48 protein-coding genes and 2 tRNA genes (2 of these 50 cut by a window edge) are annotated in these 57,671 nt (G+C 57.3%); 23 read left to right on the plus strand and 27 right to left on the minus strand.

The genetic code is table 11. From position 1 onward, the window contains the following. From L881_RS0101785 to L881_RS0101800, 4 genes are all read left to right on the plus strand, one after another. Positions 1–80 carry the 3' end of an RNA polymerase factor sigma-54 gene (locus tag L881_RS0101785; protein ID WP_025732010.1) on the plus strand. It extends 1,342 nt beyond the left edge of the window, so the window shows 80 of its 1,422 coding nt (coding positions 1,343–1,422); the start codon falls outside the window, past its left edge; its stop codon occupies positions 78–80. Positions 81–269: 189 nt separating this feature from the next. Next, positions 270–584 carry a ribosome hibernation-promoting factor, HPF/YfiA family gene (gene hpf / locus L881_RS0101790; RefSeq protein WP_025732011.1) on the plus strand — a complete coding sequence of 105 codons (315 nt, stop codon included), beginning with the start codon at positions 270–272 and terminating at the stop codon, positions 582–584. Positions 585–864: 280 nt separating this feature from the next. Then, positions 865–1,773 carry an RNase adapter RapZ gene (rapZ, locus tag L881_RS0101795; protein ID WP_025732012.1) on the plus strand — a complete coding sequence of 303 codons (909 nt, stop codon included), beginning with the start codon at positions 865–867 and terminating at the stop codon, positions 1,771–1,773. 303 nt (positions 1,774–2,076) lie between these two features. Further along, positions 2,077–3,873, plus strand: a complete 1,797-nt coding sequence (locus L881_RS0101800) for a BCCT family transporter (protein ID WP_211238872.1) — start codon at positions 2,077–2,079, stop codon at positions 3,871–3,873. Between the two features lie 131 nt (positions 3,874–4,004). On the opposite strand, the gene pmbA is transcribed toward L881_RS0101800, so the two are convergent. Then, complete coding sequence (pmbA, locus tag L881_RS0101805; RefSeq protein ID WP_025732014.1) at positions 4,005–5,342, minus strand: metalloprotease PmbA; 1,338 nt, start codon at positions 5,340–5,342, stop codon at positions 4,005–4,007. A 198-nt stretch (positions 5,343–5,540) separates the two neighbouring features. On the opposite strand from pmbA, the gene yjgA reads away from it, so the two are divergent. Beyond that, on the plus strand, positions 5,541–6,077 hold the full coding sequence (yjgA, locus tag L881_RS0101810) for a ribosome biogenesis factor YjgA (protein WP_025732015.1): 537 nt from the start codon (positions 5,541–5,543) through the stop codon (positions 6,075–6,077). 41 nt (positions 6,078–6,118) lie between these two features. Here the strand turns inward: yjgA and tldD are convergent, their stop codons facing one another. From tldD to L881_RS0101845, 7 genes are all read right to left on the minus strand, one after another. Further along, positions 6,119–7,603, minus strand: a complete 1,485-nt coding sequence (gene tldD, locus L881_RS0101815) for a metalloprotease TldD (RefSeq protein ID WP_025732016.1) — start codon at positions 7,601–7,603, stop codon at positions 6,119–6,121. Continuing rightward, positions 7,600–11,523 carry a YhdP family phospholipid transporter gene (locus tag L881_RS0101820; RefSeq protein ID WP_245587919.1) on the minus strand — a complete coding sequence of 1,308 codons (3,924 nt, stop codon included), beginning with the start codon at positions 11,521–11,523 and terminating at the stop codon, positions 7,600–7,602. The genes tldD and L881_RS0101820 overlap by 4 nt, the downstream gene beginning before the upstream one ends. 128 nt (positions 11,524–11,651) lie before the next feature. Then, the gene (gene rng / locus L881_RS12655) at positions 11,652–13,115 is read right to left on the minus strand and encodes a ribonuclease G (protein WP_034578161.1); all 1,464 of its coding nucleotides are present in this window, start codon (positions 13,113–13,115) and stop codon (positions 11,652–11,654) included. Between the two features lie 60 nt (positions 13,116–13,175). Then, positions 13,176–13,763: a Maf family protein gene (locus L881_RS12660; protein WP_034578163.1), complete on the minus strand. Its 588-nt coding sequence runs from the start codon at positions 13,761–13,763 to the stop codon at positions 13,176–13,178. A gap of 209 nt (positions 13,764–13,972) precedes the next feature. Next, a complete protein-coding gene (gene mreD, locus L881_RS12665) occupies positions 13,973–14,455 on the minus strand; it encodes a rod shape-determining protein MreD (RefSeq protein ID WP_034578165.1) in 483 nt (160 codons plus the stop codon). Further along, a complete protein-coding gene (gene mreC / locus L881_RS0101840; protein WP_084055360.1) occupies positions 14,445–15,383 on the minus strand; it encodes a rod shape-determining protein MreC in 939 nt (312 codons plus the stop codon). The genes mreD and mreC overlap by 11 nt, the downstream gene beginning before the upstream one ends. A gap of 73 nt (positions 15,384–15,456) precedes the next feature. After that, a complete protein-coding gene (locus L881_RS0101845) occupies positions 15,457–16,494 on the minus strand; it encodes a rod shape-determining protein (RefSeq protein ID WP_025732019.1) in 1,038 nt (345 codons plus the stop codon). 361 nt (positions 16,495–16,855) lie between these two features. On the opposite strand from L881_RS0101845, the gene gatC reads away from it, so the two are divergent. The 3 genes from gatC to gatB all read left to right on the plus strand — a co-directional run bounded on the left by gatC (position 16,856) and on the right by gatB (position 20,213). Continuing rightward, entirely contained in the window at positions 16,856–17,143 is a 288-nt protein-coding gene (gene gatC, locus L881_RS0101850) for an Asp-tRNA(Asn)/Glu-tRNA(Gln) amidotransferase subunit GatC (RefSeq protein ID WP_025732020.1), read from the plus strand. 146 nt (positions 17,144–17,289) lie between these two features. After that, a complete protein-coding gene (gene gatA / locus L881_RS0101855; protein WP_025732021.1) occupies positions 17,290–18,744 on the plus strand; it encodes an Asp-tRNA(Asn)/Glu-tRNA(Gln) amidotransferase subunit GatA in 1,455 nt (484 codons plus the stop codon). Between the two features lie 14 nt (positions 18,745–18,758). Next, entirely contained in the window at positions 18,759–20,213 is a 1,455-nt protein-coding gene (gatB, locus tag L881_RS0101860; RefSeq protein WP_025732022.1) for an Asp-tRNA(Asn)/Glu-tRNA(Gln) amidotransferase subunit GatB, read from the plus strand. Between the two features lie 322 nt (positions 20,214–20,535). On the opposite strand, the gene L881_RS0101865 is transcribed toward gatB, so the two are convergent. The 15 genes from L881_RS0101865 to hemA all read right to left on the minus strand — a co-directional run bounded on the left by L881_RS0101865 (position 20,536) and on the right by hemA (position 38,175). Continuing rightward, the gene (locus tag L881_RS0101865; RefSeq protein ID WP_025732023.1) at positions 20,536–21,459 is read right to left on the minus strand and encodes a DMT family transporter; all 924 of its coding nucleotides are present in this window, start codon (positions 21,457–21,459) and stop codon (positions 20,536–20,538) included. After that, entirely contained in the window at positions 21,456–22,049 is a 594-nt protein-coding gene (locus tag L881_RS0101870) for a TetR/AcrR family transcriptional regulator (RefSeq protein WP_025732024.1), read from the minus strand. Before L881_RS0101870 ends, L881_RS0101865 begins: the two co-directional genes overlap by 4 nt. Positions 22,050–22,200: 151 nt before the next feature. Continuing rightward, entirely contained in the window at positions 22,201–23,865 is a 1,665-nt protein-coding gene (gene pgm, locus L881_RS0101875; RefSeq protein WP_025732025.1) for a phosphoglucomutase (alpha-D-glucose-1,6-bisphosphate-dependent), read from the minus strand. Between the two features lie 176 nt (positions 23,866–24,041). After that, positions 24,042–25,328, minus strand: a complete 1,287-nt coding sequence (locus L881_RS0101880) for a dicarboxylate/amino acid:cation symporter (protein ID WP_025732026.1) — start codon at positions 25,326–25,328, stop codon at positions 24,042–24,044. 209 nt (positions 25,329–25,537) lie between these two features. After that, on the minus strand, positions 25,538–26,614 hold the full coding sequence (locus L881_RS0101885; protein ID WP_084055361.1) for a polyamine ABC transporter substrate-binding protein: 1,077 nt from the start codon (positions 26,612–26,614) through the stop codon (positions 25,538–25,540). Positions 26,615–26,671: 57 nt separating this feature from the next. Continuing rightward, positions 26,672–28,036: a glutamine synthetase family protein gene (locus tag L881_RS0101890; RefSeq protein ID WP_025732028.1), complete on the minus strand. Its 1,365-nt coding sequence runs from the start codon at positions 28,034–28,036 to the stop codon at positions 26,672–26,674. Between the two features lie 238 nt (positions 28,037–28,274). After that, entirely contained in the window at positions 28,275–29,348 is a 1,074-nt protein-coding gene (locus L881_RS0101895) for an ABC transporter substrate-binding protein (RefSeq protein ID WP_025732029.1), read from the minus strand. Between the two features lie 69 nt (positions 29,349–29,417). After that, positions 29,418–30,233 (minus strand): ABC transporter permease, encoded by an 816-nt coding sequence (locus tag L881_RS0101900; protein ID WP_025732030.1) that lies wholly within the window; start codon positions 30,231–30,233, stop codon positions 29,418–29,420. Then, entirely contained in the window at positions 30,230–31,138 is a 909-nt protein-coding gene (locus L881_RS0101905; RefSeq protein WP_025732031.1) for an ABC transporter permease, read from the minus strand. The genes L881_RS0101900 and L881_RS0101905 overlap by 4 nt, the downstream gene beginning before the upstream one ends. Positions 31,139–31,152: 14 nt before the next feature. Further along, on the minus strand, positions 31,153–32,286 hold the full coding sequence (locus tag L881_RS0101910) for an ABC transporter ATP-binding protein (RefSeq protein ID WP_025732032.1): 1,134 nt from the start codon (positions 32,284–32,286) through the stop codon (positions 31,153–31,155). Positions 32,287–32,446: 160 nt separating this feature from the next. Continuing rightward, complete coding sequence (locus L881_RS0101915) at positions 32,447–33,760, minus strand: NAD(P)/FAD-dependent oxidoreductase (RefSeq protein ID WP_025732034.1); 1,314 nt, start codon at positions 33,758–33,760, stop codon at positions 32,447–32,449. Between the two features lie 303 nt (positions 33,761–34,063). After that, a complete protein-coding gene (locus L881_RS0101920) occupies positions 34,064–34,810 on the minus strand; it encodes a HesA/MoeB/ThiF family protein (protein WP_025732035.1) in 747 nt (248 codons plus the stop codon). 57 nt (positions 34,811–34,867) lie between these two features. Further along, on the minus strand, positions 34,868–35,773 hold the full coding sequence (prmC, locus tag L881_RS0101925) for a peptide chain release factor N(5)-glutamine methyltransferase (protein ID WP_342664091.1): 906 nt from the start codon (positions 35,771–35,773) through the stop codon (positions 34,868–34,870). Further along, a complete protein-coding gene (gene prfA, locus L881_RS0101930) occupies positions 35,730–36,815 on the minus strand; it encodes a peptide chain release factor 1 (RefSeq protein WP_025732037.1) in 1,086 nt (361 codons plus the stop codon). The genes prmC and prfA overlap by 44 nt, the downstream gene beginning before the upstream one ends. A gap of 10 nt (positions 36,816–36,825) precedes the next feature. Continuing rightward, positions 36,826–38,175: a glutamyl-tRNA reductase gene (gene hemA / locus L881_RS0101935; protein WP_025732038.1), complete on the minus strand. Its 1,350-nt coding sequence runs from the start codon at positions 38,173–38,175 to the stop codon at positions 36,826–36,828. Between the two features lie 650 nt (positions 38,176–38,825). Here hemA and lolB point away from each other — a divergent pair. The 8 genes from lolB to L881_RS0101975 all read left to right on the plus strand — a co-directional run bounded on the left by lolB (position 38,826) and on the right by L881_RS0101975 (position 47,463). Continuing rightward, positions 38,826–39,473 carry a lipoprotein insertase outer membrane protein LolB gene (lolB, locus tag L881_RS0101940; RefSeq protein ID WP_025732039.1) on the plus strand — a complete coding sequence of 216 codons (648 nt, stop codon included), beginning with the start codon at positions 38,826–38,828 and terminating at the stop codon, positions 39,471–39,473. Positions 39,474–39,675: 202 nt separating this feature from the next. Continuing rightward, positions 39,676–39,750: transfer RNA gene (locus L881_RS0101945), tRNA-Gln, on the plus strand. Between the two features lie 142 nt (positions 39,751–39,892). Continuing rightward, a complete protein-coding gene (locus L881_RS0101950; protein ID WP_025732040.1) occupies positions 39,893–40,834 on the plus strand; it encodes a ribose-phosphate pyrophosphokinase in 942 nt (313 codons plus the stop codon). 173 nt (positions 40,835–41,007) lie between these two features. Further along, complete coding sequence (locus L881_RS0101955; RefSeq protein WP_025732041.1) at positions 41,008–41,664, plus strand: 50S ribosomal protein L25/general stress protein Ctc; 657 nt, start codon at positions 41,008–41,010, stop codon at positions 41,662–41,664. A gap of 292 nt (positions 41,665–41,956) precedes the next feature. Further along, the gene (gene pth / locus L881_RS0101960; protein WP_025732042.1) at positions 41,957–42,547 is read left to right on the plus strand and encodes an aminoacyl-tRNA hydrolase; all 591 of its coding nucleotides are present in this window, start codon (positions 41,957–41,959) and stop codon (positions 42,545–42,547) included. 107 nt (positions 42,548–42,654) lie between these two features. Further along, positions 42,655–43,749 carry a redox-regulated ATPase YchF gene (ychF, locus tag L881_RS0101965; protein WP_025732043.1) on the plus strand — a complete coding sequence of 365 codons (1,095 nt, stop codon included), beginning with the start codon at positions 42,655–42,657 and terminating at the stop codon, positions 43,747–43,749. Positions 43,750–44,149: 400 nt separating this feature from the next. After that, positions 44,150–45,502 carry an inorganic phosphate transporter gene (locus L881_RS0101970; protein WP_025732044.1) on the plus strand — a complete coding sequence of 451 codons (1,353 nt, stop codon included), beginning with the start codon at positions 44,150–44,152 and terminating at the stop codon, positions 45,500–45,502. 362 nt (positions 45,503–45,864) lie between these two features. Beyond that, positions 45,865–47,463, plus strand: a complete 1,599-nt coding sequence (locus L881_RS0101975) for an inorganic phosphate transporter (protein ID WP_025732045.1) — start codon at positions 45,865–45,867, stop codon at positions 47,461–47,463. A 200-nt stretch (positions 47,464–47,663) separates the two neighbouring features. On the opposite strand, the gene L881_RS0101980 is transcribed toward L881_RS0101975, so the two are convergent. Then, positions 47,664–48,239, minus strand: coding sequence for a DedA family protein (locus L881_RS0101980; protein ID WP_025732046.1), 576 nt, complete (start codon positions 48,237–48,239; stop codon positions 47,664–47,666). A gap of 134 nt (positions 48,240–48,373) precedes the next feature. Between L881_RS0101980 and L881_RS0101985 the strand changes: the two genes are divergently transcribed. Then, a tRNA-Met gene (locus tag L881_RS0101985) sits at positions 48,374–48,450 on the plus strand. Positions 48,451–48,737: 287 nt separating this feature from the next. Here the strand turns inward: L881_RS0101985 and L881_RS0101990 are convergent. Next, positions 48,738–50,033: a M18 family aminopeptidase gene (locus L881_RS0101990; protein WP_025732048.1), complete on the minus strand. Its 1,296-nt coding sequence runs from the start codon at positions 50,031–50,033 to the stop codon at positions 48,738–48,740. A 499-nt stretch (positions 50,034–50,532) separates the two neighbouring features. Between L881_RS0101990 and L881_RS0101995 the strand changes: the two genes are divergently transcribed. Further along, complete coding sequence (locus L881_RS0101995) at positions 50,533–52,617, plus strand: carboxy terminal-processing peptidase (RefSeq protein WP_025732049.1); 2,085 nt, start codon at positions 50,533–50,535, stop codon at positions 52,615–52,617. A 392-nt stretch (positions 52,618–53,009) separates the two neighbouring features. Here the strand turns inward: L881_RS0101995 and L881_RS0102000 are convergent, their stop codons facing one another. Further along, a complete protein-coding gene (locus L881_RS0102000) occupies positions 53,010–53,219 on the minus strand; it encodes a hypothetical protein (protein ID WP_025732050.1) in 210 nt (69 codons plus the stop codon). A 456-nt stretch (positions 53,220–53,675) separates the two neighbouring features. On the opposite strand from L881_RS0102000, the gene L881_RS0102005 reads away from it, so the two are divergent. The 4 genes from L881_RS0102005 (at position 53,676) to L881_RS0102020 (ending at position 56,691) form a co-directional block, all read left to right on the plus strand. Continuing rightward, a complete protein-coding gene (locus tag L881_RS0102005) occupies positions 53,676–54,338 on the plus strand; it encodes a nucleoside/nucleotide kinase family protein (RefSeq protein WP_025732051.1) in 663 nt (220 codons plus the stop codon). A 183-nt stretch (positions 54,339–54,521) separates the two neighbouring features. Beyond that, positions 54,522–54,773 (plus strand): GlsB/YeaQ/YmgE family stress response membrane protein, encoded by a 252-nt coding sequence (locus tag L881_RS0102010; RefSeq protein WP_025732052.1) that lies wholly within the window; start codon positions 54,522–54,524, stop codon positions 54,771–54,773. A gap of 499 nt (positions 54,774–55,272) precedes the next feature. Then, positions 55,273–55,653 (plus strand): histone-like nucleoid-structuring protein, MvaT/MvaU family, encoded by a 381-nt coding sequence (locus L881_RS0102015; RefSeq protein ID WP_025732053.1) that lies wholly within the window; start codon positions 55,273–55,275, stop codon positions 55,651–55,653. A gap of 381 nt (positions 55,654–56,034) precedes the next feature. After that, positions 56,035–56,691 carry an OmpW/AlkL family protein gene (locus L881_RS0102020; RefSeq protein WP_025732054.1) on the plus strand — a complete coding sequence of 219 codons (657 nt, stop codon included), beginning with the start codon at positions 56,035–56,037 and terminating at the stop codon, positions 56,689–56,691. A gap of 142 nt (positions 56,692–56,833) precedes the next feature. Here the strand turns inward: L881_RS0102020 and L881_RS0102025 are convergent, their stop codons facing one another. After that, on the minus strand, positions 56,834–57,184 hold the full coding sequence (locus L881_RS0102025) for a YqcC family protein (protein WP_025732055.1): 351 nt from the start codon (positions 57,182–57,184) through the stop codon (positions 56,834–56,836). Between the two features lie 341 nt (positions 57,185–57,525). On the opposite strand from L881_RS0102025, the gene L881_RS0102030 reads away from it, so the two are divergent. After that, a protein-coding gene (locus tag L881_RS0102030) for a DUF3549 family protein (protein WP_025732057.1) crosses the window boundary here: on the plus strand, positions 57,526–57,671 show its start. The gene runs 862 nt beyond the window's last position; 146 of the gene's 1,008 nt are visible here — the first part of the coding sequence; it begins with the start codon at positions 57,526–57,528; its stop codon lies off the right edge, out of view.

The following is a 57,671-nucleotide window of genomic DNA, read 5'->3' on the forward strand; positions in this document are numbered from 1 at the left end:
TGGTGGCTCGCAGAACCATTGCCAAATACCGCGAAGCGATGGGCATTCCCCCTTCCAGCGAACGCAAGCGCCTGGGCTAATCAGGCGCCTGTCTATTGCTGCACACCACCTGATTGTCAGCTACCCGCCTGCTGCCATGAGCAGCGTTACTCACATGCGCTCACCTGCCCTGTTTCAGCACACTCGCCTTCTGCTACTTTCCTATTTGGTTCGCCGAACTAAAAAGGCTACACTCGAAGTGTCATCATTCTGACTCAAGGAGGCATGCCATGCCGCTGAACATTACCGGGCACCACATCGAACTGACCGATTCGTTGCGTGACTATGTGAATCAGAAACTGACCCGGCTAACGCGCCACTACGACAACATTACCCAGATGCAGGTAACGCTGTCGGTAGAGAAGGAGCGCAAACAGGCCGCCAGCACGCTCAAGATCGCCGGAGCGGAGCTGCACGGTAACGCCGAAAGCGATGATATGTATGCCGCCATTGATGCGCTGGCCGACAAGCTTGATCGTCAGTTGCTCAAGCACAAGGAGAAAGTACAGGCGCGCACCAAGGGCACCGGTACGGCAGGACTTTAACAGCGCCGCTCTCCTTCCCCGCTGCACGCCACAATAGCGACAAGCGCAGCGGCGGGCATCACGCATCACTTCAGCGCTATTCGCACCAGCAACCAAAGCGAATGGCGCTGATCGTCACGCCCACTTCACCTGGCGTGAACATGCCTTCTTGCAAACTTCCCACTATCGTCATTTTATTGCTTTATTAAGATGGCACTATCAGGTCTGGCGGGCGCCAGCATCTCTTCAAAGCGCCACAGCCAACCGCCTTTAGCTCGACAACAAGGATATCCTTGGAATGATGCAACTCGTGATCATCAGTGGTCGCTCAGGGTCCGGCAAATCAATCGCCCTGCAAGCGCTGGAGGATCTTGGTTTCTATGCCATCGACAACCTGCCGGCGATGCTGCTTGGATCGTTGATTGAAGAACTTGAAACGCAGATACCGGCACGCCACAAGGTCGCGGTCAGCATTGATGCGCGTAACATCGCCCATGCACTGGAGCGCCTGCCCGAATTCATTGAACTGCTGAAACCTCGCGATATTGATATCCAGGTCGTTTATATTACCGCCGACTCCGCTCAACTGCTGGAGCGCTACTCCGCCACTCGACGCCGTCATCCGCTGACCCGCGACAGCGAAATGACGCTGGATGAAGCGATCGAAACCGAGCAGCACTATCTCAGCCCGGTACGCGATCTCGCGGATCTGGTGATAGATACCTCCCATACCTCGGTTCATGAACTACGCGCACGAATTGCCGAGCAGGTCGCCTGCCACACTTCGACGCATCTCACACTCAGCTTTGAATCCTTCGGTTTCAAACACGGCGTGCCGCGCGATGCCGACATGGTGTTCGATGCCCGCTGCCTGCCCAACCCTTACTGGGAGCCTGCGCTGCGTGACTCCACCGGTCGCGATGTCAATGTTCAGCAGTTCCTGGCCGCTTCATCGGAAGTGAGCGAGATGTTCAACGATATCTGTCAGTGGCTGGAGCGCTGGCTGCCGCGCTATCTCTCTACCCACCGCAGTTACTTCACGGTGGCCGTGGGCTGTACCGGCGGCCAGCATCGTTCTGTCTACCTGGTGGAACAGTTGGCTCACCGCTTCGCCAGAGAGTATCCCTCGGTACGACTGCGCCATCGCCAGCTGGAGCTACAGCAGCAAATCGACCGTCGCCACACCAGCGGCCCTCACCTCGCGCCGTAATATCGTTATAATAAGAATCACTCAAAAACTTGCCTGACCCGACTGCTCACCCTATGATCGGTCGGGTTTATGCAGAGTTACCCTTCATCGGGAAATAATGACTCGCTGCCAGATCGCGCAGCGATAACATTCCTCATAACATAGCCCATCAGCCAGTAAAGGATTCAGATGCCCTCCCGCGATAACGAGCCCGGCATACCCTCCTCCCATTCATCAGCACCATCTGCCGCAGACTCCTCAGACTCTACCGAAGAGAGTCTCTATCCGCACGATATGCACCCTGGCCTAATGCCAGGCTTAAGCGTGGAAGATCAACGCAACACCTTCCACCTCGACAAGGTGGTATTTGCGCTCACGGCACTCCTGATTGTCGCCTTCATTGCCTGGGGCGTTGTCGCGCCCGACTCGGTAGGCCAGGTCTCCTCCAGCATGTTCAGCTGGGCGATCCGCGATTTGGGGTGGCTGCTGAATCTGGTCATGATTCTTGGCGTATCCATCATGGCGTATCTGGCCTGCTCACGCTTCGGCAACATCAAGCTGGGCAAGGACGATGAAGAGCCTGAATTCAGCCGCTTCGCATGGATTGCCATGATGTTTGGTGCCGGCATCGGTGTCGGTATCTTCTTCTTCGGGCCATCGGAGCCGCTCAGCTATTACCTGACGCCTCCGCCCCATACGGTAGCAGCACAAACACCGGATGCCATCCACCATGCCATGGCACAGTCACACTTCCATTGGGGGGTGTCGATCTGGGGGCTTTACGCCATGATTGGCGGCGCACTTGCCTATAGCACCTACCGCCGTGGGCGCGTATCGCTGGTCAGCTCGCTGTTCCGTCCTCTGTTTGGACAGAATCATACCGAGGGGGCTGCCGGCAAGGTCATCGACATGATGGCGATTATTGCCACGCTGTTTGGCACCGCTGCCACTCTGGGGCTATCCGCCATCCAGATCAGTCAGGGTATCGACATCGTCTCGGGTGCGGGCACCGTCAGCAATACCGTTTTGATGGTGATTATTACCGTACTGACGCTCTGCTTTATTATCAGCGCGGTATCAGGGGTAGGTCGCGGTATTCGCTATCTGTCGAATCTCAATATTTCGCTGACCCTGGGGCTGATCGTATTCGTCTTTATTACCGGCCCCACGCTGTTTCTGCTTAACCTGATTCCGGCGGGCATTCTCACCTACCTCGACAGCATGGTCGATATGGCCAGCCGTGGCCTCTCCTGGGGTGAAGATACCGTGCAGTTCCAGGCCATCTGGACATCGTTTTACTGGGCCTGGTGGATCGCATGGACGCCTTTCGTCGGTATGTTTATCGCGCGTATCTCGCGCGGCAGAACCATTCGGGAGTTCGCGGTGGCGACCACTCTCGCGCCGACCTTCATTCTGATTCTGGCCTTTACCGTGTTCGGCGGCACGTCGATCACCTTTAGCCAGTTGGGTATCAGCGGTTTTGACGGCAATGCCTCCAGTGAGCATGTGCTGTTTGCCCTGTTCGGCCAACTGCCCTTAAGCAGCATTACCCCGTTTATCCTGATCTTCGTGCTGGCGGTCTTCTTCATCACCTCGGCGGACTCCGCCTCGATGGTCATGGGCTCACTCTCCGAGCGCGGCAACCCTGCGCCCAACAAGCTGACCGTAGTGTTCTGGGGGCTGTGCATGATGGGCATTGCAGTGGTAATGCTACTGGTAGGTGGCGAAACCGCACTTACCGGCCTGCAAAACCTGACCATTCTGGTCGCTCTGCCATTCTCGGTGGTGTTGATTGGGGTCGCTATCGCCTTCCTGCGTGATCTAGCGACCGACCCTGCGGCCATACGTCTCAAGTATGCCAACAATGCGATGCAAAATGCCGTCATCAAAGGGCTGGAAGAACACGGCGATGACTTTGAGCTGGTCGTTACCCCCGCCGAGCAAGGACGCGGCGCCGGTGCCGATTTCGATTCCACCGCCGAGAAAGTGACGGATTGGTATCGTCGTACCGATGAGCACGGCAACGAGATTGATTACGACTATGAATCCGGCGAGTGGGCTGACGGCGATGCGCCCGATTCCCAACAGGGTTCCGACCACCACAGCGACCAAAAGCGCTAACGGCAACGTCGCGTAACAACCTCTCAACAACAATGCCCCCGACGAATTTCGCCGGGGGCATTGTTTTGGACGTTATTTTAGGAGTTTGAAACGAGGACGTCACCACGTCTCTTTTGTGTCTCACACAGGCTTCAGCCAGCGACGGTCATGCCGTCAACCCACCAGCTTCCGCTGTGAATATTGCCGCGGCGATCAACGTCATCACCTACTGCTTTCAACTGGGCAAACATCTCGCGCAGATTGCCTGCTACCGTAAAGCCTTCGATGGGATACTGAATCTCACCCTGCTCGACCCAGAAGCCTGACGCGCCACGCGAGTAGTCGCCAGTCACAGCATTCACACCTTGCCCCATCATCTCGGTGACAATCACCCCGCGTTCGATACCCGCAATCATCTCCTGATAGCGGCTGAGGGGCGCGTCAATGCGCACATTACGGGCACCACCTGCGTTAGCGGTAGTGGCTAATCCCAGACGACGCGCGCTATAGCTGGAGAGCAGATATTGGGCGAGCACACCTTGTTCAATGAAACGGTTATTGCGAGTAGCGACCCCGTCAGCATCGAAATTGGCACTGCGCAAGCCACGCCGCTCGCGCGGTGATTCGTAAAGCGACAGCCATTCGGGAAGCAGCTTCTCACCCAGCGTATCGCACAGAAACGACGCCTCACGATACAGTGCCCCACCCGCGATAGCGCCCAGCAGATTTCCCACCAGGCCAATCGCCATGCGCGGTGCAAAAATGATCGGGTAGCGGCCAGTGGTAACATTGCGCGGCGCGAGCCGTGCCAAAGTGTTGGCGGCGGCCCGACGGCCCACCTCCTCAACCGAGTATAGATCATCAGGGCTGCGGGCCGCCGTATAGTCAGCATCACGCTGCATGGCATCGCCACTGCCTGCAATCAGGCGGCACGCGACACTATGGCTGGTGCCCTTCTCAGCGTGAAGAAAGCCGTGGCTGTTGCCGTAAACGCTCACGCCAGTACCGCTGGAGAGCAATGCACCTTCGGAGTTGGTAATTCCCTCTACCGCCGTGCCAGCCGCTTCACAGCGGCGTGCAATCTCAATCGCCTGATCCGGTTCGAGCGCCCAGGGGTGATAAAGATCAAGGTCGGGGAAGTCGCTGGCCATCAGCTCGACGGGGGCAAGCCCGGCTTTATCATCCTCTCCCGTATAGCGGGCGATATCATAAGCCTTGGCGACGGTCTCCTTGATCGCTGCCTCGCTGCCATTGCTGGTCGAGGCACTGCCTTTACGCTTACCGACATAGACAGTGACGCCAATCCCCTGGTCAGTAGCCAGCTCCATGGTTTCGACATCGCCAAGCCGCACCGAGACATGCATGCCCTGCTGTGCTGAAGCGCCCACTTCACAGGCCGTCGCCCCTAGCTGACGCGCCTGCTCCAGTGCATATGCCGTCTGCGCTTCGAGCCGCTGCTGCTCACGGTGAGCGTCGAAAGCCTTGTCCATGAATCCTCCTGATAAAGCCTGTGTACAGCGTCTGCGGTGCCATGGTTGCCGCAGACGCTGCCGTTATAAACTAATAGCAACGCCAGCGCCTCAATGGTGGGCATCGGCTGCGTTGCTGGGCATCTGGCAAGCGCTATAGCGCGCCGAGATGGCTATCCCTTGATATACTGGGGCAACGAACACTCCAAGGATGACAGCATGGCACCCTCTCGACACAGCTCCGATGACACCCCCGAATTCGACGAAGCGCCCAGCAAATCACAGCTCAAGCGCGAAATGGAGGCACTTCAGAAGCTCGGTCGCGAGATCATCGAGATGAAACCTTCGCAACGCGCACGCCTCCCGCTCTCCGACGATATGCTCGCCGCGGTAGAGGAGATGGGGCGCATCTCTTCCCACGAAGCACGCCGTCGCCATATGCAGTACGTTGGCAAGGTGATGCGCAGTGAAGATGTCGATGGCATTCGTGCGGCATTTGATGCGATGGAGCAGCGCAAAAATGATCGGGACCAGGCTTTCCACCGTCTTGAACAGCTCCGCGACCGGCTGATCAATGAAGGCGATGGAGCGCTTGATAGCGCCATCGAGCAGCTACCGGGCATTGATATTTCCCAGCTACGCCAGCTTGTGCGCAATGCCCGTCGTGAAAGAGACAAGGAGAAGCCACCCGCCAGCGCACGCAAGTTATTCAAGCTGCTGCGCGAACACTCCGACACCATTGATGCCGAAGCATAATCACACCCAGGCACCACGCGCCCGCGTGGGCCGTGCGGCACTCAGGATTGGGTGCCGCCTACCGTAATGTTATCGAGCTTGAGCGATGGCTGCCCCACGCCGACCGGCACCGACTGCCCCTGCTTGCCACAGATGCCCACGCCATTATCGAGTTCAAGATCATCACCGATCATCGAAATACGCCCCATCGCTTCAGGGCCGCTGCCGATAATAGTCGCCCCTTTGACCGGTGCGCCCAGCTTACCGTTTTCGATCAGATAGGCTTCACTTGCGGCAAAGACGAATTTACCGGAGGTGATATCGACCTGACCGCCGCTAAAACCGACAGCGAATAGCCCCTTGCGCACCGATGCGATCATTTCGTCACGCTGATGCTGGCCGCCCAACATATAGGTGTTGGTCATGCGAGGCATTGGCAGATGTGCATAAGATTCGCGACGTCCGTTACCGGTCAGGGCATGCCCCATCAGGCGAGCATTCAGCTTGTCCTGCATATAGCCGGTCAAACGCCCGTTTTCGATCAATGTGGTGCACTGCCCGGGCGTTCCTTCATCATCAATCGACAGCGAGCCGCGCTTCTCATCAAGCGTCGCATCGTCAACCACAGTAACGCCCTCCGCGGCCACCTTCTCACCGAGACGCCCAGCGAAGGCCGAGCTTCCCTTGCGGTTGAAATCACCTTCCAGTCCATGGCCCACCGCTTCATGCAGCAGAACACCGGGCCAGCCCGCGCCCAGCACCACCGGCATATCGCCAGCAGGAGCCGCCACTGCATCGAGATTCACCAGCGCGACCCTGACCGCCTCCCGAGCAATCGCCTCCACCATTTGGCGCTGCTCAAGCTCTGCCAGCGAGAAACGCCCGCCGCCACCGCTGGAGCCGCTTTCACGCCGTCCATTGCGCAGGGCAATGACTGAAACATTGAAACGAATCATCGGACGACTATCAGCCGCCAGCGTGCCATCACTGGCACGCACCAGTACCACATCGTGAACCAGCCCCAGCGAGGCCGATACCTTCACGATGGCGGGATCAGCACTGCGTGCGATGCGGTCGGCCTGCTGCAATAACGCCACCTTGATATCAGCACCACTATCGCCGCCTGGAGCAGCGGTCCCATAGCGCGCCTGCGCGGTACGCGGCTCGGCCGGACGCGCGACCTTCGACTGTCCCGAGCGCACAATACGGGAAGCGATGCGCCCCGTTTCACGCAAGGCTTCAGGCGTAATATGGCTGGCGTAGGCAAAGCCGGTTTTCTCTCCGGCCATTGAACGTACCCCCACCCCGCTATCGAGACTGAAGCCACCGCTTTTCACCACGCCATCTTCCAGCGACCAGCTCTCTCGCGAGCCGTACTGAAAATAGAGTTCGGCGAAATCAATGCCCGGCCCCATGGCAGCAGCCAGCCCTGCGTCCAGCGAATCAAGGTCGAGTTCGCCGGGTGTCAGCAGCAGTTCGCTCCCATAGCGCAACAGCTCCTCGGAGGTGGGCAGAACAAGTGGAGATGAGGCGCAGTGTGCAGTCATTCGTCGGTACTTTCCTTGGTGATAGTGGGCGCGGACCAGCCACCGTTGATGGCGTAGTGAAGCTCCGTGACTTGATTGAGCCAGCCACCGAACGCCAGATGCAGCGCCAGCAGCGCGCCTCCTATTTCAGGCGCACCGACGGCCAGCGCAGCCAGCGGCAGCGTTTGGGATACCGGTAGCCTGATCGCCAGCTGCTCATTAAGCTGCTGGTTCACTAGATCCACACTGCCATCAACGGTGAAGGTGGTGGAAGGCGCTTTGATCAACAGGGGATCGACGTGCTTCAACACGCCATCCGTCAGGGTCGCGTTGCCTGCAATGCTGTTGAAGGCAGTGCCATGCTCGGTGACATCGGAGAAATCGAGCCGCAGACGCCTGAAAATATTATCGAAGTTGAGCAGCCCCATCAGACGCGCAGAGCGAAGATTCAACGCCACAATATTGCCAGGCCCGATATCGACCCCCAGATTGCCAGACACGGAATTGAGCTGCGGCTGCCATGGCGCGCCCGGCCACGCGAAACCCGCCTTGAGCCTGCCGTTGCGGGTGGTGGCAATATTATTCAAATCAAGCAGATTCAGCAGTTTGGCGATATCCCCCAGCTTCAGATCAATGCTGCCCTGGGTAACGCTCGCCTCGCCCGCGGGCAGCCAGCTCATGTTACCAGTGAGCTGCGTACCGGCCAGTTCAGCCTGTAGGGTACGCAAGCTGATTTTGTCGTCGGCGGTATGCCACTCAGCATTCAGGGAACCTTTCTGGTCACGCGCCATGATATTGGCGATGTTGAGCGTGCCAGCGGGCAGCGATCCAGCCTCTGAGGGAAACTCAGCCAGCGGCTCGGTTGGCTTGTTGACCGTGACGGCCTGATCGTAAAGGGAGAAGCGCTCATGCTGGCTGGCGGCGTTTTGCTGCGACGCACGCTGCATGGCGTCCAGCAGCGGATTGAGATTCAGCTCATTCAGATTGACGGCAATCGGCAACGGCGCTTTTGGGTCCCAATGTGCAGTGCCATTGGTGTAATGACTGCGCAGCGAACCCTCCCACACGTCGTCGGTCATTTGAGCGTGGGCATGTACGTCAGTCAGACATTCTCCGTCCACCACCAGACAATCGGTATCGAAGCGCACGTCATTGATGACGATAGGATTCTCTTCCGACCCCGGTTCGGCGCTCGACGGCGTCTGTTTGCCGATGCGATCGAACTCGACACCTTGCAGCGCCTTCATCCACGCCCCCGGATCGAGACGCGCATTATCCATGCTGATGCTCCAGCCACTGCGCGACTGCCACTCGGGCTTGCCGGGCCAGTGCTCGATCCACACCTGCCCCTGGCGCATCTGATCGCGCCAGCGCGCCTTGACCAGATTATCGACCACGACATTTCCCACACCGTTGGTCAGATCCATTCGCAGCTGTATGTCACGCGGATCGTCAGGCTCCTTGCCGAGCGGCTCGGGCAGCGGCACTTTCACGCCACGACTGTCGCTGTCTATATCAAGCGTAACGATCCCATCAGGAGTAAGGCGCATTGCCCCCTGATAACGTGAGCTACCGTAGGTGCCGGGCGCCAGCCCCGATAGATGCAGCCACTCCATGCTCTTCAATACATCGGCACTGCCATTGAAATTCAGATCACCCACACCATCGTTAAGCAGGAAGTCTGCCTTCACAGGGCCATCGAAAATGCGCCCGTTGGCGTTGCCATTGATCGCCACCTTGTCGCCCTGCATATGCAGTTTGGCGTTGGCATTGATATCGCTGAAATTGAGCGCGTTGGCTATCAGCGTGGCGTTGGCACGCGCTACGGTGCCCTGAGCGGTGAAGTCCGCCTGACCATCGTGATCACCGGCAAACGGCAGGCGCAGCCTGATATTGCCTTGCAGGGGGCCGTGCGCTTCCCAGCGTGAAAACTGGGTATTCAGCTCGCTTTTATTGAAGGGCGCGACTTTCAATACTTCAAGCAGCTGGCTAGCGTCACCCTTTACCGGCGCATCAAGACTCAGCAGCTTATCTTGTAACGAGAAGCTGCCTTCCCCACCCTTCAAACCGTTGAGTTCAGCATGGTGAATGGCTCCATGCAGCTCCTCGCCATCCAGATGCAGCGTGCCATCCACGTTAGTGACCGGCTGCCAGCCGTCCAGATAGCCCAGTGTTGCATTGCGCACATCAAGGTCGAGCAGCAGGCGATTGCCACTGGAGGGATCACCAAAATCGACATGCCGCTCAAGCTCCGGGTGACCGTCCGGTGCGCCGAAAACCATCGACATGCTGATCTTGCCCTTCGGTACTTCACCTGAGTGCACATTCTTGATCAGCCACTCGCCCAGTGCCGGGCTCATGACATGCAGCGGCACCCAGTCGCGGGCATCGCGCACCTTCGCGTTCTCGAAGGCAAGATCGAAGGAGAAGTTATTGTGGTGATGGTCAGGCAAGTCGAGGAAGAAATCGCCTGAAGCATGGGCACCATCGCGCACGAAACGGATATCACTGCCGCCCATCTTGACGTAGTTGTCATTCAGCTCCCATGACAGCCTGCCCGACAGCGACTCCAGCGGCCAGCGCGTGTCGAATACCGTCGGCATATGCAGGCCAAGGCCCTTCTTGTCGCCAGTTACCCAGGCACGGCCAAAGCGCAGCGTGGCATCCACGCCGCCCGACACCGGCCCCAGCGCAGGAATCTCTTCATGGGAATTCATGGTCGCGCCGCTCAGATCGGCACGTATCCGCAGGCGGTCGCGCATCGGCACATCGGGGCGCAGGTTGAGATCGAGGCGAGCCTTATTGATCCGGCCACTGGGGTGCAGGTCAATGTAGGTCTGGCGCAGCTTCTGCGAGAAAGGCAGCAGTGGCCACACCATGTTGGCAGGTTCAAGACGGAAGGCCGGCAGCAGCACCGAAAGCTCTTTATCGCTTCCTTCTACCGTACCAAAGGCGGGCAACGCCAAGGGATCCCCCTGGCTATCCTGGGCCTCCATCCTGGCGAACCGCCCTTGCCACTGGCGGTCGTTATAATGGGCGTACAGCGTCGTCGAGAGGGAAGTGAGATCGGCGCGCCGTGCCGGTTCGTCGGTTCGGCCAATGTGAAGATGACCAAGCTCAAGTGATGAGCGCACCTCAGCGGAATCGGTGCCTGTCCAGCCAAGCTGGAAGTGCAGATCACCTTGCGCTGAAAACTCATAATGGGCACTGGCGCTGAACATGCTCGCCACTGTCGAAATCTGTCGGGCATCGCCACGCAGCTCGGCCTGCCCCGAGGTATCGCCCTCAGGCGACAGGCTTGCATTCAGCGATATACCGGCCTGCTGGGCAGAATCGGTAACCGCCGCTGCCTGTAGCACGGTAGCGCCGCTGCTATCCGCCACCAGCACCGCACTGGGAATACTGACGCGGTGGTGTTGCTGTAGCCCGTAAAGATCAACGCTACCCTCGCTGATGCGCGCGCGGCTGTCAGCAAGATTGATCAGCCAGCGCTTGAGGTCTTCCTGTGAGAAGGCGCTGGGCTGGTCATCGCCGTCGTCGTCCCACCAGCGTCCATCGTCATGCTGATAGAGCGACAGCGCGGGGCGATCAAGATCGAGCTGGTTGAAGGCGGGCTGATTCAATTGGAGAGAGCGCAGCAGATCCAGCTTGATGCGCCCTTTTGCCAGCGTAAACAGCGAACGGGGAGTATCGCTGTCTTCCTGCTGCTGGGAAACGTTCAGGCGATCAACGTCGATCACCAGATTATGGCCCTCAAGGCCAATCGCCAGGTGATTGGCGATAAGGTCGATGCCCTCTGGCAGCGGCAGCCATTTGGTTAATTCGGCGTTGCCATCGAGACGCAGCGGAGTGATGCGCAGGCCAGCCGTGATCAGCGCGACAACCGTCAGCACGACGGCCATCGCAATCAAAAGCCCTCTGGCTACCATTTGCACCAACATCAGCACTTGAGCCAGCGCCTCCCTGCTGCACCTTCCATGACCGGCAGCGCAGGCTGCATATCGCGCAAAACACTCACGTCAAACAGCCCTCCCTGGCCTGCCGAATATCGTTAACTTCATTCACAGGACTACGTTAACACCAGGTCATAGTGGTCCTGCGCATACTGAGGGTCGCTTCGCACCCGGATCGGCTTGCCAAGCAGCGCTTCGAGATCGGCCAGGGCAGTCGCCTCTTCATCCATCAGACGCTCGGCGACACTGGGCGCGGCGAGCACCAGATAGCCGTTGGCACCATACGCGCGCTCTTCGCGCATAATCGCGCGAAAGATTTCAAGGCACAGCGTCTCTGCGGTTTTGATCGCACCGCGCCCCGCACACAGAGGGCACTCTTCGCTCAGTACCTGCTCAAGACTGGGGCTGGTGCGTTTGCGCGTTAGCTGTACCAGCCCCAGTTCGGTAACGCCGGTCAGCGAAATGCGCGCCCGATCCTTTTCGAGCGATTTTTCAAGCAGACGCAAGAGCTGGCGGCGATGTTCGCCATCTTCCATATCAATAAAATCAATGATAATGATACCGCCCAAATTACGCAGCCTTAACTGGCGCGCAATCACTGTGGCTGCTTCGAGATTGGTCTTGAAGCTGGTCTCTTCAAGGTTGCGATGCCCGACAAAGGCGCCGGTATTTACATCAATGGTGATCATCGCCTCGGTTTGGTCAATGATCAAATAGCCGCCCGATTTAAGCGGCACCTTGCGCTCAAGCGCGCGGGAAATTTCGTCTTCGACCGAGAACAGATCGAAAATGGGACGCCCGCCCGTGAACAGCTCCAACCGCGACTCCCACGCTGGCATAAAGTCCCGTGCAAACGCCTGCAACTTAAGGAAATTATCATGGGAATCAATGCGCACGCGTTCGATATCGTCGCGCATTACGTCTCTTAAAATGCGCAGGAAAAGTGGCAAGTCGTAATAGATTTGTGCGGGCGCTTCTATCGCCACCTTGCGCGCCGATACCTTGCGCCATAGTCGGCCAAGAAACAGCACGTCAGCCAGCAACGCTTCGCGCGCCACGCCTTCAGCGGCAGTACGCACAATAAAGCCACCCGGTGGAGCGGCTTCTCCTGCGACCTCAATCACTTCAGCAGCCAGATGACGCAGGCGCACGCGCTCTTCTTCGCTGTCGATACGCTGGGAGACCCCAATGTGGGAAGCCTGCGGCATCAGCACCAGATAGCGTGAAGGAATGGAGAGATGCGTGGTTAGGCGCGCGCCCTTGCTGCCCAGGGGGTCTTTCACCACCTGTACGGTGAGCACCTGACCTTCATGGGCCAACGAACGAACGGGAAGCACCGGCCCTTCGTGATCCAGCGGCATCAGCGCCTGCGCGTGAATAAACGCCGCACGTTCAAGCCCGATATCGACGAAGGCGGCCTGCATTCCCGGCAACACCCGAATCACCTTGCCTTTATAGATATTGCCAGTGATTCCCAGGCGGCGATGGCGCTCGACCGCGACCTCCTGTAGCACACCATTTTCAACGACGGCTACGCGCGTTTCCATTGGCGTCAAATTGATCAGCACTTCGCCGCTCATGTCACCGTCCTTGTTGCGCCTGCGCTTTGCTGGCAACACCGCCTGCCAACCATCTATTTGTTATTGCCAGTAACGAATACCGGCATCGTCCAACAGCCGCACTGTTTCAAATAGCGGTAGCCCTACCACTGCCGAATAGCTGCCTTCCAGACGCTCTATAAATGCAGCGCCCTTACCTTGAATGGCGTAGCCACCCGCCTTGTCGCAAGGCTCGCCGGTTGCCCAATAGGCATCGCGCTGGGCAGCGTCAATGTGTGCAAAGCGCACCCTCGACTCTACCCACATGGAACGCGGAGGCTGCCCCGCACGGAGCAGCGTTACCGCGGAAAAGACCGAATGCCAGCGCTGACTGAAGCGCGCAAACATGGCATCGAATTCAGCCTTGTTGGCCGGCTTGCCGTAAATATGATCATCCAGCGCTATCGCCGTATCGCCCCCCAGAACCCAGCAGTGAGGATGCTGCTCGACCACCGCCTGAGCCTTGCCGAGCGCCATGCGCAGCACATAGGCTGCCGGTGCTTCATGAGGAAGCGGACGTTCATCAATATCAGCAGCGCACACCAGCGCTGGCGTTACCCCGATTGATGCGAGCAGTTCAAGCCGCCGGGGTGATTGTGAAGCGAGACACAAAGGGAAACCATCAGACACGGGCTGGTTCCATTCGGGCGACATATAAAATCCGATATATAACCATAGTTTACACGCAATACCCTGATGGATGGAAAAGGAGTCGGCTCCCATCCCGATTTTTATGCAGGAACAGGTAACGATAAAGGCAACAACATGCGATGTCATCGCCCGGAAAGCCGTACAAAGAGCTTACAAAACCGGCATAAGAAGAAAACGCACTGCCCCGCCTAGAGGCCGCGCTGAATGTTGTACAGCAGGGTAGAGAACCACGGCCACAGCAGCCCGCTAATCAGAGCGCCATAGATAAACTGGATATGCAGCTCGGAAACTCCAAACAGCACCCTTAGCCACTGCTCACATAGCAGTACCAGCCCGGTAATCACCACCACCACAGGCGCTTGCTGCCACAGGGAGTAGAGCCGGATACGGGAATAGAGCAGCAGCGTCAGAAAACAGACACCCGACAGCAGCAGTGCGTTTTGTCCCAGCGGTGTGCCATTGAGCAAATCCAGCGGCAGGCCAATGATAAAGCCGTGAAATACCCCGACACGCAGCGGCTGCGCCAAACACCAGAAGATCAGCGTCATGGCGATCCAGGGCGGACGCAGCAGCAGCAGACTGTCAGGCATCGGCATCAATTGCAGCACCAGGGCCGCAATCAGCGTAAGCCATACCATGGGATATACTGCGCGGTTTTTCTCAGCGGCCATGTGGAGCGTCCTCGGCAGCAGGATGGTACAGCTTGTCGATGGCATCAATGGTGGCCTGCTCGACACGCGCACCGGAATCCGTAGAGACCGCATCGCGTGCCGACAGCATCAGAAAATCACGGCTACGATCAAGCTGAGCCGCAGGCCGCGCTTCCACTTTGGCAAAAGGCCCATTGGTACGCGACTCCACCTTGGTGACTGTCGCCACCGGATAGCCGGGCGGAAACTCGCCCCCCAGCCCCGAGGTGACCAGCAGATCCCCCTCCCGCACGTCGGCGTTGGCCGGCACATTGACCAGCTGCAAGTGGTGAGGGCCACCCACACCTTGAATCACAAAACGCAGTCCATTGCGCACCAGCTGAACAGGCATGGCATTGCTGGGGTCACTAATCATCATGACGCGGCTCGAAAAACGCCCGACCGACACGACGTGTCCCACGACGCCGAAGGCATCGACTACCGGCTGCCCTTGATAGACGCCATGGTCGGCACCGCGATTGACAATCATCTGCTGAATGAAGGGATCATTGTCGAGGCGCATCAGCTCGCTGGTAATAAACTGCATCTGCTGCTGGGGCGCAGCGTGCATCAACTGGCGTAGCTGAACGTTCTCTTCCGTCAAGGCATCCATGCGCAGGCTGCGCTGCGAAAGCCGTGTAAGCTGTTCACGCAGCGCACGATTTTCTTCCACCAGCGCACGCTGGGATGAAAAGGCAGTTGCCCCCCAGCTCATCGCTTCAGCGGGAAGACTGACAAGCCACTGCACCGGCGCCACCACGGTCGATGCCTCGGTGCGCACTTTTTCCATCCAGGTATAACGAAGATCTACAAACAGCAGGAGCGCCGCCAATATAGTGCACAGCACCATGCGGAACCCTGGGGAAGGACCATGAATGAACAATGGCTTGATAGGACATCCTCCACGCATCGACCACCCGCCTGACCGATATTTCGCACCAATAATGGCGAAATGATCTATCGCTCAGGCAGGTGTGAAGCCGCTAGTCGATCGAGAAGAGTTCGAAGGCGTGCTGATCAATCATCTCAAGCGCCTTGCCACCACCACGCGCAACACAGCTGAGCGGTTCATCTGCCACGATAACGGGAAGCCCGGTCTCTTCGGCGAGCAGCTTGTCGATATCACGCAGCAGCGCGCCACCACCGGTAACGACCAGACCACGCTCGGCAATATCGGAGGCCAGCTCGGGGGGAGATTGCTCAAGGGCGCTCTTGACTGCCGAGACAATCGACGACAGCGGCTCTTGCAGCGCATCAAGAATTTCGTTCGAGTTGAGCGTAAAGCTGCGCGGCACCCCTTCGGCCAGATTACGTCCACGCACATCAATTTCGCGCAGTTCACCGCCCGGGTAGGCACAGCCGATCTCTTCCTTGATGCGCTCGGCAGTTGCTTCACCGATCAGGCTGCCATAATGGCGCCGTACATAGGCTGTGATCGCTTCATCAAAACGGTCACCGCCAACACGCACGGATTCGGAATAGACCACGCCAGAGAGTGAAATAATGGCAATTTCGGTCGTACCACCACCGATATCCACCACCATTGAACCTTGCGCTTCTTCTACCGGCAAACCGGCACCGATAGCGGCCGCCATAGGCTCTTCAATCAGGAAGACTTCGCGCGCGCCAGCGCCTTCTGCGGATTCCTTGATGGCGCGACGCTCCACCTGAGTCGACATGCAGGGCACACACACCAGCACACGCGGACTCGGTGTCAGGAAGGTACTTTGATGCACTTTACGAATGAAGTGCTGCAGCATCTGCTCGGTCACGGTAAAGTCGGCGATAACGCCATCTTTCATAGGGCGAATGGCGGTAACGTTACCGGGCGTACGCCCCAGCATCCGCTTCGCATCAACCCCCACCGCAGCAACACTGCGCATATTGCCGGACTGACGAATGGTCACCACGGACGGCTCGTCGAGCACGATGCCCTTACCACGAACATAAATAAGCGTATTGGCCGTACCCAGGTCGATCGAGAGATCGCTTGAGAACAAGCCACGAAGACGTTTGAACATTGTATAAAGATACCTAGTGCAGATCGCAGTACGGCGCAAGTGCGCACGTTATCATTGCGCCTGTGTCGCGGCAAGCGAGGCCACCGCCACACGTGTTATTATATGCGAGCGTAAACGTGACATACTAACGCCTGAACACAAGCGGCAGGCACATATAATAGCGGATATTATCCGTTGCGCCTGAATGATAGGCAATGGCATAGGCCAACGCCTGCAGCAAACATCCATAATTCGGCAAGGTGGCAGTGCATCTGCTGCGACAAAAGGCGCGCCAGGGAGCGTTCGGCACTCATGCTGAATACCTCGCGAGCCTTCACGGTAAAAGCGCCACCTGCCCATTGAAGCAACAGGACCCTACAGCATGGCGATAGAACACGCCGACGTCCTGCGTGCCGCCCATCTGGCACGCATCAGCATTGATAACGCCGATGCCGACCGTTATGTCGGTGATCTGACGCGCATCCTGAACATGGTGGACCGTCTTCAGGAAATTGACACCGAGGGCGTACAGCCGCTTTCCCATCCGCTTGATGCCACGCAACCGCTGCGTGCCGATGAAGTGACGGAAAGCGACCAGCGCGATCAGTTCCAGACGGTAGCTCCCGAGGTCGCCAAAGGGCTTTATCTGGTACCGCGCGTCGTCGAGTAACGCTATCGCTTCGACATTGCCCAGCCGCTGGGCAACGCCCGTTATTTCTCACGAAGCCAGCGTATACCGCCCCGAGACGAGCACCATCGTCGCGGCGTGCTGCACACTGACTTCGTACCCTTACCCAGCTTTCGGATACATCACGCATGCTAGACCTGACCCTTGCCGAGATGGCCCGCGGCCTGACCTCGGGCGAGTTCAAAAGCGTTGATCTGGTACGCGGTTTTCTCGACCGCATCCAGCAGCGCGACGCTGACATCAATTCATTTATAACCGTCACTGGCGATGCGGCGCTTGAGCAGGCTGAAGCCGCCGATGCCGCACGAGCCAAGGATGACGTGGGCGCTCTCACCGGCGTACCGCTGGCGCTCAAGGATATCTTCTGCACCGAAGGTGTTCTGACCACTGCCGCGTCAAAAATGCTCTCCAACTTCGTGTCACCCTATAACGCGACCGTTGTCGAGAAGCTGAACAGTGCCGGCACCATCAGCCTCGGTAAAACCAATATGGACGAGTTCGCGATGGGCTCCTCCAACGAAAACAGCTTCTTCGGCGCCGTGAAGAATCCCTGGGATCACTCATTGGTACCTGGCGGCTCTTCGGGCGGCTCTGCCGCTGCGGTGGCTGCGGGGCTGGTGCCTGCGGCACTGGGCACCGATACCGGCGGCTCGATTCGTCAGCCCGCTGCCTTCTGCGGAATTACCGGTCTTAAGCCGACCTATGGCCGAGTATCGCGCTACGGCATTATCGCCTATGCCTCCAGCCTTGATCAGGCAGGCCCTTTCGGTCGCTCCGCCGAGGACTGTGCGCTGCTGCTCAACGCAATTGCTGGCCACGATGGCCGCGACTCGACCAGCGTATCCCGCGTGGTGCCTGACTATACCGCCACCCTCGCCCAGCCCCTCGATGGCCTCAAGATCGGTCTGCCGGTCGAATACTTCGGTGACGGTCTGGATGCCGGTGTCGAGCAGGCGGTACGCGAAGCGGTCAAGGTGTATGAAAGTCTCGGCGCTCAGGTCGTGGATGTAAGCCTGCCGCATACGCAACTGGCCGTCCCCGCCTACTACGTGATTGCCCCTGCTGAAGCCTCCTCCAATCTGGCGCGCTATGACGGTGTGCGCTTCGGCCATCGCTGCGACAGCCCTGTCGATCTCGAAGACCTTTACAAGCGCTCTCGTGGCGAAGGCTTCGGTGAAGAGGTCAAGCGCCGCATTCTCATGGGCACCCACACCCTCTCGGAAGGCTTCTACGACGCCTATTACCGCAAGGCGCAGCAGGTACGTCGCCTGATTCGTCAGGACTTCCTCGACGCCTTCGACAAGGTGGACGTACTGATGGGGCCAGCGGCACCTACCCCCGCCTTCAAGCTGGGCGAGCAGGCTGACCCGGTCTCCATGTACCTGCAGGATATCTACACTATCGCGATCAATCTGGCAGGCATTCCCGGCATCAGCGTACCGGCAGGTTTCGTCGATAATCGTCCGGTGGGCCTACAAATTCTGGGGCCGCACTTCGGCGAATCGCATCTGCTGAATGTTGCCCACGTATTCCAGCAACACACCGACTGGCACCAGCGTCGGCCTGAACAGTACCAAGGTTGAAGAGGACAACGACTATGCAATGGGAAACCGTGATCGGGCTTGAAGTCCATGTCCAGCTGGCGACCCGCTCGAAGATCTTTTCCGGCTCTTCGACAGCCTTCGGTGCCGAACCCAACAGTCAGGCGAGCGCCGTTGACCTTGGGCTTCCAGGCGTGCTGCCGGTGCTCAATGAAAACGCCGTCGCCATGGCGCTGCGCTTCGGTCTCGCGATAGATGCCGAAATTCCTGACGTATCGGTATTCGAACGCAAGAACTACTTCTACCCCGACCTCCCGAAGGGGTATCAGACCAGCCAGATGGCGCAGCCCATCGTGGGCAAGGGCGTGCTGGAAATTCTGCCTGAAGATGGCGAGCGCAAGCAGATACGCATTCACCACGCGCACCTTGAAGAAGATGCCGGCAAGTCACTGCATGAAGACTTCGCTGGCATGAGCGGCATCGACCTGAACCGTGCGGGCACCCCGCTGCTGGAGATCGTCTCCGAGCCTGACCTGCGTTCGGCCAAGGAGGCGTCCGCCTATCTGCGCGCCATGCATACGCTGGTCACGTATCTGGGCATCTCCGACGGCAACATGGCAGAAGGTTCGATGCGCTGCGATGTGAACGTCTCCATACGCCCTAAAGGCCAGCAGGAATTTGGCACGCGCGCCGAGATCAAGAACGTCAACTCGTTCCGCTTTGTTGAACGCGCCATCGCTTACGAAGTAGAGCGCCAGATTGATATTCTTGAAGATGGCGGCAAGGTGGTGCAGGAAACGCGCCTGTACGACCCCGATGCCGATGAAACCCGCAGCATGCGCACCAAGGAAGAAGCCAACGACTACCGCTACTTCCCTTGCCCTGACCTGCTGCCGCTCGTGGTCGACCAGGCGTATGTTGACCATCAGCGCTCCCTGCTGCCGGAACTTCCCGCTGCCAAGCGAGAACGCTACGAAAGCGAGCTGGGGCTGTCGTCCTACGATGCGGGTGTACTGACTGCGCACCACGACACCGCTGACTACTTTGAGCAGACCCTTGAGGTGTGCGGTGATGCCAAGCTGGCCGCCAACTGGGTGCAGGGCGAGCTTTCCGCTCAGCTCAACCGCGACAGTCTGCCAATCAGCGAAAGCCCGGTTAGCGCCGCACAACTGGGCGGCCTGCTGGTGCGCCTCAAGGACGACACCATCAATGGCAAGGCGGCCAAGCAGGTCTTCCAGGAGCTGTGGCAGCGCCGCTTCGAAGATGCCGATCAGGTCATCGAAGCCAAGGGGCTGAAGCAGGTCACTGATACCGGCGCACTCGAAGCTGCCATTGACGAGGTCATCGCAGCCAATCCTGTGCAGGTTACCCAGTATGTGGAAGCCACCGAAGAGAAACGAGGCAAAATGGTCGGCTTCTTCGTCGGACAGGTGATGAAAGCCACCCGCGGTACCGCCAATCCTCAGCAGGTGAACAAACTGCTGAAAGAGAAGCTCGACGCGCTGCTGTAAGCCATGCGCAACAAAAGCTCCCCTGCCGTAACGTGACGGGTGAGCAACCAAAGAGAGGCCCTGCCGCTTACGCCGCAGAGCCTCTTTTTTATGCAGGTGATAGACAAGTTCTCAAAATGGGGCATTAGCGGCCAATCATGGCGTTATAGCCCTGCTCCTTCCCACTGCTTAAACTTGCCGACAGGATACCCGGCCCAGGCTGTCTTGCCTGACAGCGACGGGCGATTGACGCTGAAAACGAATGGCTAGCCTTCCCCCTTCTACCCTGCTGCACCCTTGGCACTGGGCTGATTCTCCTTCATACCGTTATGCCGAAGTTATGCTATTCATTACTAACGGTAATAGGAGACGAGCGGTTTTTGCGCATCGGCAGCGTAACAATCAAAAGACACAGGAATATCATGCCGATCCCCAGCCATCCACTTGAGGTCAGGCGCTCTCCCACTACCGCTGCAGCAAGCAGTGCAGCCACCACCGGTTCCAGCAGGGTAATGGTCGTCGCGGTACTTGCAGCCACCCGCGACAGTCCATAACCAAAGCAGAGATAGCCGAGGAACATCGGCACGATGGCGAGATAGCTCCCCACGGCGAAGGATGTCCATGAGGACAGCAGCGATGCACCGGTCAACACCACCAGCGGCAGCAGCAATAGGCCACCGCCACCAAAGATCGCTCCCATGGCATAACGTGAGCTGATTCCTTCCCGCATCAGGCGTTGAGCGCTGTAGCTATACAGCGCGTAGGTGAAGGCCGCCACCAGTCCTAACGCCATGCCCCACAGCGCTTGCGGGCCGGCAGGCAGAGCGTCGCTATGCCCACTGCTGCGCGATGCGCCTAGCACCAGAATACCGCCGACACCCACCACAATGCCGACCTTCCAGCGTAAACTCACACGGCGGCCATCCAACACCCGCTCCAGCATGGCTGAAAAAGCGGGCGCCGCGCCAATCGACACCACATTCCCTACCGTGACTCCCGCCTCACGCATGGCGCTGTAAAACGCCAATGGGTATATCGCCACGGCGATTGCGCCCACCAGCCACCAGCGCCACTGCGCCAATAGCAGATGATGGCGATGACGCATGCCGCGCAGCGCCAGGCTGGCCTGCAATAGACCGCCCAGCCCCATCGCTACCGCGCCAATGGTCAAAGGGCTGACCATAGGGGCAGCGCTCGCCACCACACCGGTCGTGCCCCACAAAAATGCTGCTACTGCAACGGCCAGCGGCGCCCACACGCTATTCATAACGCCTCCAGCCAACGCTGTGCATAACGGCGCGCATCGTTGACAAGCGCAGCACTTCCCGCCAGCCCTGCACGGGCAATGGCACCTTCCAGCAGGAACGCGATCTGCTGCGCCAGATCATCCGCTTGAACAGAAGAAGGTGACCGCATCTCACGCAAGTGGCCGGCAATAATGCGCTCGACCTCTTCTTTATGACGACGCACTGCCTCCCGCCCCTGATCCCCTGCCTCAAACTCCCCCGCAGCATTGAGCAGGCCGCAGCCGCGAAATCCCATGGAAAAGCGTGATTCAGCGTGATCTACATACGCATCGAAGACAGCAAGCACTGCCGCGAGATGAGAATCCGCGTGCGCTTCACGCTCGCGATAGAACCCCAGCCATTGGCGATGCCGCTCCTCGATATAGCACGCCACTAGCTCGCTTTTGGAAGCAAAGTGGTTGTAAAGACTTTTTCTTGCCACCCCCGCTTCACGGATGATGGCATCAATGCCCGTGGCGTTAATGCCATTGCGGTAAAACAGCAGCGCCGCTGCGGCCAGCAGCCTGTCGCGAGCACCAGCGCCTTGCGCGAGCTCACTATCGGGAGCCATGGCAACCTCCTGAACAGAACAAAGTAGGTAGACCAGTCTATCTATACAACAAACACAAAGAAACCACGACTATTCGCCTATTACCTGTAAAACACCCCGCTACAACCTGGTTGTAGCGGGGTGTTCCTGAACAGCGCGAGAATGGAAAGGATTAGCCTTCCAGCACCTGATCGACGAGTGCCTTGGCTTCCTGCTGAATATGCTTCAAGTGCTCTTCGCCCTTAAAGCTCTCCGCGTAGATCTTGTAGACATCTTCGGTGCCGGAAGGACGTGCGGCAAACCAACCGTTGTCAGTCTCGACCTTCAAGCCGCCGATAGGGGCATCATTGCCGGGAGCATTGGTCAGAATGCGGGTAATCGGATCACCGGCCAGCGTCGTGGCACTGACCTGCTCGGGCGACAGCGCCTTGAGCTTGGCTTTCTGCTCGCGGGTCGCGGCAGCATCAATACGCTGATAGACGGGAGCGCCGAAACGCTCGGTCAGCTCCTGATAATGCTGGCCCGGGTCCTTACCAGTGACCGCGGTAATTTCTGCCGCCAACAGCCCGAGAATGATGCCATCCTTGTCAGTTGACCATACGCTGCCATCCTTGCGCAGGAAGGTAGCGCCAGCGGACTCTTCACCGCCAAAGCCGAGCTTGCCTTCGACAAGCCCCTGCACAAACCATTTAAGCCCTACCGGCGTTTCGAACAGCTCTCGCCCCAGCCCCTTGGCGACACGATCAATCATCGCCGAGGAGACCAGGGTTTTACCCACGCCGACGCTTTCGTTCCACTGCGGGCGGTGAGTAAAGAGATACTCAATTGCCACCGCCAGATAGTGGTTAGGATTCAGAAGCCCGGTTGAGCGCGCGACGATACCATGACGGTCGTGATCGGTATCACAGCCGAAGGAGACATCGAAGCTATCCTTGTTGTCGATCATTGCCGCCATCGCGTAGGGCGAGCTGCAATCCATTCGAATCTTGCCGTCCCAGTCACGCGGCATAAAGCGGAAGGTGGGATCGACATGCTGCGACAGCACCTTCAGCGGCAGCTGATACTGGCTGGCAATGCGCGTCCAGTAGTGAACACCCGCGCCGCCCAGCGGATCAACGCCAAAGGTCAGCCCTGAATCACGAATGGCGTCCAGATCAATAACCTGCGCAAGGCCATCAACGTACTGGCTGATATAGTCAAATCGTTGAGTGCTTTCAACATTAAGCGCCGTTTCGTAATCCACGCGCTTCACGCCATCAAGCCCCAGCGTCAACAGCTCATTGGCACGGTCTTCAATCCATTTGGTGACATCGGTATCAGCCGGGCCGCCATGGGTAGGATTGTATTTAAAGCCGCCATCAGCAGGCGGGTTGTGCGAAGGCGTAATCACGATGCCATCGGCCAGCCCGTCGCTGCGCCCCTTGTTGTATTCGATAATCGCATTGGAGATAACAGGCGTCGGCGTATAGCCCGGCTCGCCACCGGTCTCCTCGACACCGGCATCAATACGTGTCTCGACCCCATTGGCAGCCAGCACTTCAAGTGCCGAGGCAAAGGCCGGCTCTGACAACGCATGCGTATCCATGCCCATGAAGAGCGGGCCATTGACGCCCTGCTCACGCCTGAATTCACAGATCGCCTGGGTAATGGCAAGAATATGCCACTCGTTAAAGCTGCCAGCGAACGCCGAACCGCGATGACCCGAAGTACCAAAGGCAACCTTCTGAGCCACATTATCGGGGTCGGGGCGCAACCCGTAATAGCGTGATACCAGTCGAGGCAGATTGGTCAGCATAGCGTCGTCGGGCAACTGGCCTGCATGGGGATCGATACTCATAGGGATTCCTGTAGCCACTCGTGTTCGATAAAAAGGTGAATCTATCGAAGTGTACCAGCGGCAGCGCATAAAGGCAGGTGAGCGAATGTAAAAGAGTCGCAACCATCTTTATCACTACCGCAATGGCGTTCCATTCTCAGGGGGGGCTGCGGCTGCATTATGGCAGCCCTTCTTCCCTATGAGGCGGCTGAATCTTCCCTAGAACGACCGCTCAGGGCGCGTTTCAACTGCTCACGATCAAGCTGCTTCTCCCACGCTGACATCACGATAGTGGCCACGCTATTACCGATGAAGTTGGTCAGCGAGCGGCACTCGCTCATGAAACGGTCAACGCCAAGCACCAGCACAATGGCACTCACCGGCAGGCCCGGCACCACCGATAACGTCGCCGCGAGTGTCACGAAACCGGCACCGGTCACGCCGCTGGCACCTTTGGAGGTCAGCATCGCCACCAGCAAAATGGTGATCAGCTGCATGGCGCTCAGTTCGACATTGGTCGCCTGCGCGATAAACAGCACGGCCAGTGTCATATAGATGTTGGTGCCATCCAGGTTGAATGAGTAACCGGTCGGCACCACCAGCCCCACGACCGAACGCGAGCAGCCAGCACGCTCCATCTTCTGCAATAGCTGCGGCAGCGCTGATTCCGAAGAGCTGGTGCCGAGAATAATCAGCAATTCATCCTTGAGATATACAATCAAGCGAATAATGCTGAAACCGCTGAAGCGTGCAATCGCGCCCAGCACGATCAGCACAAACAAGATGGCGGTCGCATAGAAGCTCAGCACCAGCTCAACCAGCTGAGTCAAGGAACCAACGCCGTACTTGCCCACGGTAAAGGCCATCGCGCCCAGCGCACCAATTGGGGCCAGCTTGGTGATAAAGCCTACGATCTTGAACAGTACCGCCGAAGCCTGCTCGATGGCCGAGGTGACGTTGCGCCCCTTTTCGCCCAGTGCAGAGAGCCCCGCGCCGGTCAGAATCGCCACCAGCAGCACCTGTAGAATATTACCTTCGGTAAAAGCGCTGAACATGCTGGAGGGAATGATACTCAGCAGAAAATCGGTAACGCTGTGACCGTGCTCCGCCGCTGCGGTATATTTCGCCACCGCGCTGGCATCAAGCGTGGCAGGATCGACATTGAAGCCGTCACCGGGGCGCAGCACCAGCCCCGCAATCACACCGATCGCCAGCGCAAAGGTCGATACGACTTCAAAGTAGATCAGCGCCTTGCCGCCCACGCGCCCCACTTTTTTCATATCGCCCATGCCCGCGATGCCAGTCACAACCGTACAGAAAATAACCGGCGCAATAATCATCTTGATCAACTGGATAAACGCATCACCCAGCGGCTTCAGCGATTGCGCCAGATCAGGGTAGAAATGGCCGAGCGTGATACCTGCCGCAATGGCGATCAGCACTTGAACATAGAGGATGCGGTACCAGGGGGCGCCAGTAGACATTGTTGCTATACCAATAGGGGGGTGTTTTTTATGAGGGGCATTACAGTAATGCCATTATCAGTCCAGGTACATAGTGCTTTGGGCGCAAGCCCTTGCCAAGAAAAACCTTTCTCAGCCATCAGCCTTCTGCGTGAATGCAAGAAAAACGCTGCCAGGGCATTACTCCCTGACAGCGTTTTCCTGTAGTTCAATCACTTCTGCTGCGCTGGCTACTGACGACTACGCACCTCGCCCCAAATCTGCTGTAGTAGCTGCAACTGCCTGCCTTCCAACAGCGGCACAAACATCAGCCTGTCACGCTCCTGCCGATCGGGAGTGGCCTTGATACCTTGCTCGGCAAGCACCGCTTCCGCCCCTTTATTGGGGGTGTAGTAATGGCTGTAGCGCGCATTGAGTGCCGCAATCTCGGGCCGCTGCATGAACTCGATAAACCGGCGCGCCAGCTCAGGATGCGGGGCGTGAGCAGGAATCGCCAGGGTATCAACGCCGCGCTGGGAACCTTCACTGGGGATAAAGAAGCCGATATGACGATAGCTATCAGGAGAAGCGTCGCGCCGGTAGTCAAAATCACCGCTGTAGGTCACGGCGACCTTGGCTACCCCGCGCACCACCTGATCAATGGCGGCAGTGCTATCGCTAAAGCCCTGGAAATTGGGTCGCTGTAGCGTTGCTGACACCGCCCGCCCCGCCTTTACCCAATCATCCTGCCCAACACAATCGAAGCCCAACCCCAGCGCCGCACAGCTGGCCCCAAACAGCACCTGAGCATCGCCGCCCAGCAGCGAGAACGGCTGACGAGGGTTCGCTTTTTCATCAAACAGCGCTTTCCAGCTATGGGGCAGATCCGGCAGGGCCCGGGTGTCATAGATAATGCCGGTAGCACCCCACAGATAAGGCAAGCTGTAGCGGCCACCCGGATCATAATCGGCCTTCAGAAACTCTTCAGCGATCTGCTGACGTGCCTCAAGCTTGCCCAACGGCTGAATCAGTTTGGCCTCCACCAGACGCGGCACGAAGTAATCGGTCGGCACAATAACGTCGTACTGGGCATCACCGCCGCTGCGCAGCTTTGAGAACATCTCGGCGTTGGAGGTGAAGTAGTTCTGCACAACCCTGGCGTGATACTGCTTTTCAAACTGAGCGATCGCCTTGGGCGATACATAATCCGTCCAGTTATACAGATAAAGCGTTGACTGTTCGGCGGCCTGGGCACCGCCCGCACCACCGAATAAAACGGCTGCCGCCAGCACAGCTCTGACACCCTGCACCAATGCAGTTTTTCTCATGCTTACTCCTCACTCATGAATGCAACGTCTGCCTGCGTGGGGCGCAGAGTGCCGCGGCTATACCCGTAGCAGCAGATGTTCGCGCTCCCATGAGCTGATCACGTTGAAATAGGCCGCATGTTCGGCACGCTTGACCGCCAGATAGCTGCGCACAAAGCGCTCGCCCAGTACATTCATCAGCGGGCCGCTTTCCGCCAGCATATCCAGGGCAGGAATCACATCATCGGGCAGGTCATGGCGCTCGTGTGACGAATAGCCCACCAGCGGTGGACGCGGCTCTGCCTGCTCAAGCATGCCAAGATAGCCGCACGCCAGCGATGCCGCCATCGCCAGATAGGGGTTGGCATCGGCGCCCGGCAGGCGGTTCTCCACCCGCATATTGGCACTGTCGCTGACCGGCACGCGCAGCCCGACGGTACGGTTATCGTAGCCCCACTCTGCGTTGGTCGGGGCACTGCCGCTGTGTTCACTGCGATGCAGACGCCGCCATGAATTGATATTGGGTGCGAAGAAGGGCATCGCCGCAGGCAGGTAGCGCTGCAAGCCGCCAATAAAGTGCAGGAACATACGACTGGGGCCATCTTCATCGGCAAACAGGTTGCGCTCTTCCCCCTGCCGTTTGAGGCTGTGGTGCAGATGCATAGCGCTGCCCGGTTCATTGGCCATCGGCTTGGCCATGAAGGTGGCGTACATGCCGTGGCGCAGCGCGGTCTCCCTGAGCGTCCGCTTGAACATGACGATCTGGTCGGCCAGTTTCAGCGGATCGCCGTGCAGGAAGTTGACCTCCATCTGCCCGGCACCCTCTTCATGAATCAAGGTGTCGAGATTAAGCCCCTGCTGCTCGCAGAAGTCGTACATCTCTTCAAACAGCGGATCGAATTCATTCACCGCATCAATACTGTAGGACTGCCGCCCGTTCTCCTTCCGTCCTGAGCGCCCTACCGGCGGCTCCAGCGGGTAATCGGCGTCGGTGTTGGTCTTGACCAGGAAGAACTCCATCTCCGGCGCAATCACCGGTTCCCAGCCACGCTCGGCGTAGAGCGCCAGCACCCTGCGCAGCACATGACGCGGTGATATCTCGACCGGCTCCCCACTCATGTAGGTGCAGTCATGAATAATCTGCGCCGTCGGTTCGGCAGCCCACGGCACCAGATAGAGCGCATCCGGGTCCGCCATCAGCTGCATATCCAGCTCGGCAAAGTTCCAGAACTTCAAGTCATCATCGTCGGGATAACCGCCCGTCACCGTTTGAATAAAGACGGAATCAGGCAAGCGGGGCCGCCCGCCGCGCAGGTATTTGCCGGCAGGCATGATCTTGCCCTTGAGGCCACCGGTCATATCGGTAACAAGGCACTCAACCTCAGTGATGGCGTGGGTTTCAAACCACTGTTCGATGCGGGGATCAACACTATTGGACGACATGGTCACATCCGAAGAGGATTAAGAGAACGGCACCTTCCCGCCACTGGTGTGCGTTGTAGCAACGCACAAACAGTAGCTGACACTACTCAAGCGCCTTGTACGCTATGCTGCCATATCCCTTGAAGAAATACTTCACTGGCATGACACGCTGGCACCGCCCGGCTCCCATGACGTAAAAACCCCACATTGCCGGATGGGCAACATGGGGCTTTCATCACCGCCTGTTCTTTCAGCAGCCTTACTGAGAACGCACCTCACCCCATAGCTGCTGGAAGTCGGTGAGATCCTTGCCTTCAAGCGCTGGCAGAAAACGAATGCGCTTCATTTCGTCGTCGGTGGGCTGGGAAGGCGCCTTGCGCAGCTCCTCATCCAGGTAAGGAATCGACGCCTGGTTGGGCGACGAGTAATAGGTCCAGTTCGATAGCTGAGCGCCTACTTTCGCATCAAGAATATAGTTGATAAAGGCATGGGCCAGATCCGGATGCGGCGCTCGCTTGGGAATCACCATTGCATCGACCCACATCTCGGCGCCCTCTTTTGGCACCACGTATTTCAGATGCTTGAAGCCTTCGGGGTCTTCATTACGCGAGTTGAGGAAGTCGCCATTGAAGCTGACCCCCACCTTGACCGTTCCACGCGCCAACTGCTGAAGTACCGGCGTGCCATCCACATAGCCGTTGAAGTTGCTGCGCTTGCTGGTTTTCATCAGCAGCTTGCCCGCATCAATCCAGCTAGCGCGATCCTTGCAGTCATAGCCATGGCCCAGATAGGCGCACGCCGCACCGATCATCACATTACCGTCGCCCTGAATGGCAAAAGGCTTGTTGGCGTTGCTCTGCGGATCGAAGATCAGCCCCCAGCTATCGGGAGCATCAGGGAAGGCGCGAGTGTCATACACCAGACCGGTAGTGCCCCACTGATAGGCAACGCTGTACTTGCTGTCCTTGTCATAATCAGGATCAGCGAAGCGCGGCATCAGATTCTTGAAGTTGGGCAGCTTGCTTTTATCAAGCGGCTGCACCAGTCCAGCACTGATCATGCGCGGCACATAGTAGTTGGAAGGCATTACCACGTCGTACTGGGTATCGCCCCCCGACTGCAAACGCGCGTACATTTCGCCAATGGTGCCGAAGTAGCTCTGTACCACATCGACATCATATTTTTTCTCGAACTGCTTGATAATGGCCGGGTCCATATACTCCGACCAGTTCAATACATAGAGCTTGTCCTTGGCGAGTGCCTGCCCCGGCAACAGCGCCAGCCCCAGTGCACACAGCGCCCCAGCACTGGCCAGCTTTGAAAAAAGTGTCATTGTTTCCATTCCCCTGCACAGCTTGATGGAAAATCCGAATGCCTGACGCCAGCGGCCCCAGGCAGTGAATCAATTAAGATTACCCTCACGCTTACGCGACTTCAGCGTAAAGATCAGGCTGATCAGCGCAGCCACCAGCACCGCCGCAATCATCAGCGAGCCGATGGCGTTGATATCAGGCGAGATACCGCGACGAATCGCACCCCAGATATAGATCGGCAAGGTAGCGCTCTCCGGCCCCGAGGTGAAGAAGCTGATCACGAAGTCATCGAAAGAGAGCGTAAAGGCAAGGAAGAACCCAGCCACCAGCGCTGGCTTGATCGCAGGGATCACAAAATAGAGCGCCCGCTTGATCGGCCCCGCGTACAGATCCTTGCTGGCATCAAACAGCGCCGCATCCAGATTGACGAAACGGGCGTAAATCAGTAGCGCGACAAAGGGCAACTCAAAGGTGACGTGGGAGATAATCATGGTCAGCATCCCCGGTTTGAGAATGCCAAACATCGAGTTCAGCCGCACAAAAAACGTCATGTCAGAGATACCGAACACCACGTCGGGCATTACGATCGGCAGATAGATCAGAACAATCAGCCAGCCCATGCGCCGCCCGCGGTGGCGATAAAGCCCATAGCCGAGGAAGGTGCCCAGCACCAGCGCAATCACTGACGACGACAGCGCCAGCACCATCGAGTTGTAGAAGGCGTGAATAACCGCATCATTGCTGAACAGGCTGACATACCAGCGCAGCGAGAAGCCGGCAAAGGTAGCGGCGCTGTTGATCGCATTGAAGGAGAACAGCACCACCACCGCCAGCGGCAAATACAGAAAGAGCAGCACAAGCCACCAGAACACTGCAAACGCAGGGTGAGCACGACGTTGTCTCATATCACGACCTCCTCACCACCGCCGAGGCGGCGCCCCAGCCGCCGTAGCAGCCAGATACCCAGCAGCGTGGCTGCCAGCATCAGAATTGAACCCGCCGCGCCATAGGGCCAGTTGGAGCCATCCGCAAACTGGGTCGCGACCAGATTACCGATCATCATGGCGCGGCCACCGCCCAACAATTCAGGCACCACGTACATGCCGAAGGCGGGAATCATCACCAGCACCAATCCCGCCAATAGCCCTGGCAGGGTTTGCGGCAAAATCGCGGCAAAAAAGGCGCGCAGCGGCGACGCATAGAGATCCCGCGCCGCTTCAAGCTGGGACATGTCAAGCTTCTCGAAGGCACTGTAGAGCGGTAGCACCATAAAGGGCAGGAAGTTGTACACCAGCCCCAGCATCACCGCGAACGATGAGGGATAAAGCCCCAGTTCGGGCGAAGCCAGCCCCAGCCAGCTTGCCAGAGTGGAAATCGGGGTGCCCGGCGCCAGCAGGTTCATCCAGCCAAAGGCACGAATTACCTGATTGGTCCATGACGGCACCACGATCGCCAGCAACATCACCACGCGCAGGCTGGGCCGTGCGGTAGAGATGTAATAGGCGATGGGATAGGCCACCAGCACCGTCAACGCCGTCGAAAACAGCGTGTAGTAGAGCGAGCGCAAGAGCGTATAGAGGTTGCCGGGGCTCCAGCCAAGGAAGCCGTAGCCTGCCAGCTGGCGGAACGAATCAACGCTCAGCGGCATTTCAGGCTGGCCGTAGGTGCCGTTGGTCAGAAACGCCATCGACACCAGATAGAGGCTCGGCAACACCAGAAATAGCGTGATCCAGGCAGCCGAGGGGCCGGTGGTCCACAAAAGATGCAGCACCGCGCTGCCGCGTGATGCAGGCGAGGAAATATTGGACATCGCTGTGCTCCCGCCTATTCGTTGATCAGAATGACATCTTCAGGATAGATCTCGACCTGCACCTGGTCGCCGATGCGAAACAGTCGCTCGCCAGAGTTGGTGGCCTCGGCAACAATATGCTGGCCGCCGCAATCGAGGTGATATTCCACCGTGGCGCCGCGATAAAAGCGCTCCCGCACGCGACCGGGCAAACGGTTCAGCGCCAGGGTCGGGTCGGCACCGGCACTGCCTGGGGCGGAAAGCTCGATGATTTCGGGGCGGATCAACGCCAGCGAGGCCGTACCGCCAGCGCTGCTTTCAGTGGTCAGCATGCCCAGTTCGGTATTTATGGTATAACCGTTACGCGAACTCACCGGAAACAGATTGTCGTGACCAATAAAGCGCGCCACAAAGCGGCTGCGCGGACGCTCATAGACTTCCGGCGGCGCTCCCACCTGCTCGATGCTACCGCCGTTCAGCAGAGCAATACGATCAGACATCACCATCGCTTCTTCCTGATCGTGGGTCACGAAGACGAAGGTCATGCCGAGGCGTTGCTGAAGACGCTTCAACTCCACCTGAAGATCGCTGCGCAGGCCCGCATCAAGGGCGGAAAGCGGCTCATCCAGCAGCAGTACATCAGGCTCGTTGACCAGCGCACGCGCCAACGCAATACGCTGCCGCTGACCACCGGAAAGCTGGTGAATCTGGCGCGCCAGCAGATTGTCGATTTTCAGCGATGCCGCCATCTGCTCGACACGGGTGTTGCTTTCAGCCTTGCCAATACCGCGCATTTTCAGGCCGAAGGCAATGTTGTCGCGCACATTGAGATGGGGAAACAGCGCATAGGACTGGAATACGGTATTAACGCTGCGTTTGTGCGGTGCCACATCGGTCACGTTGCGGCCACCAATCTCGACACTGCCGCTATCCGCGGAATCAAGGCCGGCCAGAATGCGCAACAAGGTGGTTTTGCCGCAGCCGGAAGGGCCTAGCAGCGTGAAGAATTCGCCCGCCTCGATCGTTAAATCGACGTTGTCCAATGCCACAACGTCATTGCCAAAACGCTTCGAAAGCCCCTTCAGGGTAATCGAGGAAGCGTCTCGCGAGACCGAGCGGGCTGCTGCTTTATCGGGAAATTCTTCGCGGGTTGCGCTGTCTGTGGGCATTCAGGCATCTCCACTGCACCGGAAATTACCGGCTGGCTATGGGTGAATGTGGCGCCCTCCATGCTCCATGAAGGCGCTCAATTATAGCGTGCATACCGCGTGTTACAGAGACGCGATATGGCGGCGCGTTTTTATAAGGTGCGCACTGTTTGCTGAAAGATCAGAGCATATCGCGCAGCTTGTAAAAACTCGTCGCAAGCACCAACAGAGGTGTGCGCATGTGCTTGCCACCGGGAAAGGCCCGATGCTTGACGCTGCCAAACAGGTCGAAGCGCTCGGCCTGTCCGGCAATGGCCTCGGCCAACAGCTTGCCAGCCAGACCGGCAAACGCCATTCCATGACCTGAATAGCCCTGCGCCCAATAAAGACCATTGCCCTTGCGTCCGAAATCAGGGGCGCGATTCATGGTGATCGCCAGCCTTCCTCCCCAGCGATAATCAATCGCGGGGCTTTTCAACTGCGGGAACAGATAGCGTATGCGCTGGCGAATGCGCCAATCGAGCATCAGCGGCTGACGGCCCGAATAGCTCACCTGGCCGCCGAAAAGCAAGCGATGATCCGCTGAAAGCCGATAGTAATCAAGTACAAATCGAGCGTCCGATAGCGCCGCCTGAGTAGGCAACACGTCAGCCACCTGCGCGGGGGTCAGGGGTGAGGTGGCAATAATGTAATTATCGACCGGCATAATATGCGCATCAGCGCTGGAAACCAGCCCTTCCCCATAGGCGTTGGTCGCCTGCACCACATACTCGGCATCCACCCTGCCGCGGTTGGCAATCACCTGCATACGACCATTAGCCTGCTGCTCAATGGCGGTGACCCGATTACCACAGTGAATGGCGGTGCCCGCACGCTGAGCTGCCGCCGCTAGCCCTAGCGTGTAATTGAGCGGATGCAGGGCTCCAGCTTCGTGATCGAGTACGCCGCCTGTATAGGCATCGGTGACCACATGCCGTTGCAGGGCACTTTTGTCCAGCCACTCCAACTGGTGATAGTCGTAGCCACTGGCCATCTCGGCAATCCACGCCCTGGCCTCTTTACCATGACGGCGCTTGTTGGCGGCGTGCACATATCCCTTGCGGTAGTCGCAAGGAATCCTGTGGCGCTCGATCAGCCGCTCGGTCAGCGCTACCGCCTCACGGCTCATATTCCACACGTCACGCGCAGCCTGTTTGCCTAGCGCCTGCTCGAAGGTCGCCATCGAGGTGCCCAGACCCGGCAAGATTTGCCCGCCGCTGCGCCCGGAGGCGCCATGGCCGATATCCGCTGCTTCCAGCAGCACCACCGAATAGCCGCGTTCAGCAAGATGAAGTGCCGCCGAACAGCCGGTAATACCACCGCCAATCACGCAGACATCGGCACGCCGCTGCCCTTCCAGCGAAGGCGCAGGGTCGAGCGACACGCGGCGCGTGGCATCGTAATAGCCCTGCGCGCTGTCAAATGACGCTTTAGTAGAAAGAGAGAGTGAAGTCATACCTATCCCGCGGCGAACCCTATATACCGCCTTGCCTGATCACACCAGGTGAAGGCGCACCATCGAGGGATAGTCACATCCCGCTAACGACATACAAGCACCAAGGCAGCGCATATCAACGCCAGATCGAACACCATGAAAGGCAGGGATTGTGTCGCGACTACGACCAAATGCCAATAAGCAGAGCGACAAAAAAGTGCTTTTGCGGAAAAAAAGAGGAAAAGAGCGCTACAACAGAAGGTGCTCAATGCGACCTGTCACGGGCCGCATTTCATCGAGAAAACCCTTGCCTGAATGGTTCTCTCAGCGCTGACTACACACAGGGCACTGCGCATCGCGGCTGGCCGCCATCTGCCGCCATTGGCCGCTCACCCCATCAAACAGGGAAAGCCCCTCGACAGCACTGCCGGCACCGCTAATCAGCTTCAACGCCTCCAGCGCCTGCCAGCTACCGATAACGCCCACTAGCGGTGCCGCCACGCCACTTTCAGCGCAGCTGGTCGCTTCATCGTCCCCGTCTTCACCATACAGACAGGCATAGCAGGGGGCATCGGCGCGACGTAGATCAAACACCGCCAACTGTCCTGAAAAGGCGATCGCGGCACCGGAGACCAGCGGCGTTGAATGAGCTACACAGGCACGATTGATGGCATAGCGGCTTGAAAAACGGTCGGTGCAATCAAGCACTACATCCGCCTGCCCCACCTGCTGGGTCAGGGCGTCGTCATCAAGGCGCTGTTCGATGATCTCGACCTGACAATCGGGGTTCAGCGCTGCAATGGCCTGCGCAGCGGAAGCCGCCTTGGTTTGCCCAAGACGAGCTTCATTATGAATGATCTGACGTTGCAGGTTGGATAGCTCCACTCGGTCAAAATCGGCCAGCACCAGCGTGCCGATACCGGAAGCCGCCAGATACAGCGCGGCCGCTGACCCCAGCCCTCCCAGGCCGATAATCACTACCCGAGCGTTCAGCAAGCGCTGCTGCCCTTCCACATCAATTTGCGGAAGCAATACATGGCGACTGTAGCGCAGCAATTGATGATCGTTCATGACAGCTCCCGACAGTTGGAGAGGAGGAAAAGAAGGAAGAAAGGTGCTATACGCTGATTAGGCAGCATCCGTGGCAACGGCGCACTGCCCGAAGGTTACGCGCTCATGGCCGCCAAGATCACGAGCGCTGGCGATCTGGGAGAAGCCGTGCTGCTCCATCAAATGGCGCACGGCAGCCGCCTGATCGTAACCATGCTCCAGTAGCAACCAACCCTGAGAAGCGAGATAGCGCGGGCTGGCAGCGATAATTTCGCGGATATCGTCCAGGCCATCACTACCGGCAACCAGTGCCGAACGCGGCTCAAAGCGCACGTCGCCCTGATCCAGATGGCGGTCATGTTCGGCAATATAGGGAGGGTTCGACATGATCAGCGCAAACGAATGGGGGGCCAATTCATGGTGATCAAACCAGCGGCTGTGTAACCAGCGTGTATTGCCAAGCCCCAGCCGCTCCGCATTACGCTGTGCCAGGGTGACGGCATCCGGCACCCGATCACAGCCTGTGACCTGCCAGTCGGGGCACTGGCTGGCAAAGGCCAGTGCAATTGCGCCGCTGCCAGTACCCAGATCGAGGGCGCGACCAGAAGCGCTGCCCGCCAACGCGAGCGCCTGCTCAACCAATAGCTCAGTGTCGGGACGCGGAATCAGGGTAGCGCGGCTCACTTCGAGCTGTAGCCCGAAGAACTCGCGAAATCCCAGCAGATAAGCCACTGGCTCACCCGCAGCGCGCCGTTCAACCCATTCGTCAAAACGCGCGGCCAGCGTACTTTCCAGCTCGGTATCACCAAAGCCATATAGCCAGGCCCGCGACTTGCCACTCAGTGCAAGCAGCAATACTTCTGCATCGAGGGCAGCGGTCGAAGAAGTGGCCGCTAAACGTTCACGCGCCTTTTTAAGCGCCTGGTCAAACGTCATCACGTCAATCGCTTTGCAGCGCCGCCAACTGGTCGGCCTGATGCTCATGAATCAGCGGCTCAATCACGCTCTCAAGATCGCCTTCCAGAATATCGCTGAGCTTATAGAGCGTCAGATTGATACGGTGGTCGGTCAGCCGCCCCTGCGGGAAATTGTAGGTACGAATACGTTCGGAGCGATCCCCCGAACCTACCAGCGAGCGCCGGGTTTCGGACTGCTGCTGATTGTGTGCCGCAACGGCTTCCTGCTTCAGACGCGAAGCCAGCAGCGACATCGCCTTGGCCTTGTTCTTGTGCTGCGAACGCTCGTCCTGACACTCCACTACGGTGCCGGTCGGCAGGTGGGTGATACGGATCGCAGAGTCGGTGGTGTTGACGTGCTGACCACCGGCACCGCTGGAACGGAAGGTATCAATACGCAAATCGTTGGTATTGATCTCAACATCGGTCACCGCATCGACTTCAGGCATCACCGCCACCGTACAGGCAGAAGTATGTACGCGCCCCTGGGACTCAGTGGCCGGTACGCGCTGGACGCGATGAGCACCTGATTCGAACTTGAGCCTGCCGTACACGCCACTGCCTTCAAGTCGTGCAATGACTTCCTTGAAACCGCCCTGCTCGCCATGACTGGCACTCAGCAGTTCAACACGCCAATGGCGTTGCTCGGCATAGCGCGAATACATCCGGAAGAGATCACCGGCGAAGAGCGCCGCTTCATCGCCGCCAGTACCGGCACGCACCTCAAGGAACACGCCACGCTCGTCGTCGGGGTCCTTGGGAATCAGCAGCTTCTTGATCTCGCCGTCGAGCGCTTCGATACGCGGTTCAAGCTCTTCAAGCTCTTCGGCGGCCATCGCGCGCATGTCAGGATCTTCATCGCTGGACATGGCGTGCGCCGCATCACGTTCGTCTTCCAGACCACGATAACGCTGCCAGGCCGCTACAAGCGGCTCCAGCTCAGCGTATTCACGGGAATAGTCGCGGAATCTGGTTTGATTACTGATGGTTTCAGGGTCGGACAGCAGCGCTGCGAGTTCTTCAAATCTATCCACGGCACCGTCGAGGCGCTCGCGTATGGATGGCTTCATATAAGGGCCTTTAGTGCACCTGCCGGGACTCGGACGCCGGGGCGCTGTCGCTGGCGGGTGTTTCTGGCTGATGGGGGCGGTTATTGTGCTGAGTCTCGCTCTCGCCATCAAGCAGCAGTGCTGTTGCAGCCTCAACAATATCCTGACGATTTTCGCCAGACGCCTTGCGCAGCCGGGCGGTCGTACCGTGCAGCAGTTTATTGGTCAATTGATTCGATAGACGCCGTATCACTTCGTGCGGATCTTCGCCGCGCTCAAGCTGGGCGATGGCATGGGCTTCAGCCGCCTGACGCAACCCTTCGGCCTGGCGACGATGACGGCGAATCAGCTCGCCGACGCCACGCTCACGGCGCTTGCGCCGCCACTCATCGACACGGGCGTCGATAATGGTATCGGCTTCTGCGGCGGCGGCCTCACGCCCACGCCGGCTCTCTTCAATGATTTCGTTGAGATCATCAACGCTGTAGAGAAAGATATCGTCCAGATCACCCACTTCCGGCTCGATATCACGGGGCACCGCAATATCCACCATAAAGATGGGGCGGTGACGACGCACCCGCAGCGCACTCTCGACAGCGCCCTTGCCCAGTACCGGCAGCGGGCTGGCAGTGGAGCTGATAACGACATCGGCGCAGCTAAGCGCCTGCGGCACCTCTTCAAGACCGATCGCGACACCGCCCACCTCCGCCGCAAGCGTCTCGGCGCGCGACTTGGTGCGGTTGGCAATGATAATGCCCTGAATACCCGCTTCCTTCAGATGGCGCGCCACCAGCTCAATGGTCTCCCCTGCGCCAATCAGCAGGGCGCGCGAGCGTGCCAGGTTATCGAAGATACGCCCTGCCAGACTGACGGCGGCATAGGCCACGGAGACAGGGTTTTCACCGATGCCTGTATCGGTGCGCACCTGTTTGGCCGTGGCGAAGGCAAACTGGAAGAGCGCGTCCAGGGTACTGCCGAGCGCCGCGAAGCGCTGCGCCGACTGGTAGCCACTTTTGACCTGCCCCAGAATTTGCGGCTCTCCCAAAACCATGGAGTCAAGCCCGCAAGAGACGCGCATCAGGTGACGAGCTGCCTGCTCGGCGCTGAATTGGTAAATGCTGTCAGCAAGGGATTGCACAGCGATATTGTGGTAACCGGCCCACCACTCGATAATCTGTGCGACTGCTGCTTCATTGACCGATTCAGCGCCAAGGTAAAGCTCGGTGCGGTTACAGGTCGAGACAATCACTGCTTCATCAACACCCGCGAGGGTAATGAGATCAGCATAAGCCTGCTCAAGCTGTTCGGGAGAAAACGACACCGCCTCGCGCATATCGAGGGAAGCGGTACGGTGATTAATGCCTAACGTAAGAAGCGTCATAAGCCATCTTTTCATGCATCAGGTTGCCACTCCTTTACATAAAACAACGCCTACCCACATGGGAGTATTTAAAGGCGATATCCAGAAAAGGAAGAGCAACATGGGCGAAAGCGCGGGAATCCGCACTACCGGCAGATGCGCTAAAGGATAACACATTTGTCGGCCTGGCTCCCATCGTCATAGCGCAATAGAGGCGCTCACTCTCGTGGCAGAACCTGATATTTCATCCAAAGCCCCCTCACCATGCGGGCTACAGCTCCAAACAAGACGATGATAAGGGTTATTTATTGCGATGATAGCGGGCTGTCGGCTGTGGGTGGCTAATTTGCCAATGAAGACTTCCCGATGCGCGAGCAACGCACTGACTGGCGCTAGTCCTACTATTATTGGCATGGCCGTTTTGCCAACTCGGCGCACTTGGCGCTGGTAGCCACGCGAACACCACTTCCATAACGCCGGGGTGTTCAAGCCTTCTATAAAAGGAAGGGAAAGAAAAGGAGAGCACCACCCTTTTATTCGCTGGCTCACAATGAAGCAATACATGAAGAAGATCGTGCGCCCGTCATCTCACCCGTGCACGTTTACAGCAGTCCTTTATAATGAATGGCTTGAATAATGGACATTACGCTTTGCAAAGGAGCTGCGTTGCAATGAATCACTTGCGTGTAGTGATCGCTTTTATAGCGGCACTTGTTATTTCAGGATGTGCGGTATCCCCTCCTTCTCCTTCAGTGGACAGGGAAAAAGGCGACTGGGAACATCAGCAGCAGCGCCTGGAGGCGCTCAATGAATGGCAGCTGAGCGGCAAGATCGGGCTGCGCTCCCCCCGCCAGAATCGCAGCGCCAACCTCGACTGGACCCAGCAGGCAGCCGACTACACCATTATGGTGTCTGGCCCGTTTGGCGTAGGGCGCAATACCCTCCAAGGCCATCCCGGTGACGTGACGCTAAGAAATGGCGAAGGCACCTTTAGCGCCGCCACGCCCGAGCAGTTGATGGAACAGCAGCTTGGCTGGTCACTGCCCGTCTCATCGCTGGATCGCTGGGTACGTGGCCTCGCTGCCAACGGCTCTCAGGGCACATTCAGCTATGATGATGACGGTTTCCCCGCCACGCTTGAGCAGGATGGCTGGACCATCAACTACCTGCAATGGAGCTATGCGAACGGCTATTGGCTTCCCGGGCGTCTACGTTTGACCTATGGCGACATTCAGGTCACCTTCGTGATTACACGCTGGCAGCCACAGCCGCAGCAAAACGGTGCGGCCCAGAGCGCGCAGACAGTCCCTTCAAATTGACAGCGCACCCCGCGTTGACTACCATGGCGCGCGCTGCAGTCGGGGTTTTCGGGTAGCGGCATACGAATCAGGCAATCAATTGCTTGACCTGCCAACCTTAAACCCGTAAGATGCGCGCCGTGCTCAGGTAATCACCTGACACACCCGCCGCTCTCGCTGCTGCTCGTTTCGGTCGAGCTGAAACAAAGTGAGACAGTGTTGCTGGGGTATAGCCAAGTGGTAAGGCACCGGTTTCTGGTACCGGCATTCACAGGTTCGAATCCTGTTACCCCAGCCATTTCTTTATAGTGTTCAAAGCCTGATTTTCTTCTGCATGGCTTTACGCTGATTCCCTCGACCATCGAATCCCTAGATACTTTACGTAACTGTGGCATTGCTACATTTACCCATTATACCCAGCATCCAAAGGTGGCTGCGCCGTGTCCAAATTGATGGTCTTCGCCGGGAACGCTCATCCCGAACTGGCCCATAAAGTCGCCGAGGCGCTCGATAATCGTCTCGGTCACGCTACTGTCGGCCAATTCAGCGATGGCGAAATTAATGTCGAGATCAATGAGAACGTGCGAGGCAAGGACGTTTTCATCCTGCAATCCACCTGTGAGCCGACCAACGATAACCTGATGGAGCTGATCCTGATGGTAGACGCATTGCGTCGCGCGTCGGCCACCCGTATCACTGCGGTAGTCCCCTACTTCGGCTATGCCCGTCAGGATCGCCGCGTACGTTCAGCGCGCGTGCCGATTTCCGCCAAGGTAGTGGCCGACATGATGGTCAAGGCCGGCGTTGACCGCGTAATGACCATGGACCTGCACGCTGATCAGATTCAGGGCTTTTTCGATGTACCGGTCGATAACGTCTACGGTTCACCGATTCTGCTCGACGATATCGAGCGCCAGAACTACGACGACGTGATTGTAGTCTCCCCCGATATCGGTGGTGTCGTTCGTGCTCGCGCCGTAGCCAAGCAGCTCGATGTTGAACTGGCAATCATCGACAAGCGCCGCCCGCGCGCCAACTTCGCTCAGGTCATGCACATTATCGGTGAAGTGAAGGGGCGTACCTGCATCCTGGTCGATGACATGGTCGATACCGCCGGCACCTTGTGCAAGGCCGCCGAAGCGCTCAAGAAACAGGGCGCGCGACGGGTACTCGCCTATGCCACGCATCCGATCCTGTCTGGCCCGGCGGTGGACAATATCAACGAATCAGTGCTCGACGAACTGGTAATAACTGATACCATACCGCTCGCCGAACACGCGCAACGCTCTGGCAAGATTCGTCAGTTGACCGTTGCAGGGCTGATTGCGGAGGCTATTCGCCGCGTCAGCAACGAAGAATCCGTCAGCGCAATGTTCCACTAAGCGGGCGTTCACGCCTCGCTTTATCATTACGCTGCGGTATGCAGAGCGAACGCAGCCTTCAGGCGAGCGTTCGCTACTTTCTGCGAAACGGGCGCGTTCTGGTCGCGGATCGCCCCCGAGTCATTTCGCATTACTTACTTGAGCATCGTGAAGATGCGCATAAAGGATAAATCATGAAGCACGACTATACTCTTACTGCTGTTGTGCGCACGGATCTGGGGAAAGGTGCGAGCCGCCGCCTGCGCCGTGCGAACGAACGTGTTGCTGCCATCGTTTACGGCGGTAACGCTGAGCCGCTGCCGATCGCTATCGACAAGACAGCGCTCTACAAGGCTATCGAAGAAGACAGCTTTTACTCTTCCGTGATCAACATCAATGTTGAAGGTGGCAAGCCCGAACAGGTTATCGTTCGTGACCTGCAGCGCCACCCTTACAAGCCGTTGATCAACCACGCTGACTTCCAGCGCATCAACGCCAACGAAGAGATCACTCTTAACGTCCAGCTGCACTTCAACAATGCTGAAGAAGCCAAGGGCGTCAAGGAAGATGGCGGTGTTCTTAACGTGCTGCACAACGAAGTTGAAATCAGCGCGCTGCCGAAAAACCTGCCTGAGTACCTCGAACTCGACGTAGCTGAGCTGGCGCTGGGCGAAACCCTTCACCTGTCTGACATCAAGACTCCCGAAGGCGTTACCCTTACTGCTCTGGCACATGCCGAAGAAGGCGACGAAGAAGCTAACCTGGCAGTCGTTACCGTTGCTCATCCTGCTGAAGAGCCGGAAGAAGACGACGAAGCTGCTGCAGAAGGCGAAGAAAAACCCGAAGAATAATTCGGCGCTTTCTTTGATCAACACCCCGCGTGCCTATGGTGCGTGGGGTGTTGTTATTATGGTCATGCAGTTTTCCTTCCCTTGATTGGATGCATGACTGCTACGCAGCAGCTCTCATCCCATGAATGGGCATTTGGCCGCGAGAATCGCCTTAAAATAGTCCACTACTCGCTGTAAACTGCGCGGTGCAACCAAGTTCCCCAGTAGAAGCCAGCGCTCTGATTGTCCCGCGCGACAGTATTGTGCAGCTTCCCGGAATCTTCCCAGCCCAACTCCGTGACAGGTAATTGCCATGCCCCTATCTCCCGTCAAGGCCGTGATCGGTCTCGCCAATCCCGGTAACGAATACGCCGAGACCCGCCACAACGCAGGGGCCTGGTTTGTTGAACTGCTGGCACGGCGGGCAGGCGCCACCCTGCGCCCGGAACGCAAGTTCAACGGTGACTACGCCAAAATCAACGTGGACGGACAGGATGTTCACCTATTGATTCCCTCTACCTACATGAACCACAGCGGCAAGGCCGTCGCGCCTCTCGTACAGTTCTTCAAACTGTCCCCCGATGCGCTGCTCGTCGCCCATGATGAGCTGGATATCGCCCCCGGTACGGCACGCTTCAAATTCAGCGGCGGTCACGGTGGACACAATGGCCTGCGTGATATCATCGCTGCACTGGGCAATAGCCGTGACTTCCATCGCCTGCGCGTCGGCATCGGTCATCCCGGCGAAGCATCGAAAGTGGTGAATTACGTACTGGGCCGCCCCGGCAAGGGTGAACGGATTGCCATCGACCATGCGATTGACGCTGCCGCCGACGAGCTTCCCCTGGCGCTGAGCGGCGATTGGGAACGCGCCATGCAGCGTTTGCATTCACAAACCTTCTGAGTCTCAGGCAAGGGGCGCGTTTCCTCACTTCCCCTCACCTCGTGTAGAATGCCCCCAACCGAGTCATGACTCTTTTTTTGCTAACCCTTATATTTCCAGGATGATCCATGGGCTTTAACTGCGGCATTGTCGGACTGCCCAACGTCGGCAAGTCCACGCTATTCAACGCGCTGACCAAATCCGGTATTGATGCTGAAAACTTCCCGTTTTGCACCATTGAACCCAACACCGGCATTGTAGCGATGCCCGACCCGCGCCTTGATGCGCTGGCGAAGATCGTTTCACCGCAGCGCACTGTGCCGACTACCATGGAGTTCGTCGATATTGCAGGGCTGGTTGCGGGCGCTTCAAAGGGTGAAGGTCTGGGCAACCAGTTTCTTGCCAACATTCGTGAAACCGACGCCATCGCCCACGTAGTGCGCTGTTTCGATGATGACAACGTGATTCACGTTGCCAACAAGGTCGATCCGCGCGGCGATATCGAAACCATCAATATCGAACTTGCGCTGGCCGACCTTGATAGCGTAGAGCGCGGCATCCAGCGCCTGGCGCGTATCGTCAAGAGCGGCGACAAGGAAGCCATTGCCATCAAGGCCATTCTTGAAAAAATCCAGCCGCACCTCGCGGAAGGTCAGCCGCTGCGCTCCTTCCCGCTTGACGACGATGACCGTGCGCTGCTCAAGGGCTACAACTTTCTGACCCTGAAGCCGACCATGTACATCGCGAACGTCGATGAAACCGGCTTCGAGAACAATCCCTACCTCGATATCGTCAATGAGATTGCCGCAGAAGAAGGCGCTGGCGTGGTTGCCGTATGCAACAAGCTGGAAGCCGAAATCGCTGAGCTTGATGATGGCGAAGAAAAAGAGATGTTCCTGGCAGAAATGGGCATGAGCGAGCCTGGCCTTGATCGCGTGATTCGCGCCGGTTATCAGCTGCTGGGGCTGGAAACCTACTTTACCGCAGGGGTTCAGGAAGTTCGCGCTTGGACAGTGCGCATCGGCTCTACCGCGCCCCAGGCGGCTGGCGTTATTCATACCGATTTTGAAAAAGGCTTCATTCGCGCCGAAGTGATTGGCTATAACGACTTCATCGAATACAACGGTGAGCAGGGCGCCAAGGACGCTGGCAAGTGGCGCCTCGAAGGTAAAAGCTACATCGTTCAGGATGGCGATGTGGTGCACTTCCGGTTCAATGTATAAGCAGCGCTATCGTCACTGCTGATAACCTTGACAAAGCCCCCTGACTCCTGGGGGCTGGCTCGCCGGGCCATAAGCTGAGGGTGTAGCATTGTTGGCCGTTGCCCATGAATGGCCCTATGCCCCAGTCTGTCTTCTGAAAAAGCGCCACTGGCGCTTTTTTTGCTCCCTATTCTCCCTGACTGCGCCCGTCTTGCGCCCCCTCTTCTCTTACTGGCGTTACCCGCCCAGCGCTCCCTTTTCCCTCTTTCTCTGCCCAGCCGTTGCTCATCCACGCCTTCCATCACTCGCCGACAGCAATCAAAACATGCTCTGACATCTTAAGTGTCACTAAAGGGTCACACCCATTCCTTACCCTTGCCGCATCGTCTAACCCTGTCTGCAATTAGAGGCCGTTCTTCCGATGAATCCATCGACAGGCAACGAATATAGCTTGCCCACCACTTCCAGCCCGCTGAATGTCCCCGCATCGGCAAATCGCTGGTTCATTCCCTTGTTTGCGCTGGTAGTCGTCGGCGGTCTTTTCTATATCTTTCACGCGCTGGCGCTGGATCTTGAGAGCGCCAGAGCCGTTCCGTGGCTAATGCTTGGGCTGGCACTCCTGATTGCGCTGGGCTTCGAGTTCGTGAACGGTTTCCACGATACCGCCAACGCAGTCGCTACCGTCATCTATACGCGCGCGCTGCCCGCTCATGCTGCCGTCCTATGGTCGGGGTTGTTCAACTTCCTGGGCGTACTGGCCTCATCCGGTGCTGTCGCTTATGGAATCGTGGCGCTGCTGCCGGTCGAGCTGATTATGCAGGTGGGATCATCGGCGGGGCTGGCGATGGTCTTCTCGCTGTTGCTGGCGGCCATTCTCTGGAACATTGGCACCTGGTACTTTGGCCTGCCGAATTCCAGCTCACACACCCTGATCGGCTCGATCATGGGCGTCGGGCTTGCCAACCAGTTCCTCGCTCCTGCGGGCGCAGCAGCCAGCGGCGTTGACTGGAGCCAAGCCTACAAGATTGGCCTTGCCCTGCTGGTATCGCCGCTGATCGGTTTTATTGGCGCCGCCGTGCTGCTGGTGCTGATGAAAACCGTGATACGCAGCAAGGATCTGATGAAGTCACCGGAAGGCAACACGCCGCCGCCTACCATGATTCGTGGACTGCTGATTCTGACCTGTACCGGCGTCAGCTTTGCCCACGGCTCCAACGACGGTCAGAAGGGCATGGGCCTCATCATGCTGATTCTGATCGGACTGGTGCCTACTGCCTTCGCGCTTAACCGTACCCCTGATGCTGAATACATGGACGCTTTCAGAAGTGCTTCTACGCAGTTTGAGCAGACCCTCGACCGCTATGCTGGCAACGCAGCACCGGCTGACAACGTGCGTGAAGAAGTGGTGCGTGCAATTGAGACCCATCAGTGGACGCAGAGCACTACCGCTTCGCTGGCGCAGTTTATCGGCAATACGCGCACCGAAGTAGAACACTTTGATTCGCTGGCACAGGTTCCCAATACGCTGGTGACCAACCTGCGTAACGATATTTATCTGTCAGGACAGGCGGCAGCGCTGCTCCCGCAGCAGTCCGGCCTGGCCCTCAGCGAGGGCGATCAGCAGGTGCTCAAGAATTTCGAGGGGCAGGTCAACACCGGTTCGGGCCTACAATGGTCAACCATTCGTAACATGCTTATGGCGTGGGTGCTGACCCTTCCTGCTTCTATTGCCATCGCCTTTGTGCTTTACGTTGCCATGCGCGCCATGTTCTAGCCTTTCACTTCCATAAATCCCCAAAATCCGCGACCTTGAACAAAACACCCCGAAGGCTGGACACTCTCCAGCCTTCGGGGTGTTTTCATGGGAAGCATGACCCAAATTCACACGACCGGCTTCTCACGGGCAAGGCCGCCTGATGAAGCAATCACAATGGCTCGTTCGCTGCACAAAATATTACAATTCCTTTACCTGTTTATGACACTCGCCGCATAATACTGCCGCCGGATTCGCTGGACAGACTCCTGCGGTCGTTGGCGCGTAACAGCTACGGCGTCATCTCACTGTCACAATTTTGTCATGTGAAGGTAATAGTCTTGCCCCGGCACTCCCCTTCCTAAGCGTGAACGAGAAATTTTATGTCCATGCCTGAAACTGGCAAACACGACACCCCCACCACATCAGGGCAACTTTCCAACCGTTCCAACCGATGGGTCATGCCGGTCTTTCTATTGGTGTTGCTGGCCGGATTCTCCTATGTCTTCTATTCGCTGGGCATCAGCCTGGAAGGCGTCTCCGCAGTTCCCTGGATACTCTTGACCGCAGCGCTGCTGCTGGCCTTTACATTTGAATTCGCCAACGGCTTTCATGACACCGCCAACGCAGTCGCCACCGTTATCTACACGCGCTCAATGGCGCCGCAGGTCGCGGTACTCTGGTCAGGACTTTTCAACTTTGCCGGTGCTCTCATGGCATCGGGGGCAGTGGCCTACGGCATTATCGCGCTGCTCCCCGTTGAGCTGATTACCCAGGCCGGTTCCTCTACCGGTCTGGCGATGGTGTTTGCGCTGCTGCTCAGCGCGATTGGCTGGAATCTGGGCACCTGGGCGATGGGTATCCCCAACTCCAGCTCGCATACCCTGATTGGCTCCATTTTAGGCGTTGGCCTTGCCAACCGCTTTCTCGAATCCAGCGCGTCGATTGCCAGTGGCATTGATTGGGGACAGGCAGAGAAGATAGGGCTGACGCTACTGATTTCACCGCTGGTCGGCTTTATTGGCGCAGCAGTGCTACTGCTCGTCATGAAAAAGCTGGTACGCAGCAAAACCCTGAACGAACGCGCCTCCGAAGATTCAAAACCACCGCTGTGGATTCGCTCGCTTTTGATTCTCACCTGTACCGGCGTCAGCTTTGCCCACGGCTCCAACGACGGTCAGAAGGGAATGGGACTCATCATGCTGATTCTGGTGGGGCTGGTGCCAACGGCCTTCGCCTTGAACCAGAGCGGTAACGCTACCCAGATGACCAGCTTCCGCACCGCCACCGCCCAGTTGGAGCAGATGCTTGAGCAGCACGCACCGTCACTGCCTGAAGAAGTTGATCACACCGAAGAAGTGACCGAGGCGATCAAGCAGCACCGCCTCACGCCGCTGACACCCGCCGCGCTGGCCGAGTACCTCAGCGCTATCAGAGCAGATACCGCGGATTACCACTCATTTGCTGATGTCCCGAGCGATGACGTTAACCAGCTACGCAACAATATCTATATCACGGGGCAAGCACTGCAACTGATCGAAGAGAGTTCGCAGGTGCGGCTCAGTGACAGCGATCTTCAGGTGGCCGAGCAATACCATCAGGCAGTCAAGGCCGCCACTGAATATATCCCGCTATGGGTGAAGGTCGCCGTAGCCCTCGCGCTTGGTCTGGGCACCATGATCGGCTGGAAGCGCGTCGTGGTGACCGTGGGTGAGAAGATCGGCCGCAGCGGTCTTGATTACGGTCAAGGGATCGCGGCCCAGGCGGTGACCATGGGCACCATTCTGTTTGCCGACAAGCTGGGCATGCCTGCTTCGACCACTCATGTGCTCTCCTCCGGTGTTGCCGGCACCATGGCTGCCGAAGGATCTGGGCTACAGTGGGGCACCATTCGCAACATGATCCTGGCATGGGTACTCACCTTGCCAGCAACGATGATTCTCTCGTTCGTGCTCTTCATCGCGCTGGGAAAACTGTTCTAACGCCGTCGTGATGGCAAAAGGCGACGCCACTGGCATCGCCCCTGATGAACCCACCCTGCCTGGTGGGTTCATTTATTTCCCACTCCTTTTTCCTGCGCCTCTGCGCTTATACCTCTGAACGCTGACGGCGCATCTCTCACACAGCCATAACGCCGCACCGCTGATATCTTTCCTACCTGCCTACCGTGCTGATTATCTCTCTATTTATTGTCGTGGGAGGCGCGATGACGACGCTTCAACCACCACCTTACCAGCAGCGCGATCACAATCAGCAGTGGAATCAGCCACAGCAAATGTCGCTCAATATTGCCCAGATAGCGGGTAAATACTGACCCGAACAGATAGCCGCCGCCCACCAGCAGGGTCGCCCAGACAATAGCGCCAAGCAGATTGAACAGAATGAAAGTATTCACTCTGACGTGGCTGGCACCAATGACTACCGGCCCAATGAGACGCAATCCATAAAGAAACCTGACGCCAAAAATCGCAAGATACTGATGGCGCTGAATCGTTGCCTGCATACGCTTGATATGCGCGGTCTTGTCACTGCCAAAGCGGTTAATCACCTTCACCCCATAATGCCGCCCCACCAAAAACAGCAGAATATCGCCCAGCGCACCGCCGGCTGCTGCTGCGAGAATGGCAAAGGGAAGGTGCATCCACTGTCGGTGTGCGGCGATCCCGCCGAGGATCGTGACGGTTTCGCCTTCCAGCATGCTGCCAAGAAACAGCGCAAGATAGCCGTAATGATGAATAATATCCGCAATATCGGGCATGGTAGCGTCACATCAGCCAAAGCAATGAATGGAGAGAGGCTGAGCTTAAAGCAATATAAGAGGATGCACATGGATTTTTTAATCGCATCTGTTGACCTTTCCCTGCTGCATCAGTAAGATGCGCTCCCAGTAAAGGCTACGTAGCTCAGCTGGTTAGAGCACATCACTCATAATGATGGGGTCCCCTGTTCAAATCAGGGCGTAGCCACCAAATTCAAAACGCCCTGCGCACTCTCCAATGCGCAGGGCGTTTTTTATTGCCATATAAAAGGCAACATGTCGCACAACCGCCCGCCGCCTTCTTCGGAAAACGCCATGGACGGCGGCACCGCCCATGCAATCCTCTAGCAATCTCTCCTTAGAATTCGTTCAACGCCTCGCTAGCTAACGCTATGCAAGGCAAAACAGGCGAGAACGCGGAATTTACGTGGTGCAAGAGCAGCCCGTGCCGGTTTTTAACCCAGTAAAGCCGGCACGCCGCAGACTTCGAGCAGGCTCTTACAGCCGACTGTTACAAAATGCCGTCAGTGCTTTGATCAGATAGGCAGGATCAGCGCTGCCCGCTGTTTCACGAATGGAGTGCATCGCCCACTGCGCCAATCCGATATCCAGCGTAGGAATACCCAGCTGGGTCGCGGTAATCGGCCCGATGGTGCTGCCGCAGCCCATGTCGGCGCGAGTCACGAAGGTTTGTACCGGCACGTCGTGCTCGGCGCACAGCGAGCGGAACAGCGCCGCAGTAGCGCTGCTGGTGGCATAACGCTGGTTGGCGTTCACCTTGATAACGGGGCCACCGTTCAGGCGAGGGCCATGACCCGCGTCATGCTTATCGGCAAAGTTGGGGTGCAAGGCGTGCGCGTTATCGCAGGAGATCAGGCTAGAGCGCTGAATCAGGCGCACACGCCCTTGCTCGCCGCCTTCCCCCACACTCTCGTTAAGCCGTGCCAGCACATCCGCCAGGAAAGTCCCCTGCGCACCGCTGATGCTGGCGCTGCCCACTTCCTCATGGTCGTTGGCGACCAGCATGGCCCCTTCCGAGCCATCCGCGTCGAGCAGTGCTTCCAGACCGCAAAAGCACGACAGCAGGTTATCCAGCCGCGCACTGGCGTAAAGCTCGCCCTCAAGCCCGATCTGCGCGGGGGGCTGGCAATCATAAAGCCCAAGCTCGAAATCGAGAATTTCACCGTCAACCGCGCCATACTGCGCCTCGATGAGCCGACGGATCAGCGCATCGCTGCTCTCCCCCGCGCCCGATTCGATGGAAGCCAGCACGGCATTCATATCGGTCTGGGCGTTCAGGGCACGCCCGCGATTGGCTTCACGATCCATATGAATCGCCAGATTGGGAATAATGGCCACCGGGCGCGCAGAATCCACCAGCAGCGAACCTATCTCGCCATTACGACGAAGCTGCACCCGCCCCGCCAGGCCCAGATCACGATCGAACCACGGCGACAGCAGCGCCCCGCCGTAGACCTCGACACTTAACTGCCGCCAATCTCGGGAAGCAATCAGCGGATGGGGCTTGAGGCGCAACTGGGGCGAATCGGTATGAGCCCCGATCAAACGCAGCGATGTCAGGGGCTTTTGCGGCAGCCGGAAGGCGATCAGCGCACCGTCACCGCGAATGGCGAAGTAGCTTCCTCCTGCTTCCAGGGACCACTCTTCGGTTTCATCAAGTGCCTGAAATCCCTTTTCCTTCAACCGGTTAACCATATTTTCCACGGCGTGCCATGGCGTCGGCGACGCTTTCAAAAAGGCAAACAGGCGTTGCAACAGGGCTGACTCAGGCATAAAGCATCCTTTTCAATATGGTAGAAAACGTTAAGACACGATGATAAAAGGCAGGGGAGATTTCACATCGCCCCCTATATGGGGTGAAAATCACCATATAGTCATTAGGCAACAGTCGTTTACGGGCAGCAATAATCGACTATCCTGACAGGACAGTACCTGCTTTTGTCCCACTACTGCTACACTGGGATTCTACCTTAACGGCGCAATACGGTGAGCTTGTACGCAAGACCAAAACATTGAGGGCTATAACTGTCTGGCTATCGACCAGACAGACCCTTGCCATGCTGCCAGGAGTGATCCCCCCGGCAGCTGGGTCAGGCGCGCCATGCAGTCGTATTCATGGCAGCGCTGCCTGCTACACTAAACAAACTGATAATGCCGTTACCAGCGCCTGGCGTTGTTGTTAATCAGATACGGCGTAATTTGACCAACGTCATCTATTCACTACGCTGAATATCGCTCTAGCGTGTGTATTCGAATCGGGAGTCTGTCTTTGATGAGGCCGCTAATTGTTACCACCCGCACACTGGCCTTCACTGTCTGTGCGACCATTGCGATGCCCTCTCTGGCAGCGATCACACCCAGCGGTGATGATGCGCAGGCATCCCGTGAAGTCACCCAGTCGATTCGTATCGGCCATTACGAAACCGTCAATTTTGATCGGGCGTGGTCGAACAAGGCATTCGACCGGTTGCTCGACATGCTCGATCCACAGCATCTTTATCTGCTGAAATCGGACATTGATGAATTCAGCACCTTGCGTACCTCCTTCGGTGATGATGTTACCAAGGGGAACCTGACGCGCTCCTATGCGTTCTACATCCGCTTTCAGGAGCGTCTGGAACATCGGCTTGAATGGCTGATTGATACCCTCAAGAAGACCGATCAGTTCGACTTCTCCAGCGATCAGACCCTCTCTCTCGACAAGGAAGTCTCCGACTGGCAGCAGGATAACCAGACACTGGATGCGGTGTGGCAGAAGCGTCTCACCAACGCCGCACTAGTGCAGCAGGTCACCGAACCCAAGACCAGCCAGCACGAGATTCGTGACCGTTTGGTGAAGCGCTATCAGGAGCAGCTCAAGCGCATTCGTCAAACCAAGTCCGAAGATGTGCTCAACCTGATTATGGGGGCTGAAACCAGCTCGGTCGATCCGCATACCGAATACATGTCGCCGGACGAAAGCGAATCCTTCGACATCATGATGCGTTTGTCGCTGGAAGGCATTGGCGCCACCCTTCAGGCACAGGATGAATACGTCAAGGTGGCCCAGCTGGTGCCGGGCGGCCCCGCTGATCGTAGCGGCAAGCTGCACACGGCTGACAAGATCATCGCAGTGGGCCAGGGTGAAAAGGGCGAGATGAAAAGCGTCGTCGGCATGCGCCTTGATGACGTGGTGAAGCTGATTCGCGGCAAAAAAGGCTCGGTGGTACGGCTTCAGTACATTCCTGCCCGCGCTGTCGATGCGACCCAGACCCGCACCGTGACCATCGTTCGCGACAAGGTAAAACTGGAAGATCAGGCGGCCAAAAGCAAGGTGGTCGAAGTGAAGCGCGGTGATCGTACCCAGCGCATCGGCGTTATTACCGTGCCTGCTTTCTACCTCGACTTCGCCGCCTATCAATCGGGTGACAACAACTACCGTAGCTCTACCCGCGATGTCGCCAATCTGATCGACAAGCTTAAAAAGCAGCACATTGATGGCCTGATTCTCGATTTGCGCGGCAATGGCGGCGGTGCCCTGCAAGAAGCCAACTCGATGGTGGGCCTCTTTGTTGACCGTGGCCCCACCGTGCAGGTGCGTGATGCAGAAGGACGTATCAATCTGTTCGGCGACACCTCCCCCGGCCAGGCGTGGTATGGGCCAATGGCTGTGATGGTTAACCGTCTCTCAGCATCCGCCTCTGAGATTTTTGCCGGTGCCATTCAGGATTATGGCCGGGGCCTGGTACTGGGAACGCGCACCTTCGGCAAGGGCACGGTGCAAACGCTGACCGATCTTAGCCAGGGCGAAATGCGGATGACGCGCGCCAAGTTCTACCGCATTTCTGGAGAAAGTACCCAGGAGCGCGGCGTTGAACCGGACATCAGCTATCCGAGCGTCTATGACGAGAAGGATATCGGTGAGAGCGCCCTGCCCAACGCCCTGCCCTGGGACACGGTCCGTGCGGTGGAGTACTTCAGCTATGGAGACCCTGCCAAGAGCGTGCCTCAGCTTCTGGAGCGCCACAGGCAGCGTATCAATCAGGAACCGAACTTCCGCTTCCTGACCCAGGAGGCCAAACTGCTCGCCGATCTTCGCAAGGAGAACACGACGGTCAGCCTGAATCTTGATAAACGCCGCGCCGAGCGCAAAGCGCAGGACGAAGAGCAGCTCAAGCTCGAAAACGAGCGCCGCAAGGCACTCAACCTTGAACTGCTGAAAAGCTGGGCAGACAGTGACGACGAGGATGACTCTCTCTCCAGCGAGAAGGATTCACCGCTGTCACAGGCTGAAACCCAGGAGAGTGCGGAGATATTGGCCGACTATGCCGACCTGCTGAATGAAGAAACAAATAGCAGCGCCACTACAAGCCATTAACGCCCTTGCCACGGCGAAGTAGCCAGACATTACTTCGCCATGGGCAGACATAAAAAAGAGAAGCCACTGACCGGCTTCTCTTTTTTCGTTGATATACACGTTTCTTCGCTGCCAGCAAGAAAGCTGAGTAAACGGATTAATAGACGCGCCCTGATACCGTACAGACAAAAGCCGACAGTCACAGATAACCGATGTCAGGGTGCGACATTATTACGCAGGTAAAAATGCACAGGCGAGGCTAATCAATAGCAAATAGCGCCCGCTGAATGCTTCAAGGGCACCCGGCAAAGATAAACATGGGGCAAGTTCGGCACTGGAGAGTTAGCCAGCAAACTAAATACGATACCGCCGAGACTATGTCACTGCCGATACTGGCACTATTACTGGAACTATTACGCTATTTCGACAGCATTGCGCTCTTGCATCGACAGCGCAATTTCAACCACATCCAGTGCAGAAATATCATATTCCGCTACCAGATCATTTAAACGAGTCGCAAACTTTTGATCGCGAGAGGAGGAGTCGATACCACGCAGCATCTCTCCCAACTGGGCTTCCAGCGCCCACTTTTCCTTAATTGACAAGCCACTGTCGCGAGCCATGACATTCCTTCCAGAGAAGTAACAACCTACCAATATGGGGCACGGTAACGTGCCATTATGAACGTTATGTGCACATTATAACTGGATTGAGCATTAATAACGCGGCGTAAACCGTTTCCTTTAAGCCTTCCACAACGAATCGTTCGACAGTATACCGATACGCCCTTTTGTTATATTAAGGCGTTATTCGACACTCATACTGTACAGCTCTCGGCAGAACCGAACACGGCCAATTCGAGCAGGAAAGCACCGGCGCAGCGCATGAACCTTGCATTATGGCTTAAGATTAATCAAGCGACATACTGCCCATGGTAGGAGAGAAATTTCAGTACCTGCGGCGGCGGAGCGTCAATACTACCATAGGAGCCGCGAATCCGTATAGATCGCCACGGGAGCTAACGTCCCCCTCCCGATAGTGATACAGTGCCGATCTTTTCAACCCTGTGCGAGTAGCTCATGTCTATTTACACCCCCTCTTCACTATTTCCTGGCGAACTCCTGGATACCTTGATCCATAAAATCGAACAGTGCCGCGTGCCGGGCAAACGCAGTGTCATTGGCATAGTCGGAGCACCGGGGGCGGGCAAATCCACGCTGGTAGAGGCATTGCTTGGCCGCCTCAAGGTCAAAACCGCCGTGCTGCCCATGGACGGTTTCCATTTGGCAAACTGCCAGCTGGAACGCCTGGGCCGGGCCGAACGCAAAGGCGCCCCCGATACCTTCGATGCAGAGGGCTATGTAGCGCTGCTCGCGCGCTTGCGGCCAGCCTATACACGCCACTGCATCTATGCGCCTACCTTTGAGCGGCGTATCGAAGAGCCGATTGCCGGCGCCATCGCCATTGAAGAAGATGTTGAACTCATTATTACCGAAGGCAACTATCTATTATTGGATTCCCATGGCTGGGAGGGAGCTGCCGCACAACTCGACGAATGCTGGTATCTGGAAATAGATGATACCCAACGCCGCGAACAGCTTATCGCCCGCCATCAGCACTTTGGCCGCTCCCGTGAAGAGGCGATAGCCTGGGCCGAACATACCGATGAACCCAATGCGCGTCTGATTGCCTCATGCAAGGCAAGAGCCGACTACATCGTGTGCACCACTCCAAATAAATAGCGTACAATGGGCACGCACCGCATGGCGCTGCTTTTCATCGCAGGAAGGTGGTGGAAGAGGCGCCATGCTGCCGCTACGTGAACTATCTTCACGGCAGTGACATGAGAAATGTACTAGTATGATGCCCGAGGGGGCGGTTCAGGCCCTTCCCTCATCCAAGATCACTATGCAAGGAAAGCAGCCATGAATATTATTTTCTGGATTATCTTCGGACTTATCGCTGGTATTATCGCCAAATGGATCATGCCCGGCAAAGATGGCGGTGGTTTTATCATGACCATCATTCTCGGCATCGTCGGTGCTGTAGTAGGTGGTTTCCTCGCCCGCTTGCTCGGCCTCGGTGGGGGTGTTAGCGGCTTCAACCTCCCAAGCTTCGTGGTTGCTGTCGTAGGTGCCATTATCGTACTTTGGATCTACCGCAGGGTGGCCAAATAACGTTAGCAGGCAACGTTTGTCTTGAAGGCCCCGCTTGGCGGGGTCTTTTGTTTTATAAATGCCCCTAATACGTTATATCTATCATTCACTATCCATGTTCGAATCATTGTCAACATAATGCTATCCCTTCAAGCCGTGTAACTTGCCTGATAACAGTGCTTACTTTAGCGACGACTTGAGTTCAAGATATAAGTTCCCTCATCCAATACCCCCTTCATTACAGTGGCCTTTTCCTGCATTGCTCGCCCGAATATTAAGTGATGCTGATAAACCTAAGCCTTTCTTCCCTCACGCGGGTGGACTATAAGCTGTCATGTAAAGCATATCGGCTATCATCTCAAGATATTTTTAAGTAGAAAAACAGCAATGCACCTTCTATCACACCTTCTTATTGCGATCGTCATCAGATAATATTTCCCTCCAATATTAACTTCTGCTAGCATTGCGCCTACATAAAGTTGTGGTATGAAATTAACTGACTCCCAAACAGGTGAAACCAATGGCCGTTCTTAGCGACTATTTGAAAATGGAAAAAGAGCTGGAAGAACTCCAGGCTCGTCTCAAGGCAATGGAATCGAACGACAGCTTCAAAAACGAGCTTGAGTTCAAAAACAAACTGGAAGCCCTGCTTGAGCAGTATGGTAAAAAGGCTTCTGATGTTATTGATATCCTTGATCCGCAGGGTAATCTGAACCGTGGTGCCAAATCCACCAGCAACAGCGGTCAGGGAACTCGTCGCAAGCGTAAACTCAAGGTATACAAGAACCCGCACACTGGTGATGTCATTGAAACCCGTGGCGGCAACCACAAAGAGTTGAAAGCCTGGAAAGAAGAGCACGGCTCCGAAACCGTTGAAGGCTGGCTGGTAGACGAGCAGTAAGCACTGCTCCGACAGCAAGACTTGAAGCGCCAACCCCTGCGGTTGGCGTTTTTTTATGGCACTATGTTCTCATCTGACGCACTGATATAGTCAGCTTATTAAGCGCACCTACCCTGCACGCCTGCGACATGATGTCGCGCCCTGCCCCGCCGCTCATCCCAGTACATAGCGGCTTGCTGCTTCCCTTCCTGATAGCCGGAATAAGACTTTAGCCTAATGCGGCATACTGACACATAGAACAAAAGCCTTACATTTAGTATGGTTATGCCGCCATCAGGGCTTGCAAGTGAACACCTTCCTGATAGCGGGAAAGCCTGCTGAGCACTCCTGAACGGATGCTCCCTGCTATGCGTCAAGGGTAACAATAAACGGAACGACACGATGAAACTAAAAATTATCGGGCTGGCGGTAGCGGCAGTCGCTACTGCGTTTACATCGACCAGCGCCATGGCATACGGTGCCGGTGATTTCTGGGTGCGCGGTGGACTTGCCTTTGTGCGCCCGACCGGGGGACACACTAATCTTAACGGCGCTCTCAGCGGTACTCGCATCGAGAAGGTGCAAAATGACCACGGCTTTGCCTTCACGCTGGGCTACCGCTTCACCGATCAGTTCGGTATGGAGCTGCTGGCCGCACCAGAGAGCTTCAAGCACGACTTCAACGTAAAATCCGGCAGCACCAAGGCAGCTTCGGGCAGCGTGCATGTTCTGCCGCCGACCCTAACGGCCCAATACTATCCGCTTGGAGGCACGCCTTCACAGGTACAGCCCTATGTGGGTGCCGGTCTCGCCTATGCGCGCTACTCCAGCGAACATATCAACAACGGTCTTGATGTCCACATGGGTAATGCCTGGGGCTGGGCGGCACAGGCTGGTGTTGACTATATGCTGACCAGTCATCTGGGCGTGAACGCTGCGGTTTGGTACATCAAATCCGATCCCAATACGCGCGTCTCTCAAAACGGCCAGACGCTTTCGAGCAAACGCATCGACGTGAATCCAGTGGTGGTCATGACCGGCCTCACCTGGCGCTTCTAAACCGTCGCAGCCACAAAAAGTGCCTCGCTTATATCGCGAGGCATTTTTTATCCACAGCATCCGCTACTGTCCTGCTACTTATACACCTTCCTGCAATAGACAGCTTCACCTATCGCTTCGAATGTGCTCCTTCTTCAACAGGCTAGTGTAACGAGGGTGCGCCGGTATTAGTGCCTGAGATAAGGTCATCTATCTCCTGTAGCGTTTGCACCACTGGCATGCGCGCACCTTCACTCAATTGTGGAAGATACACTTGCGCGGCAGGCGCGATACTGCTGGAAACAGGCAACGGCTGACCTTCGCTCAGCATCACCCGCAGGCGCGCAATAAATACATAGCGCAGCCATTGCGGTAGCGACATGGTATCGAGAGAGAACGGCTCACGGCTGGCAAAGGCTTCCGGTGTTGGCACCTCCTCCTTCCAGATACCCGCCGCACGCATTGCCGCTTCAAGCCGCGTCAGCGCTTCACTTAACTCTGTACGTTGAGACATTGAATATCCACACCCTTGAAACTCGGTATATCCCTGGCACCTGAAAGTGCCACCCTATCTGGGGCCGCACTATAGGCAGAGCGCGGGGTGATTTCAATCGACGCTACCCACAGCGCTGCCCGTAGATACACCTGTCACAGAACATTCACAGAATAACTGGATGGAGCTGTGGACAACATTGGGATAGTTCATGCCAGCCTTATCCCCGCAAGGCTTCGCGGCGGGCGTATAAAAACTGATCAATAGCGATGATTGCCTTCCCTACACGCAAACGGCACACTGCTCGCCTGAACAGGTGCTGACACCAGCGAGCCTCCACTACTACTGCCCATTGTTATTCCATGACCGCTTTGCAAACACTGAGTGACTTCTTCGCGCAGGCCCAACTGGATGCCTGCTATTTCACCATGGGACGCCACGTTGCGCCGTTAAGTGCCCAGCATTTTCGCGATTTCGAGGAAGAGAAAATCGCCTGGGAAGTGCCATT

Source organism: Carnimonas nigrificans ATCC BAA-78 (assembly GCF_000526695.1).
Taxonomy (GTDB): domain Bacteria; phylum Pseudomonadota; class Gammaproteobacteria; order Pseudomonadales; family Halomonadaceae; genus Carnimonas; species Carnimonas nigrificans.

Excerpts from the sequence above, each read along its gene's own strand:
- hpf (WP_025732011.1), top strand. The coding sequence starts at position 270 with ATGCCGCTGAACATTACCGGGCACCACATCGAACTGACCGATTCGTTG.
- rapZ (WP_025732012.1), top strand. The coding sequence starts at position 865 with ATGCAACTCGTGATCATCAGTGGTCGCTCAGGGTCCGGCAAATCAATC.
- pmbA (WP_025732014.1), bottom strand. The coding sequence starts at position 5,342 with ATGGACAAGGCTTTCGACGCTCACCGTGAGCAGCAGCGGCTCGAAGCG.
- yjgA (WP_025732015.1), top strand. The coding sequence starts at position 5,541 with ATGGCACCCTCTCGACACAGCTCCGATGACACCCCCGAATTCGACGAA.
- tldD (WP_025732016.1), bottom strand. The coding sequence starts at position 7,603 with ATGACTGCACACTGCGCCTCATCTCCACTTGTTCTGCCCACCTCCGAG.
- L881_RS0101820 (WP_245587919.1), bottom strand. The coding sequence starts at position 11,523 with ATGTTGGTGCAAATGGTAGCCAGAGGGCTTTTGATTGCGATGGCCGTC.
- rng (WP_034578161.1), bottom strand. The coding sequence starts at position 13,115 with ATGAGCGGCGAAGTGCTGATCAATTTGACGCCAATGGAAACGCGCGTA.
- mreD (WP_034578165.1), bottom strand. The coding sequence starts at position 14,455 with ATGGCCGCTGAGAAAAACCGCGCAGTATATCCCATGGTATGGCTTACG.
- mreC (WP_084055360.1), bottom strand. The coding sequence starts at position 15,383 with ATGCGTGGAGGATGTCCTATCAAGCCATTGTTCATTCATGGTCCTTCC.
- L881_RS0101845 (WP_025732019.1), bottom strand. The coding sequence starts at position 16,494 with ATGTTCAAACGTCTTCGTGGCTTGTTCTCAAGCGATCTCTCGATCGAC.
- gatC (WP_025732020.1), top strand. The coding sequence starts at position 16,856 with ATGGCGATAGAACACGCCGACGTCCTGCGTGCCGCCCATCTGGCACGC.
- gatA (WP_025732021.1), top strand. The coding sequence starts at position 17,290 with ATGCTAGACCTGACCCTTGCCGAGATGGCCCGCGGCCTGACCTCGGGC.
- gatB (WP_025732022.1), top strand. The coding sequence starts at position 18,759 with ATGCAATGGGAAACCGTGATCGGGCTTGAAGTCCATGTCCAGCTGGCG.
- L881_RS0101865 (WP_025732023.1), bottom strand. The coding sequence starts at position 21,459 with ATGAATAGCGTGTGGGCGCCGCTGGCCGTTGCAGTAGCAGCATTTTTG.
- L881_RS0101870 (WP_025732024.1), bottom strand. The coding sequence starts at position 22,049 with ATGGCTCCCGATAGTGAGCTCGCGCAAGGCGCTGGTGCTCGCGACAGG.
- pgm (WP_025732025.1), bottom strand. The coding sequence starts at position 23,865 with ATGAGTATCGATCCCCATGCAGGCCAGTTGCCCGACGACGCTATGCTG.
- L881_RS0101880 (WP_025732026.1), bottom strand. The coding sequence starts at position 25,328 with ATGTCTACTGGCGCCCCCTGGTACCGCATCCTCTATGTTCAAGTGCTG.
- L881_RS0101885 (WP_084055361.1), bottom strand. The coding sequence starts at position 26,614 with ATGAGAAAAACTGCATTGGTGCAGGGTGTCAGAGCTGTGCTGGCGGCA.
- L881_RS0101890 (WP_025732028.1), bottom strand. The coding sequence starts at position 28,036 with ATGTCGTCCAATAGTGTTGATCCCCGCATCGAACAGTGGTTTGAAACC.
- L881_RS0101895 (WP_025732029.1), bottom strand. The coding sequence starts at position 29,348 with ATGACACTTTTTTCAAAGCTGGCCAGTGCTGGGGCGCTGTGTGCACTG.
- L881_RS0101900 (WP_025732030.1), bottom strand. The coding sequence starts at position 30,233 with ATGAGACAACGTCGTGCTCACCCTGCGTTTGCAGTGTTCTGGTGGCTT.
- L881_RS0101905 (WP_025732031.1), bottom strand. The coding sequence starts at position 31,138 with ATGTCCAATATTTCCTCGCCTGCATCACGCGGCAGCGCGGTGCTGCAT.
- L881_RS0101910 (WP_025732032.1), bottom strand. The coding sequence starts at position 32,286 with ATGCCCACAGACAGCGCAACCCGCGAAGAATTTCCCGATAAAGCAGCA.
- L881_RS0101915 (WP_025732034.1), bottom strand. The coding sequence starts at position 33,760 with ATGACTTCACTCTCTCTTTCTACTAAAGCGTCATTTGACAGCGCGCAG.
- L881_RS0101920 (WP_025732035.1), bottom strand. The coding sequence starts at position 34,810 with ATGAACGATCATCAATTGCTGCGCTACAGTCGCCATGTATTGCTTCCG.
- prmC (WP_342664091.1), bottom strand. The coding sequence starts at position 35,773 with ATGAGCATCAGGCCGACCAGTTGGCGGCGCTGCAAAGCGATTGACGTG.
- prfA (WP_025732037.1), bottom strand. The coding sequence starts at position 36,815 with ATGAAGCCATCCATACGCGAGCGCCTCGACGGTGCCGTGGATAGATTT.
- hemA (WP_025732038.1), bottom strand. The coding sequence starts at position 38,175 with ATGACGCTTCTTACGTTAGGCATTAATCACCGTACCGCTTCCCTCGAT.
- lolB (WP_025732039.1), top strand. The coding sequence starts at position 38,826 with ATGAATCACTTGCGTGTAGTGATCGCTTTTATAGCGGCACTTGTTATT.
- L881_RS0101955 (WP_025732041.1), top strand. The coding sequence starts at position 41,008 with ATGAAGCACGACTATACTCTTACTGCTGTTGTGCGCACGGATCTGGGG.
- pth (WP_025732042.1), top strand. The coding sequence starts at position 41,957 with ATGCCCCTATCTCCCGTCAAGGCCGTGATCGGTCTCGCCAATCCCGGT.
- ychF (WP_025732043.1), top strand. The coding sequence starts at position 42,655 with ATGGGCTTTAACTGCGGCATTGTCGGACTGCCCAACGTCGGCAAGTCC.
- L881_RS0101970 (WP_025732044.1), top strand. The coding sequence starts at position 44,150 with ATGAATCCATCGACAGGCAACGAATATAGCTTGCCCACCACTTCCAGC.
- L881_RS0101975 (WP_025732045.1), top strand. The coding sequence starts at position 45,865 with ATGTCCATGCCTGAAACTGGCAAACACGACACCCCCACCACATCAGGG.
- L881_RS0101980 (WP_025732046.1), bottom strand. The coding sequence starts at position 48,239 with ATGCCCGATATTGCGGATATTATTCATCATTACGGCTATCTTGCGCTG.
- L881_RS0101990 (WP_025732048.1), bottom strand. The coding sequence starts at position 50,033 with ATGCCTGAGTCAGCCCTGTTGCAACGCCTGTTTGCCTTTTTGAAAGCG.
- L881_RS0101995 (WP_025732049.1), top strand. The coding sequence starts at position 50,533 with ATGAGGCCGCTAATTGTTACCACCCGCACACTGGCCTTCACTGTCTGT.
- L881_RS0102000 (WP_025732050.1), bottom strand. The coding sequence starts at position 53,219 with ATGGCTCGCGACAGTGGCTTGTCAATTAAGGAAAAGTGGGCGCTGGAA.
- L881_RS0102005 (WP_025732051.1), top strand. The coding sequence starts at position 53,676 with ATGTCTATTTACACCCCCTCTTCACTATTTCCTGGCGAACTCCTGGAT.
- L881_RS0102010 (WP_025732052.1), top strand. The coding sequence starts at position 54,522 with ATGAATATTATTTTCTGGATTATCTTCGGACTTATCGCTGGTATTATC.
- L881_RS0102015 (WP_025732053.1), top strand. The coding sequence starts at position 55,273 with ATGGCCGTTCTTAGCGACTATTTGAAAATGGAAAAAGAGCTGGAAGAA.
- L881_RS0102020 (WP_025732054.1), top strand. The coding sequence starts at position 56,035 with ATGAAACTAAAAATTATCGGGCTGGCGGTAGCGGCAGTCGCTACTGCG.
- L881_RS0102025 (WP_025732055.1), bottom strand. The coding sequence starts at position 57,184 with ATGTCTCAACGTACAGAGTTAAGTGAAGCGCTGACGCGGCTTGAAGCG.